The organism is Mycobacterium sp. (assembly GCF_052143115.1).
Classification (GTDB): domain Bacteria; phylum Actinomycetota; class Actinomycetes; order Mycobacteriales; family Mycobacteriaceae; genus Mycobacterium.
This window is the reverse complement of sequence record NZ_JBKQTQ010000250.1, coordinates 1-56,799: the sequence shown is the minus strand read 5'-3', so window position 1 is coordinate 56,799 and position 56,799 is coordinate 1. Positions and strand designations below refer to the sequence as shown.

At 64.2% G+C, this 56,799-nt stretch carries 50 protein-coding genes and 5 pseudogenes (1 of these 55 only partly in view); 26 read left to right on the top strand and 29 right to left on the bottom strand.

What is annotated here, in order from left to right; translation table 11 throughout:
* A protein-coding gene (locus tag ACLQI9_RS24740) for an ABC transporter permease (protein ID WP_442378688.1) crosses the window boundary here: on the bottom strand, window positions 1-784 show its 5' portion. It extends 194 nt beyond the left edge of the window; the window shows 784 of its 978 coding nt (coding positions 1-784); its start codon is at window positions 782-784; its stop codon lies beyond the left edge, outside the window.
* A gap of 237 nt (window positions 785-1,021) precedes the next feature.
* On the opposite strand from ACLQI9_RS24740, the gene ACLQI9_RS24735 reads away from it, so the two are divergent.
* Window positions 1,022-1,513 (top strand): beta-class carbonic anhydrase, encoded by a 492-nt coding sequence (locus tag ACLQI9_RS24735; protein ID WP_442378689.1) that lies wholly within the window; start codon window positions 1,022-1,024, stop codon window positions 1,511-1,513.
* A gap of 7 nt (window positions 1,514-1,520) precedes the next feature.
* On the opposite strand, the gene ACLQI9_RS24730 is transcribed toward ACLQI9_RS24735, so the two are convergent.
* The gene (locus ACLQI9_RS24730; protein WP_442392327.1) at window positions 1,521-1,799 is read right to left on the bottom strand and encodes a hypothetical protein; all 279 of its coding nucleotides are present in this window, start codon (window positions 1,797-1,799) and stop codon (window positions 1,521-1,523) included.
* 249 nt (window positions 1,800-2,048) lie between these two features.
* On the opposite strand from ACLQI9_RS24730, the gene cysD reads away from it, so the two are divergent.
* From cysD to ACLQI9_RS24710, 4 genes are all read left to right on the top strand, one after another.
* On the top strand, window positions 2,049-3,005 hold the full coding sequence (gene cysD / locus ACLQI9_RS24725; protein WP_442378691.1) for a sulfate adenylyltransferase subunit CysD: 957 nt from the start codon (window positions 2,049-2,051) through the stop codon (window positions 3,003-3,005).
* The gene (gene cysC, locus ACLQI9_RS24720; protein WP_442392326.1) at window positions 3,005-4,849 is read left to right on the top strand and encodes an adenylyl-sulfate kinase; all 1,845 of its coding nucleotides are present in this window, start codon (window positions 3,005-3,007) and stop codon (window positions 4,847-4,849) included. Before cysD ends, cysC begins: the two co-directional genes overlap by 1 nt.
* Before the next feature lie 2 nt (window positions 4,850-4,851).
* Complete coding sequence (locus ACLQI9_RS24715; RefSeq protein ID WP_442382087.1) at window positions 4,852-5,583, top strand: 3'(2'),5'-bisphosphate nucleotidase CysQ; 732 nt, start codon at window positions 4,852-4,854, stop codon at window positions 5,581-5,583.
* Window positions 5,584-5,713: 130 nt separating this feature from the next.
* Window positions 5,714-6,196, top strand: coding sequence for an Rrf2 family transcriptional regulator (locus ACLQI9_RS24710; protein WP_442382082.1), 483 nt, complete (start codon window positions 5,714-5,716; stop codon window positions 6,194-6,196).
* 73 nt (window positions 6,197-6,269) lie between these two features.
* On the opposite strand, the gene ACLQI9_RS24705 is transcribed toward ACLQI9_RS24710, so the two are convergent.
* Together ACLQI9_RS24705 and ACLQI9_RS24700 are read right to left on the bottom strand one after the other, a co-directional pair.
* Entirely contained in the window at window positions 6,270-6,659 is a 390-nt protein-coding gene (locus ACLQI9_RS24705) for a VOC family protein (RefSeq protein ID WP_442382081.1), read from the bottom strand.
* A 50-nt stretch (window positions 6,660-6,709) separates the two neighbouring features.
* On the bottom strand, window positions 6,710-7,123 hold the full coding sequence (locus ACLQI9_RS24700) for a VOC family protein (RefSeq protein ID WP_442382086.1): 414 nt from the start codon (window positions 7,121-7,123) through the stop codon (window positions 6,710-6,712).
* Between the two features lie 76 nt (window positions 7,124-7,199).
* Here ACLQI9_RS24700 and ACLQI9_RS24695 point away from each other — a divergent pair, with 76 nt between their 5' ends.
* The 5 genes from ACLQI9_RS24695 to ACLQI9_RS24675 all read left to right on the top strand — a co-directional run bounded on the left by ACLQI9_RS24695 (window position 7,200) and on the right by ACLQI9_RS24675 (window position 12,841).
* Complete coding sequence (locus ACLQI9_RS24695; protein ID WP_442382085.1) at window positions 7,200-8,078, top strand: LLM class flavin-dependent oxidoreductase; 879 nt, start codon at window positions 7,200-7,202, stop codon at window positions 8,076-8,078.
* Between the two features lie 63 nt (window positions 8,079-8,141).
* Entirely contained in the window at window positions 8,142-8,528 is a 387-nt protein-coding gene (locus tag ACLQI9_RS24690) for a DUF2237 family protein (RefSeq protein ID WP_442382080.1), read from the top strand.
* A 250-nt stretch (window positions 8,529-8,778) separates the two neighbouring features.
* Complete coding sequence (locus ACLQI9_RS24685; RefSeq protein WP_442382079.1) at window positions 8,779-11,412, top strand: FAD/NAD(P)-binding protein; 2,634 nt, start codon at window positions 8,779-8,781, stop codon at window positions 11,410-11,412.
* 173 nt (window positions 11,413-11,585) lie between these two features.
* On the top strand, window positions 11,586-12,149 hold the full coding sequence (locus ACLQI9_RS24680) for a cupin domain-containing protein (protein WP_442382078.1): 564 nt from the start codon (window positions 11,586-11,588) through the stop codon (window positions 12,147-12,149).
* Window positions 12,150-12,166: 17 nt separating this feature from the next.
* On the top strand, window positions 12,167-12,841 hold the full coding sequence (locus ACLQI9_RS24675; RefSeq protein WP_442382077.1) for a cupin domain-containing protein: 675 nt from the start codon (window positions 12,167-12,169) through the stop codon (window positions 12,839-12,841).
* Window positions 12,842-12,901: 60 nt separating this feature from the next.
* Here the strand turns inward: ACLQI9_RS24675 and ACLQI9_RS24670 are convergent, their stop codons facing one another.
* Window positions 12,902-13,414 (bottom strand): hypothetical protein, encoded by a 513-nt coding sequence (locus ACLQI9_RS24670; RefSeq protein ID WP_442382076.1) that lies wholly within the window; start codon window positions 13,412-13,414, stop codon window positions 12,902-12,904.
* Window positions 13,411-13,995 carry a hypothetical protein gene (locus tag ACLQI9_RS24665; RefSeq protein ID WP_442382075.1) on the bottom strand — a complete coding sequence of 195 codons (585 nt, stop codon included), beginning with the start codon at window positions 13,993-13,995 and terminating at the stop codon, window positions 13,411-13,413. Before ACLQI9_RS24665 ends, ACLQI9_RS24670 begins: the two co-directional genes overlap by 4 nt.
* A gap of 470 nt (window positions 13,996-14,465) precedes the next feature.
* Here ACLQI9_RS24665 and ACLQI9_RS24660 point away from each other — a divergent pair, with 470 nt between their 5' ends.
* On the top strand, window positions 14,466-14,945 hold the full coding sequence (locus ACLQI9_RS24660; protein ID WP_442392325.1) for an NUDIX hydrolase: 480 nt from the start codon (window positions 14,466-14,468) through the stop codon (window positions 14,943-14,945).
* A 31-nt stretch (window positions 14,946-14,976) separates the two neighbouring features.
* Here the strand turns inward: ACLQI9_RS24660 and ACLQI9_RS24655 are convergent, their stop codons facing one another.
* The 5 genes from ACLQI9_RS24655 to ACLQI9_RS24635 all read right to left on the bottom strand — a co-directional run bounded on the left by ACLQI9_RS24655 (window position 14,977) and on the right by ACLQI9_RS24635 (window position 17,910).
* The gene (locus ACLQI9_RS24655; RefSeq protein WP_442382073.1) at window positions 14,977-15,432 is read right to left on the bottom strand and encodes a hypothetical protein; all 456 of its coding nucleotides are present in this window, start codon (window positions 15,430-15,432) and stop codon (window positions 14,977-14,979) included.
* Between the two features lie 185 nt (window positions 15,433-15,617).
* Complete coding sequence (locus tag ACLQI9_RS24650) at window positions 15,618-15,971, bottom strand: DUF732 domain-containing protein (protein WP_442382072.1); 354 nt, start codon at window positions 15,969-15,971, stop codon at window positions 15,618-15,620.
* A 142-nt stretch (window positions 15,972-16,113) separates the two neighbouring features.
* On the bottom strand, window positions 16,114-16,437 hold the full coding sequence (locus ACLQI9_RS24645; protein ID WP_442392324.1) for a hypothetical protein: 324 nt from the start codon (window positions 16,435-16,437) through the stop codon (window positions 16,114-16,116).
* Window positions 16,438-16,517: 80 nt separating this feature from the next.
* Window positions 16,518-16,865, bottom strand: coding sequence for a hypothetical protein (locus ACLQI9_RS24640; RefSeq protein ID WP_442382070.1), 348 nt, complete (start codon window positions 16,863-16,865; stop codon window positions 16,518-16,520).
* A gap of 82 nt (window positions 16,866-16,947) precedes the next feature.
* On the bottom strand, window positions 16,948-17,910 hold the full coding sequence (locus ACLQI9_RS24635; RefSeq protein ID WP_442382069.1) for an aldo/keto reductase: 963 nt from the start codon (window positions 17,908-17,910) through the stop codon (window positions 16,948-16,950).
* A 225-nt stretch (window positions 17,911-18,135) separates the two neighbouring features.
* Between ACLQI9_RS24635 and ACLQI9_RS24630 the strand changes: the two genes are divergently transcribed.
* The 8 genes from ACLQI9_RS24630 to ACLQI9_RS24595 all read left to right on the top strand — a co-directional run bounded on the left by ACLQI9_RS24630 (window position 18,136) and on the right by ACLQI9_RS24595 (window position 30,359).
* Entirely contained in the window at window positions 18,136-19,404 is a 1,269-nt protein-coding gene (locus ACLQI9_RS24630; RefSeq protein ID WP_442382068.1) for a glycosyltransferase, read from the top strand.
* 331 nt (window positions 19,405-19,735) lie between these two features.
* Window positions 19,736-21,046, top strand: a complete 1,311-nt coding sequence (locus ACLQI9_RS24625; protein WP_442382067.1) for an FAD-dependent oxidoreductase — start codon at window positions 19,736-19,738, stop codon at window positions 21,044-21,046.
* A 16-nt stretch (window positions 21,047-21,062) separates the two neighbouring features.
* Entirely contained in the window at window positions 21,063-22,808 is a 1,746-nt protein-coding gene (locus ACLQI9_RS24620) for an ArnT family glycosyltransferase (protein WP_442382066.1), read from the top strand.
* A gap of 439 nt (window positions 22,809-23,247) precedes the next feature.
* Window positions 23,248-24,441, top strand: coding sequence for an amidohydrolase family protein (locus ACLQI9_RS24615; protein WP_442382065.1), 1,194 nt, complete (start codon window positions 23,248-23,250; stop codon window positions 24,439-24,441).
* A 63-nt stretch (window positions 24,442-24,504) separates the two neighbouring features.
* Window positions 24,505-24,690, top strand: coding sequence for a CopG family transcriptional regulator (locus ACLQI9_RS24610; protein WP_442382064.1), 186 nt, complete (start codon window positions 24,505-24,507; stop codon window positions 24,688-24,690).
* Window positions 24,691-24,923: 233 nt separating this feature from the next.
* Window positions 24,924-26,663: an ABC transporter ATP-binding protein gene (locus ACLQI9_RS24605; protein ID WP_442382063.1), complete on the top strand. Its 1,740-nt coding sequence runs from the start codon at window positions 24,924-24,926 to the stop codon at window positions 26,661-26,663.
* Complete coding sequence (locus ACLQI9_RS24600) at window positions 26,660-28,567, top strand: ABC transporter ATP-binding protein (protein WP_442382062.1); 1,908 nt, start codon at window positions 26,660-26,662, stop codon at window positions 28,565-28,567. Before ACLQI9_RS24605 ends, ACLQI9_RS24600 begins: the two co-directional genes overlap by 4 nt.
* A gap of 181 nt (window positions 28,568-28,748) precedes the next feature.
* Window positions 28,749-30,359 carry a carbamoyltransferase C-terminal domain-containing protein gene (locus ACLQI9_RS24595; RefSeq protein ID WP_442382061.1) on the top strand — a complete coding sequence of 537 codons (1,611 nt, stop codon included), beginning with the start codon at window positions 28,749-28,751 and terminating at the stop codon, window positions 30,357-30,359.
* A gap of 130 nt (window positions 30,360-30,489) precedes the next feature.
* Here the strand turns inward: ACLQI9_RS24595 and ACLQI9_RS24590 are convergent.
* Window positions 30,490-30,630: pseudogene (locus ACLQI9_RS24590) on the bottom strand (class I SAM-dependent methyltransferase); the annotation flags it as partial.
* A 460-nt stretch (window positions 30,631-31,090) separates the two neighbouring features.
* Between ACLQI9_RS24590 and ACLQI9_RS24585 the strand changes: the two are divergent.
* Window positions 31,091-33,031 carry an ABC transporter ATP-binding protein gene (locus tag ACLQI9_RS24585; protein WP_442382060.1) on the top strand — a complete coding sequence of 647 codons (1,941 nt, stop codon included), beginning with the start codon at window positions 31,091-31,093 and terminating at the stop codon, window positions 33,029-33,031.
* 27 nt (window positions 33,032-33,058) lie between these two features.
* Window positions 33,059-34,887: pseudogene (locus tag ACLQI9_RS24580) on the top strand (ABC transporter ATP-binding protein); the annotation flags it as partial.
* A 230-nt stretch (window positions 34,888-35,117) separates the two neighbouring features.
* On the opposite strand, the pseudogene ACLQI9_RS24575 reads toward ACLQI9_RS24580, so the two are convergent.
* The 8 genes and pseudogenes from ACLQI9_RS24575 to ACLQI9_RS24540 form a co-directional block, all read right to left on the bottom strand.
* A pseudogene (locus tag ACLQI9_RS24575) lies at window positions 35,118-35,300 on the bottom strand (serine/threonine-protein kinase); the annotation flags it as partial.
* A gap of 287 nt (window positions 35,301-35,587) precedes the next feature.
* A complete protein-coding gene (locus tag ACLQI9_RS24570) occupies window positions 35,588-36,208 on the bottom strand; it encodes a hypothetical protein (RefSeq protein ID WP_442382059.1) in 621 nt (206 codons plus the stop codon).
* A 156-nt stretch (window positions 36,209-36,364) separates the two neighbouring features.
* The gene (locus tag ACLQI9_RS24565; RefSeq protein ID WP_442382058.1) at window positions 36,365-36,556 is read right to left on the bottom strand and encodes a DUF5989 family protein; all 192 of its coding nucleotides are present in this window, start codon (window positions 36,554-36,556) and stop codon (window positions 36,365-36,367) included.
* 10 nt (window positions 36,557-36,566) lie between these two features.
* Window positions 36,567-36,974, bottom strand: a complete 408-nt coding sequence (locus ACLQI9_RS24560; protein ID WP_442382057.1) for an SxtJ family membrane protein — start codon at window positions 36,972-36,974, stop codon at window positions 36,567-36,569.
* A gap of 2 nt (window positions 36,975-36,976) precedes the next feature.
* The gene (locus ACLQI9_RS24555; RefSeq protein WP_442382056.1) at window positions 36,977-38,809 is read right to left on the bottom strand and encodes a carbamoyltransferase family protein; all 1,833 of its coding nucleotides are present in this window, start codon (window positions 38,807-38,809) and stop codon (window positions 36,977-36,979) included.
* Complete coding sequence (locus ACLQI9_RS24550) at window positions 38,806-40,029, bottom strand: SGNH/GDSL hydrolase family protein (protein ID WP_442382055.1); 1,224 nt, start codon at window positions 40,027-40,029, stop codon at window positions 38,806-38,808. Before ACLQI9_RS24550 ends, ACLQI9_RS24555 begins: the two co-directional genes overlap by 4 nt.
* Window positions 40,030-40,068: 39 nt before the next feature.
* Complete coding sequence (locus ACLQI9_RS24545; RefSeq protein WP_442392323.1) at window positions 40,069-40,248, bottom strand: hypothetical protein; 180 nt, start codon at window positions 40,246-40,248, stop codon at window positions 40,069-40,071.
* Between the two features lie 193 nt (window positions 40,249-40,441).
* Window positions 40,442-40,843, bottom strand: coding sequence for a hypothetical protein (locus ACLQI9_RS24540; protein ID WP_442392322.1), 402 nt, complete (start codon window positions 40,841-40,843; stop codon window positions 40,442-40,444).
* Between the two features lie 57 nt (window positions 40,844-40,900).
* Between ACLQI9_RS24540 and ACLQI9_RS24535 the strand changes: the two genes are divergently transcribed.
* Together ACLQI9_RS24535 and ACLQI9_RS24530 are read left to right on the top strand one after the other, a co-directional pair.
* Entirely contained in the window at window positions 40,901-41,230 is a 330-nt protein-coding gene (locus ACLQI9_RS24535) for an acyltransferase family protein (RefSeq protein ID WP_442392321.1), read from the top strand.
* Window positions 41,197-41,667 (top strand): annotated as a pseudogene (locus ACLQI9_RS24530) (SGNH hydrolase domain-containing protein); the annotation flags it as partial. The gene ACLQI9_RS24535 and the pseudogene ACLQI9_RS24530, both read left to right, overlap by 34 nt.
* A 69-nt stretch (window positions 41,668-41,736) precedes the next feature.
* On the opposite strand, the pseudogene ACLQI9_RS24525 reads toward ACLQI9_RS24530, so the two are convergent.
* The 9 genes and pseudogenes from ACLQI9_RS24525 to dpgA all read right to left on the bottom strand — a co-directional run.
* A pseudogene (locus ACLQI9_RS24525) lies at window positions 41,737-43,050 on the bottom strand (IS256 family transposase); the annotation flags it as partial.
* A gap of 284 nt (window positions 43,051-43,334) precedes the next feature.
* Window positions 43,335-44,303, bottom strand: coding sequence for an FkbM family methyltransferase (locus ACLQI9_RS24520; protein WP_442382827.1), 969 nt, complete (start codon window positions 44,301-44,303; stop codon window positions 43,335-43,337).
* 27 nt (window positions 44,304-44,330) lie between these two features.
* Window positions 44,331-45,317: an aldo/keto reductase gene (locus ACLQI9_RS24515; protein WP_442382826.1), complete on the bottom strand. Its 987-nt coding sequence runs from the start codon at window positions 45,315-45,317 to the stop codon at window positions 44,331-44,333.
* Window positions 45,318-46,922, bottom strand: coding sequence for a GMC oxidoreductase (locus tag ACLQI9_RS24510; RefSeq protein WP_442382825.1), 1,605 nt, complete (start codon window positions 46,920-46,922; stop codon window positions 45,318-45,320).
* An 81-nt stretch (window positions 46,923-47,003) separates the two neighbouring features.
* Window positions 47,004-48,269: a glycosyltransferase gene (locus ACLQI9_RS24505; RefSeq protein WP_442382824.1), complete on the bottom strand. Its 1,266-nt coding sequence runs from the start codon at window positions 48,267-48,269 to the stop codon at window positions 47,004-47,006.
* A gap of 350 nt (window positions 48,270-48,619) precedes the next feature.
* Window positions 48,620-49,870 carry an aminotransferase-like domain-containing protein gene (locus tag ACLQI9_RS24500; RefSeq protein WP_442382823.1) on the bottom strand — a complete coding sequence of 417 codons (1,251 nt, stop codon included), beginning with the start codon at window positions 49,868-49,870 and terminating at the stop codon, window positions 48,620-48,622.
* Complete coding sequence (locus ACLQI9_RS24495; RefSeq protein ID WP_442382822.1) at window positions 49,867-51,090, bottom strand: enoyl-CoA hydratase/isomerase family protein; 1,224 nt, start codon at window positions 51,088-51,090, stop codon at window positions 49,867-49,869. Before ACLQI9_RS24495 ends, ACLQI9_RS24500 begins: the two co-directional genes overlap by 4 nt.
* Entirely contained in the window at window positions 51,091-51,738 is a 648-nt protein-coding gene (gene dpgB, locus ACLQI9_RS24490) for an enoyl-CoA-hydratase DpgB (RefSeq protein WP_442382821.1), read from the bottom strand.
* Between the two features lie 7 nt (window positions 51,739-51,745).
* Window positions 51,746-52,801, bottom strand: a complete 1,056-nt coding sequence (gene dpgA / locus ACLQI9_RS24485; protein ID WP_442382820.1) for a 3,5-dihydroxyphenylacetyl-CoA synthase DpgA — start codon at window positions 52,799-52,801, stop codon at window positions 51,746-51,748.
* Between the two features lie 62 nt (window positions 52,802-52,863).
* Here dpgA and dpgD point away from each other — a divergent pair, with 62 nt between their 5' ends.
* The 3 genes from dpgD to ACLQI9_RS24470 form a co-directional block, all read left to right on the top strand.
* Entirely contained in the window at window positions 52,864-53,679 is an 816-nt protein-coding gene (dpgD, locus tag ACLQI9_RS24480) for an enoyl-CoA-hydratase DpgD (RefSeq protein ID WP_442382819.1), read from the top strand.
* Between the two features lie 421 nt (window positions 53,680-54,100).
* On the top strand, window positions 54,101-54,331 hold the full coding sequence (locus tag ACLQI9_RS24475; protein WP_442382818.1) for an MbtH family protein: 231 nt from the start codon (window positions 54,101-54,103) through the stop codon (window positions 54,329-54,331).
* Between the two features lie 17 nt (window positions 54,332-54,348).
* The coding region (locus ACLQI9_RS24470; protein ID WP_442392328.1) for a non-ribosomal peptide synthetase at window positions 54,349-56,799 on the top strand (2,451 nt) is incomplete at its 3' end.

Below are 56,799 nucleotides of genomic sequence, written 5' to 3'. Positions count from 1 at the left end.
CCAAGCCACTGACCCCGTAGGCAAACAACGTGGCGAGCGGAATGAGCGCGGTGCGCAGGCCGTGCTTGAACAGCGCACGCCGGCGGGTCAGCCCCTTGGCCCGCGCGGTCCGGATGAAGTCCTCGCCGAGCACGTCCAGCATCGCGTTGCGCTGGTAGCGGCTGAAGCTCGCGGCCGCGCCCAGTGCCAGCGTCAGACTCGGCAGCACGATGTGCCGAGCGCGGTCGACGAGCTGGTCCCAGATTCCATCGGGCGGAATCGGCGAGGTTTCCCCGGTGTACGCAAAGATCCGCACCCCGGTGAGCATGTTCACCCGCAACGCGGCCAGGATGAGCAGGCCGGCCAGCACAAATGACGGGATGCTCAGAATGATCAGCGATAACACGGTGATCATGCGGTCGCTCAGCCGATACTGACGGACCGCTCCCCAGGCGCCCAGGACCACGCCGGTCACCGTGCCCACCAGCGAACCGATCAGCACCAGCCGAACGCTGACCCCGATTCGCGGCCACAACTCTTGCGACACCGGGTGACCGGTCACCGTGGTGCCGAAATCACCGCGGACCACCCCGGCAGCCCATTCCGCGTACCGGATCGGTACGGGTTTGTCCAAGCCGAGCTCAACGGCTTTGGCGTGGATAGCCTCAGCCGGCGGCTGCGGGTGACGCTCGATAAAACTGTCCAGCGGATGAAACGTCAGCGAGGCCAGGCAGAAGGCCATGAACGAGGCCAGCACCAACAGCACGACGTAGTTGAGCAAGCGACGCAACAGGAAGCGGATCATGATCTGCCCTTCCCGTGTCGCATGGGCACAGGGTAAGAGATGTGACCCAACAAGTCGCGGGCGCGGGTTAAAGGCGCAGCTAGTCAGCGTTGCGGCCGACCCCGGGCCCGCACCGGCACGAGTCGAACCGTTCTGATCGGGTTGATCCGGATCGGTGAAAATTCGCGTGTCGACGGTTAGAATCAGCCACTTGGGTCGGGCGTGCAGCAAACGACACTGCGACACAAGGAGATTGGCGTGACGGTCACCGACGACTACTTAGCCCACAACGCCGAATATGCAAGCTCCTTCAAGGGGCCGCTGCCGCTGCCGCCGAGCAAACATGTGGCGGTCGTCGCGTGCATGGACGCCCGGCTGGACGTCTACCGTGTGCTTGGAATCAAGGAGGGCGAGGCGCACGTCATCCGAAACGCCGGCGGGGTGGTCACCGATGACGCGATCCGGTCGCTCGCCATCAGCCAGCGGTTGCTGGGAACCAAGGAGATCATCCTGATTCACCACACCGACTGCGGGATGCTCACCTTCAGCGACGACGATTTCAAGCACGCGATCCAGCAGGAGACAGGGGTCAAACCGCCTTGGGCTGCCGAGGCCTTCCCCGATCTTGCCGAAGACGTTCGGCAGTCGTTGCGCCGCATCGAAAACAGTCCGTTCGTCACCAAGCACGAGTCGTTACGAGGCTTCATCTTCGACGTCGCAACCGGCAAGCTCAACGAGGTCACCGGCTAGGCGGCGCTTACGGCGGGTTGCCCGCGGCGTATTGAATACCAAGGTTGACCTGCTCGATAGCCTGTTGTGTCAGGTTGATCGCGGCGTCGCGATGTCCGCCCTTGTCAGGCTCTGCCTCCCGTAGCTCGTTGACCGCCTGCTGCAGATCGTTTCTGCCGCCAAACATGTGCTCTTGAAACGCGAATGCGGTGCCGGCGCCAACGGTGGTGAAGGCGACTGCCATCAGCAGTGCGCCGGCCATCACTCGGCCCTTCGAAATCTCCATCTGAGCGAACCCTTCGTTCATTGGTGGTTCCGTGTCGCCTCGCGCCGTCCGCGGCGTCGTGGTCGAAAACGAGAATCTGACATGGTCCTTGTTGGAATCTTGCGCTGCAGCTCACGGAGGCTTTTGCCGCTGCGGACGACCAGCGAGTTCCCCTCGACGATTGGCGTCCCCGCCCGATTCATTGACAGCGGCCGATCGGGCTGGTTTTATACAGGGTAATGCTCATAAACCTGACCAGTACTACCAACTTTACCCAGAATTGAGGGGTTGATGACCAGTCAAGCGACGGCTAACCGAGCGGAGGGGGCAAACGACCGCCGCCCGGTCCCCGGACAATACGAACTAAGCCATCTGCGCTCGTTGGAGGCCGAGGCCATCCACATCATTCGCGAGGTGGCCGCCGAGTTCGAGCGCCCGGTTCTGCTGTTCTCCGGCGGCAAGGACTCGATCGTGATGCTGCATCTGGCGCTCAAGGCGTTTCGCCCCGGCCGGCTGCCGTTCCCGGTGATGCACGTCGACACCGGTCATAACTTCGACGAAGTCATCGTCACCCGCGACGAGTTGGTCGCCGAGACCGGAGTGCGGTTGGTCGTCGCCAAGGTGCAAGACGACATCGACGCCGGCCGGGTTGTCGAGACCATCCCGTCGCGCAACCCGATTCAGACCGTGACGTTGCTGCGCGCGATCCGCGAAAACAAGTTCGACGCGGCATTCGGCGGCGCCCGGCGTGACGAGGAGAAGGCGCGCGCCAAGGAGCGGGTGTTCAGCTTCCGCGACGAGTTCGGTCAATGGGACCCCAAGGTGCAGAGGCCCGAGTTGTGGAACATCTACAACGGGCGACACCACAAGGGTGAGCACATCCGGGTGTTCCCGCTGTCCAACTGGACCGAGTTCGACATCTGGTCCTACATCGGCGCCGAGAAGGTCAAGTTGCCGCCGATCTACTACGCGCACCGGCGGAAAGTCTTCGAGCGCGACGGGATGCTGCTCGCGGTCGACCGCCACCTGCAGCCGCGCGCCGACGAGAAGGTGTTCGAGGCCACGGTGCGCTTCCGCACCGTGGGCGACGTCACCTGTACCGGCTGTGTGGAATCGACCGCAGCCACCGTCGCGGAGGTGGTCGCCGAGACGGCGGTGTCACGGCTGACCGAACGCGGCGCTACCAGAGCAGACGACCGGATCTCCGAGGCCGGGATGGAAGACCGCAAGAGGCAGGGGTACTTCTGATGGCAACACTGCTGCGCATCGCAACGGCCGGCTCGGTCGACGATGGCAAGTCCACTCTGATCGGGCGCCTGCTGTATGACTCCAAGGCCGTCATGGAGGACCAGTGGGCCTCGGTGGAAGCCACCTCCAAGGAACGTGGCCACGAATACACCGACCTGTCACTGGTCACAGACGGGCTGCGCGCCGAGCGAGAGCAAGGCATCACGATCGATGTCGCCTACCGCTACTTCGCCACTCCCAAGCGCAAATTCATCATCGCCGACACTCCCGGTCACATCCAGTACACCCGCAACATGGTGACCGGGGCGTCCACCGCCCAGCTGGCCATCGTCCTCGTCGACGCCCGCCACGGTCTGCTCGAGCAATCCCGTCGACACACGTTCCTGGCCTCGTTGCTAGGCATCGAGCACATCGTGCTCGCCGTCAACAAGATGGATCTGATCGACTGGGACAAAGAAGCTTTCGAGGCGATCCGCGACGAGTTCCACGCCTTCGCCACCCGCCTTGACGTGCAAGACGTGCTCACTATTCCGATGTCGGCGCTGCACGGTGACAATGTGGTCACCAAGTCGGACAACACCCCGTGGTACGACGGGCCGGCGTTGTTGTCGCACCTCGAAGAGGTTTACGTCGCTGCCGACCGTAACCTCGTCGACGTCCGCTTCCCGGTGCAGTACGTCATCCGCCCGCAGACTCGCGAGCATCAAGACCACCGCAGCTACGCGGGCACGGTGGCCAGCGGTGTGATGCGTCCGGGCGACGAGGTGATCGTGCTGCCGACGGGTAAGCCGACTCGGATCACGGCGATCGACGGGCCGAGCGGACCAGTGGAGGAAGCGTTTCCGCCGATGGCCGTCTCGATCAGCTTGGCCGACGACATCGACCTCTCGCGCGGCGACATGATCGCCCGGCCCACGAATGAACCGAGGGTCACTCAGGACTTCGACGCGACCGTGTGCTGGATGGCGGATGGCTCGGCGCTGGAGGCTGGCCGCGACTACCTGATCAAGCACACCACCCGAACCACCCGGGTAAGGGTCACCGCGCTGGACTATCGGCTCGATGTCAACACGCTGCACCGTGACAAGACCGCGGAAGCGTTGCAGCTCAACGAGCTTGGCCGCGTCTCGCTGCGCGCCCAGGTGCCGCTGCTGCTCGACGAGTACACCCGCAACGCCAGCACCGGATCCTTCATCCTGATCGACCCCGACACCAACGGGACCGTGGCCGCGGGCATGGTGTTGCGGGAGGCTTCGACTCGCTCCTCGAGCCCGAACACGGTGCGGCACAAGTCGCTGGTGACCGCTGAGGACCGGATGTCGCGGGGCCGCACGCTGTGGTTCACCGGGCTGTCGGGTTCCGGCAAGTCGTCGGTGGCCATGCTGGTCGAGCAGAAGCTGCTCGAAAACGGCGTCCCCGCTTATGTTCTCGACGGCGACAACTTGCGGCACGGTTTGAATGCCGACCTGGGCTTCAGCATGGACGACCGGGCGGAAAACCTCCGTCGTCTTGCGCACGTGGCGGCGCTGATCGCTGATTCCGGGCACACCGTGCTGGTACCGGCGATCAGCCCACTGGCCGAGCATCGCGACCTGGCTCGCCGCGTGCATGCCGACGCCGGGCTCGACTTTCTCGAGGTGTTCTGCGACACCCCGCTCGAGGATTGCGAGCGCCGAGACCCCAAGGGGCTCTACGCCAAGGCTCGTGCGGGTGAGATCACCCATTTCACCGGCATCGACAGCCCGTACCAACGGCCAAAGAATCCCGACTTACGTCTGACGCCGGACCGCAGCCTCGACGAGCTGGCGCAGCAAGTCGTCGACCTGATCGAGTCCAAAAGTTGAGCATCCACAGCGACGACAACGTGGCGGCGCGGCTGGCCGCTGAAGCCGGCCGGCTGCTGCTCGCGGTGCGCGACGAGCTTGCCGATGCCACCCAAGCTGAGCGAAAAGCAGCGGGGGACAAGCGCTCCCACGATTATTTGATGGATGCGCTGGCGCGCGAGCGCCCGGCCGACGCGGTGCTCTCCGAAGAAGGCGCCGACGACCCGGTGCGGTTGCGCTCCGAGCGGGTATGGATCGTCGACCCGTTGGACGGCACCCGGGAGTTCTCCGAACTGGGCCGTCAGGACTGGGCCGTCCACGTCGCGCTGTGGCAATCGGGCGATCTGGTCGCGGGCGCGGTTGTGCTGCCCGCACAGGGCGTCACGCTGGCCACACCCGATCCCGCGCCGCCGCCGGCATACGCGGGATCACCGCGCATCGTGGTCTCGCGCACCCGCCCACCGGCGATCGCGTTGCAGGTCCGCGACCACCTGGACGGCACGCTGGTCGAGATGGGATCGGCCGGCGCGAAGGTCGCCGCGGTGGTTCAGGGTCTGGCCGACGTGTATGTGCACGCCGGCGGACAGTACGAATGGGATTCTGCGGCGCCGGTCGCGGTGGCCCGCGCTGCCGGTCTGCACACCTCGCGTCTGGATGGTTCGCCGCTGGAGTACAACAGGCCCGATCCGCTGCTGCCGGACCTGGTGGTGTGCCGACCCGAATACGCCGACGCGGTGCTGGCGGTGACGGGTTGAGCGACTACGGCGCTTAACCTTGAAAGGCTGCCCGACTCGCCCCCTCGCCGCGACGCGGCTGGGGGTGCCCCCACCTCGGGCCGGTCCCCGGCCCGCATCGTCGTCGGGCGGCGGTGGGAGGATCGTGTCCATGCGCATGTCGGCCAAGGCGGAGTATGCGGTGCGGGCAATGGTCCAGTTGGCCACCGTCGATGGCGGCGTACGGGTCAAGACTGACGACCTGGCGCACGCCCAGGGCATCCCACCGCAGTTCCTCGTCGACATCTTGTCCGACCTGCGCACCGATCGCCTGGTGCGCAGCCACCGTGGTCGCGACGGTGGATACGAATTGGCCCGCCCCGGTAGCGAAATCAGCATCGCCGATGTGTTGCGTTCCATCGACGGTCCGCTGGCCAGCGTCCGCGACGTCGGTTTGGGCGATCTGCCGTATTCCGGTCCGACCGCCGCGCTGACCGACGTTTGGCGGGCGCTGCGCGCCAGCATGCGCTCGGTGCTGGAGGAAACGACTCTCGCCGACGTCGCAGCAGGTGCCCTGCCGAACCATGTCGGTCAGCTGGCCGACGACTATCGCGCCCAGGAAAGCAGGCGCCACGGCCCCCGAAATGCGGGGTAGCGCTTAGTTGCGCGAGCAGACGCAAAAGGCCCCGACACGCCGAGGCGTGAGGGGCTTTTGCGTCTGCTCGCCCTTAGCCGCCTGAGCCGTAGGGCCGGGTCAGAATCTCCAGGAAGTGTCCGGCCGGATCGGGGAAGTACACCCCGCGGCCGTCGTCGCGGGTGTTGATCTCGCCCGGTCGTTGGCGGCCCGGGTCCGCCCAGTGCTGCAGCCCGCGCGATTGGATCTTGCCGTAAATCGCGTCGAAGTCGTCCTCCGAGACCAGGAACGCGTAGTGCTGCGGCCGGATCTCCTCGCCTTCGGATGCATCGGTGTAGTCGAGGCTTGCGCCGTGCTCGAGAGTGACGGTCAGGAAATGGCCGAACGGCGTCGGACCGGGCAACCCGAACAGCTCGGTGAGAAACTCCGCGGACTCCCGCTTATCACGGGCGGCGACAATGGTGTGGTTGAAAGCGATAGGCATTGTGCTTTCCAGTCAACCACTGCGGCCGCCCTGCGACAACGTTGGAGCAGCTACTTCGGCGCGGTCAGCTCCAACGCGATGTTGTCCGGGTCGCGAAACTCCAGGATGTACAACGGCCCGATGTCCTTGACCGGCTCATGGTCGATGCCCAGATCGTCGAGATGCATTGCCGCGGAGTATAATTCGGCCTTACTGACGGCCCTGAACGCGATGTGGTCCAGCCCGCAGCGGTCCTCGTGGAAGCGGTCGGTGGCGACCGGCCGCAGCGCGATCAGCGCGCCACCCATGTCGTAGATGACACCGCCGAACAGGAAAGCGAGCTGGTTGCGGGTCGCCACGTCGGCGTTCTCCGGCACCTCAAGCAGAACCGGCCAACCGAAGACGCTCTCGTAGAACTGTCGGGAACGCTCGATATCGCTGACGGTGAGCCGCACATGCGCGATGGAATTGGCGGTGATTCCCATCCCAGACATGGTGCCACGCGGCGATGTGCGGGCATCGACCGGTCTGCATGCCAGAATCGCCGTCGTGCAGATATCGATGACCATGCCGGTCATGGAGCCGGACTTGGATGCCGCCGTGCTGCGGGATTGGGCCCATGCGATCGACGACGGCCCGTTCGCGTCGTTGTGTTGGGGCGAGCGGATGGCCTTCGACAACCCGGAAACCTTGACGCTGATGGGCGCGCTGGCCGCGTGGACCGATCGGGTGCGGCTGGTGACGACGGTGATCGTTCCGCAGCTGCACGACCCGGTCATGCTGGCCAAGGCGTTGGCGACCGGGGACATGCTGTGCGGCGGACGGCTGAGCGTGGGTCTGGGCGTGGGCGGCCGGATTGAGGATTATCAGGCGGTCGGCGCTTATCCGGCGACGCAGACCATGCGTGGCATCGCCGAGCGGGTGGCGGTCATGAAACGAGTGTGGGCGGGCTCGAAGATCACCGAGTCGGTGCTGCCGGTCGGGCCGGCGCCGGTCCAGGCGGGCGGGCCGCCGCTGCTGGTCGGAACCATCGGGCCGAAGACCCTGCGCAGCGCTGCGGCCTGGGCCGACGGCCTGGCCGGAACCACATTGGACCTCGACGTCGTCAAGCAGAACGAGCTGTTCGACGTGGCGCGTGCGGCGTGGGCCGAGGCCGGCAAGCCTAAACCCCACCTGATCACATCGTTCTGGTTCGCGCTTGGTCCCGTCAGTGCGGCCCGCCAGCAGGTGCACCGGCATCTGCGGCGCTACATGAACTGGATACCCGCCGAGTACATCGACGCGATGGCGCCGAGTACCGGGTTTGCCGGCAGTGAGGAGGAGCTGGTCGCGGTGCTGCGCAAGTTCGAAGCGGTCGGCACCGACGAAATCCAGCTCATCCCAACCAGTTCCGATCTCGCGCAACTTCAACGGGTGGAAGACGTCGTCGTCGCGATCTAGGACAGTGAGCGGCTAACGAAGCCCTTCGCCTCGCCCAACGCCGTCGAGCGAGATACTGAACCCATGTCTGAGCGCAACGTGTTGGGCGGTCCGCTGGAACCATGCGGCAGTGACCCGCTCACCGGCTTCTACCGCGACGGTTGCTGTTCGACCGGGCCGGAGGATCTGGGCTTGCACACGATCTGCGCCGTGGTGACCGCCGAGTTCCTTGACCACCAACGTTCGATAGGAAACGACCTGTCAACGCCCAGGCCGCAGTTGCGCTTTCCTGGCCTGGTACCCGGAGACCGCTGGTGCGTCACTGCCGGGAACTGGCTCGTGGCCTACCGCGACGGCTGCGCCGCCCCCGTGGTGTTGGCGTCCACTCACGAGCGCACCCTCGACGTGGTACCCCTCGAGGCGCTGCGGGAACACGCCGTCGACGTACCCGACGACTTAGGCAGTCTGTAGAGCCTTAACGTCATCCAACGGCTGGCGGCCCGGCAGGCGGATCCTGCTGGCGTCGAGGCGCATATGCAGGCCCAAGTCGCCTATGTCGTGGCCGAGAACAACTGGCCGCGACGGGCCGAGCAGTGGAGTGCCTGGCTGTCCGGCCTGGCCTGACGCATCGCGGGAACACGCCGTCGACATAAGGGTTGGCGCCCGATGAAACGTCGGCGCGATTAAGCACCGCACCCCCTTGCAGATATAACCTTCCGCCATGATGCGCGTCGCGATCGTGGGTGGTGGTGCCGCGGGCGTGCTCGCCGCGGTACATCTCCGCCAGAGCAGACCAGATGCGCAGATCACGCTGATCGACGCCTCCGGTCGTCCTGGCACCGGCGCGGCGTATGGCACCGACGACCCGACCCACTTGCTAAACGTTCCTGCGCAGCGCATGTCCGCATGGCCAGACGATCCCGATCACTTCTGCCGTTGGCTCGATGAACGAGCTGTCACTCCGGTGCACAGCTTCGCGCCGCGTCTTGCGTACGGCCGCTACCTGCGAGAACAACTCGCGGTTGCCGACATCCGGATCGAGACTGCCGAGGTTGTCGGGTTGGTGCCGGGCGTGCCCGTGCGCGTAGCGCTGAACGATGGGCGTTCGGTATTGGCCGACACCGTTGTGCTCGCGTCTGGACGCCCCGAGGGCGGCATGCCCGAATCGTTGGAACGCGCCTTCGCTCCGGTCTTGGCGGCAGGCACCGACGGCAAGGTTGTGCTGGATCCATGGGCGCCCGGCGCGCTCGCGGCCCTTGGTGCGCGTCGGCCCGCGAGCGTCTTGGTGATTGGTTCGGGACTCACGGGAGTAGATGTCGCGCTGCATCTCATTGCGCGGGGCGCCACGGTCACGCTGCTGTCGCGTCAGGGCGCGCTCCCGCGCCGATTCCGCGCTACAGGCGCGCCGACAGAGTTGCCGAACGTCGATGCGCTCGCGGCCGAGGTCTCGCTTGAGCAATTGCGCGCCGCGTTCGGCGCTGATCTCGCGTACGCGCGCGAAGCCGGTTCGGACTGGCGACAGGTGATCGACGCAGTGCGGCCGCGTTCCGCCCGGCTGTGGCGCTCGTTGGGGTGGGAGGACCAGCGCCGGTTCCTGCGTGAGGACTTGCGGCAGTGGGAGGTTCTTCGCCACCGCATGCCGCCCACGACTGCCGATGCGATTCATGCGGCGATCGACAATGGCCAACTGAGCATCGAAGCGGGCGAGGTCGCCGATGTGTCGCTGCACGGCAGTGGCGTTGAACTGGTTGTCACAACGGGCGACGGCTCCGTGCGTCGCCGTGGTGATGCGGTTGTCGTCGCCACTGGCGCGGTGTGGGATCGGCGGTCGCTGCAACGCTGCGCGCTCTGGGCGAACCTGTTGGCCACAGATGTCGCGTCGTTGCACCCGTGCGGCGTAGGTGTGCGAGTCGATGCGGACGGCTACCTCATCGACGGGGCTGGGGGCACGGTCCCGGACATCGTGTGTCTCGGCTCGATCCGCCAGGGTGAGTTGTGGGAGACCACTGCGATTCCCGAAATCCGTGCCCAAGCGGCGGCTATCGCGGAGCTGCTCGCCGACGACAAGCGCGACCGTCCGGTGCGTGTGCCCAGTCTCATCACGACTGCGCCGGAATTGAGCGGTGCGCCTGCTTCGTATGCCGAGGGTGTGCGTCGCCTGCTCGCCGTCCAAGACGGCGCATCGATCGCCTTCGCTGCCGCGGTCGCGGAAGATCCGCAGCACGCGCGTGCGCACGTCGCGCTCGCGATGATTGCCACCGAACGGCCCGACCGTGCGGGCGGCCCGGACGCGGTCGCCGGCCATCTCGCTCGAGCGCGCGCGGCGCTTGCACATGGGAGCGACGAAGACCGCAGCCACGTCGAGGCCATCGCGACGTGGTGCGAGAAGGGAAACGCGGCGGGCACCGACGCATTAATCGACCATCTCGACCGCGTACCGAACGATGAAGTCGCATTGCTTGTGCTCGCGCCGTCGATTGCGTTCGCGGGGGCTGGCGACGCGTTGCCGGACGCGTGGCAGTACGTCGAGCGATTCACTGGCGTGCACGGCGAGGCGCCGTGGTATCTCGGCTTGCGCGCCTACGGCCGAACGGAGCAGGGCCTCTGGTACGACGCAGCCGACCTGGCTGACGCCGCACTCGAACTCGATCCAGGCAATGGCAACGCCGCGCATGCGTTGACGCACGTGCACTACGAGACGGACGCGCATGGCGCCGGGCTGAAATGGCTGACGGACTGGATCCCGAGCGACGGCAGCACGCAGCGCTACCTCCCGCACTTTCAGTGGCATGCCGCGCTGCACGAGCTCGCGATGGGAGACGCGGCTGCTGCGGCGCGTCGGTACGCCGCATTTCTCGCGCCGCCCCGGTCGAAGGACGTGCGCTGTCTGGTTGATGCCGGTTCGCTCGCATGGCGGGCGCGGCTGCATCCGGACTGGGTGACTCCACCCGATCCGATGCCGTTGCTGGCCGAGGTCGGCTCGCTTGCGTATGCGCCGCAAACACCGTTTATCGCGTTCCACGCGCTGCTTGTACTGGCCGCAGCGAATGATCCAGCCGCGATACGCGCGATCAATGTGCCTGGTGCGACCGATGCGCAGGCAACGACGTTGCGTCTCATCGGAGAGGGTCTTATTGCGTTGACGGAGGGTGAGCCGCGCGCAGCGCTCGACTATCTCCTCGAATCGCTCGCAGGGCTTCCGTCGATTGGCGGTAGTCGTGTGCAACAAGAAGTGGTGCTCGAAACGGCGTTGGCCGCGATGCTCCAACTCGGTGCACCGGGTCAAGCGGCGCGCCTGTTGTCGCGACATCGCGCTGCGCCCGGGCCACAGGTGACCCGCGGCGCCGTGAACTGACCCGGCGAACGAGGATTACCGACTTCGGGGTGCGGTTGTACGCCCGATGAATTCAGCTCCAGTGCGGCGGGATTCGAGATGGAGCCCGGCATCCGATCGGTAGACCGATCCTGACCGCTGCGATACCATCCCGGTGCGGCACTTCCGGCTATTGCGCTGATAAGGAAGGGTGAATGACTGAGGATGCGGCGCGGTTTGGTGATCCGCGCATACCTTCTGAAACGATCACCTCGAAGTCGCACCTGTTCCATCTCGGCGCCCTGGCCCCCACCACATATGACGGGGGTACACAGCAGCAGGCGCACGAAGATAATTTTCCGATACTCAAGGGTCAAGAGGCCAGCATCCAGCTGATCACGTTGCAGCCCGGAGCTATTCGCGAGCCGCATTGGCATCCCAGCGCGTGGGAGATCAACCTGGTCACCAGCGGAGTCGCGACCTGGGTCCTCATCGACGGGAACGGCAACCACGAGAGTTTCGACGCCCACGTCGACGACATCGTGTTCGCGCCCCAGGGTTCCTTCCACTACTTCGAGAACCGCGGCACGGGAAATCTGGAAGTGCTGATCATTCAGAACACCAGTGCACCTGAAGACGAAGACAACATCGGTGTCGGCGAGTCGTTGAGTAAGCTTCCGCCCACGGTTTTGTCCGCTGTCTTCGGCGTTCCCGCAGAGACGTTCAACTCCTTCAAAAAGTTCGACAACGCGGTCACCATCCTGCGATCGCACAAATAAAGACGGCGAGGTTGGGGATGCCGATTAATCGTCGCAAGGTCTTGGGTGGAGCGGGCCTGGCCGCCGGAGCGGCCGCAACCGGTGTAGGGGTTGACCGTCTTGTCACCGGGTATCGCACCGATAAGGAAATGTCGCTGGCCGATGATGCGACACGGTTTGGTGATCCCCGCCTACCCGCTGAGACGATCACCTCGAAATCGCACCTCCATCTCGGCGATTCGCCCGTCAACAAGTATGACGGGGGCTGGTTTCAGCAGGCGGACGAGGACAATTTTCCGATACTCAAAGGTCAACAGGCCAGCATCGTGTCGCTCACGCTGTACCCCGGAGGTATCCGCGAGCCGCACTGGCATCCCAGCGCGTGGGAGATCAACATAGTCACCAGCGGAGTTGCGGCCTGGGTGGTCGTCGACGGGAACGGCAACCACGAGAGCTTCGACCAACATGTCGGCGACGTCGTGTTCGCACCCCAGGGTTCCTTCCACTATTTCGAGAACCGGGGCCCGGGCGACATGAAGATTGTGATCATCCAGAACACCAGTACGCCCGAATCCAAGGACAACATCGGCATAGGTGAGTCCCTCAGCATGCTTCCACCGCGGGTGTTGTCCGCCGTATTCGGCGTTCCCGCAGACACGTTCAAGCCGTTCAAAAAGTTCGACAACGCGATCGTCATCTTGCGATCGCACTAGCCAACACTCGCTGCGGCTGGGTGCCAATCGGCGCATTGAAACTGTGTGCGTGACTCCGGTTTACGACCAGGTGGTAGTGCCAACGTCAGCAGCGGATCCGGTGAGGCTGCCGGCAACCTCGGTATCAGCGACGACCAACGCACCCGCTCGGCTGCGAATGTCTGCGGCGAAAACTTGGGCCTGCGCTTGACGAGCGGCCAGCTCAGCGGTTGTGCGGCTCGGTTGAGTATCGGTGACCGACAGGTCCTCCCCGACGGTGAAACCGGCGTTGTAAGCGTCCTCGACCGCGTAGAGAACTCGATCGCGTAGGCGCTCCAACTCGCCGGCCTGTCGACGGGCGATGCGTGAGGTACCGCGCAGCTGGTCGGCGTGGTTGCTGGCAACGGTGTAATCCGATGCTGTGCGCGCCCGCAAGGCATCCCCGCCGACACCCTGCCAGTCCAGCGCTTGGGCCTGGTTGCGGACCTGCCAGTGGGCATCCTCCCAGTGGTCGGCCAGGTGGTCCCAATACTCGGCGGCGTCGACCAGGTGGTCGATGGTGTAAGCCTCAACCTGGCTGCGCGTAGGGATCATACGGCCCCTCCAGTCCCAAATTCTTTGGGCAGCTGGTCAATCGGCACCGGCGCTGATGCAGTCGGTCCAGGCGGCGGTGCAGTGCCAATGGGCCCAGATTGCGGTGCCGTGTCCGTGGGCCCAGGCGTCGGTGGAGCATGTGTGGGGCTGCCGGCGTGACTAAGTGTGCCGGTCAGGTTGTTGACGAGGCTGGTGGAGGTCGAGACTGCCGTCGAGGTGAGTTGTCCGAGCATGCTAGTGACGGCGTTGACGCTTCCCATTGAGCCGGAGAACATGCCGATCATGCTCGAGACACTGCTGAGCACGTCTTTGAACGCGTCTCCTCCCGCCTTCGTGTCCTGGGTCTGATACTCGTTGGCGGCATCGTGGGACGCTGCGGCGGTGTCACCAATACGCGTCTGGAACGCCGCCGTGGCGGCGGCCGCCTGGGTATAAATTCCATCAGTCGCGGCCGCGCTGGGCCAGGTCCGGGCAAGGTTGACCGGTGGGGCATCGCCCGCACCCAGACCGATACCAATCATCTGCCAACGAGTGGCTGCAGCGCCCAACTCATCTGGGTTAACGCGTAGGTCTTTCTGCATCGATCCTCGCTTTCGATCGGGTTGACCTCAGGGCGCGTCTGTTGACGAAGCGTAACGACCAGGCAGAAGCGCGCAAGTCACCCAATTCTGCTGCAGTAGACGCGATGCAGACCGCTTCTCGAACGTCCGTTGTCAGAGGCTCGTAATCCGGCTGCAGACAACGGAATTGGCGCGCATACGCCGCAATCGCCACGAAGCGGTGGGATCAGGCAAACCACTGCGTGGCTTCCCCCGGGTGCAGGTAACCACCTGAGGCTTAAATCGTGGAAATCGGCAATAGTCAGATCAGCTGTAAATCCACGCCGCATGCAGATCAAAGGCGTTGAAAGACAATAACTTCGACGGGCTACGGGCATCTGATGGACGTTGTCAAGCGTTAATGTGCGGTTGGCATTATCTTTATTCGCATTTCACTAGGCGCCGCTCGCGCGCCTAACAGCATGAGCGGGATCGGCGCATATCGTGGGCGTGTGCGCGGTGACGGCAATGGGTGGGTGGTCTCGGCCACCGGTAGTCGCTATTGGGGCCGGCACGGGGCCGCTGGGCTCCTACTGCGCGCCCCGGCACCCGACGGTTCGTGCGCCGTCTTGCTTCAGCGGCGGTCGATATGGAGCCACCAGGGTGGCACGTGGGGGCTGCCGGGCGGGGCCAGGGACAGCCACGAGACCCCCGAGCAGGCCGCGATCCGCGAGACCTACGAAGAAACCGGCGTCCGGCCCGATCAGATCGAACTGCGCGCCTCGGTGGTGACCGCTGTGCCGTTCGGCACCCGCTGGACATACACCACCGTCATCGCCGATGCCGCCGAGCTGCTGCCGGTGGTGGGCTGTGCGGAAAGCGCTGAGCTGCGCTGGGTTAACGAGGATCAGGTAGTCGACCTGCGTTTGCATCCCGGCCTGGCCAATAGCTGGCAAAAGCTACGCGGGATGCTGACGCTCACCGCGACGTGACCGTGAATCCGCGGTGAGCCAGTCGTCGCCGTTATTGTCGGTTGCCGCCACCGCAGTTGGGGTTCGAGGGCTTTGACGGCCATGCGCAGGCACTGACGTCGGCAGTGCTAGCGGAGCCTCCGCCGCTGAACACGCCGTAGGTGTCGCCCTGGGTCGCGGTGTAGGTGGCGCCGCCTGCTCCTGCCCAGCCACCTGAACTCACCACGGTCACCGTCCAGCCCTTACCTTCGAGCGCGGTCTTGTACGCGTCCAGAACGTCGGGCGACGATCCGTTGACCAGGAAGTGTATATGGATGCCGTTGTCTGGAATGGAGGTAGGGCCGTCGGTGCGCTGAGTGTTCGCCGGTGTGGGTATGAGCGATTGCAGTTGCGTTGCGTTGGCCTGCGACGTTGTCGTGGTCGCCGAATTAGGAGAACTGTAGCCGGCCGACGCAACTAAACCGATCGCCATCGCCTCGGCTACCAACGCGTAAGCGTTGCGGCTCATTACCCCTCCTAGCTTCATGCGCACCGTAGCAACGGGGTGGACTCGCTCCGGCAAAAACGGTCGAAGAATCGGCCGCCGACTGTCGCGGGCTGCATGGTGCGACCACAGTCCGCTAGGCGGCTAGCGGCGCGCGATTGTCGCCAAAGTCGGGAGTGGTATCTCAGCCTGGCGTACCAGGTGTGCTGTCATGTGCAAAGGGTGGGGGCGTCGCACACGTTGCCGGGGCAATAGATCCTGTGTGCGGCGTCGACCATGGTTCCGACGTCCAACAATGTGACGCCCCTCTTGTTCAAGTGATCGTGAATGTCGTCGGCAATCGTTTGTGGCTGCCAACCCCAACTGAGGTCGTAGCAGATGAGGTGTGCTTCCCCGATCAGTGCCTCTTCGGAATTGGGCGGCCAGGTGAGGCCGACGGCGCGCAGTTTTGCGAGGTATGCGTCGTCCTGGGGATTGGCAGTCGCAATCGCTGCGCTATTAACCAGGGCAGCGCCAGCCAGCATGGGGATGGCAAGTCTGGCCAGCCAGCGAGGTGAGGGCATTCGATTCCCTTCCTTTGTTCTCGGCGTCAGGTGAGTCACGTAGCACATGCTAGAGATGGGAACCGAGTCCTACTTCGCTTTCGCGCAGATGTCTTCGCGATCTGTCTACGGCGATGACCATCACTTCCAGAACGTCATGCCGCTACCGACCGCAGCCGCCTGGCGGCGCCGGTAACGGCCCGGTCACTTTCGGCAAAAGACCGGAGAAGGGACCTGGCGGGGGAGCGGGCACCATGCACTGCACCACCACGAAGGAGCTCGTCCCTGACGCGCCGCGCTGTGTGGCGTGCCAGTACGAGCCGTCCTCGTAGGGCACGCCGTCGCAAGAGGCCTCAGGGGACGGCGTCGCGCCACCCGGGCAGTAATTGGCGCCGAAGTCGGGCTTGTGGGGGTCCGGGTCTGCGTGGCCCGCTGGCGCGGCCAGCATGGCGGTGGCGATCAGCGCCATCGTCATCACGTGCTTCATAGTCGGCATCATGCTATGGATCAGTTGATCCTGCCACATCGCCGCGCCTGCTGCTGAAAGCTCTTGACGTTTAAGCAGTTTCACCGTCCGGCAAACAGAAGCTGATAGCTGCGTTCCAGAACGGTCCAGGCCTCGCGCTCGGCGGCTGAGAATGCGGCGAGTCGTTCACGTCGACACCGCAGGCAGGCTTGTTGAGCCGCGTCGTTGATGGTGGCCTGATCAGCGCCGGGTGGTAACCGCAGGCCCTTGGCGGGGGTGGCGGAAACGCTGAGGTGATCGAGCTCTTCGACAAGTGGATGTGTGGGATCCCACTGCAGCATTAATTCCAGTGCGGACACCTCATGCAGCCGATGCAGGCCCGGCTGCATACGCGCGTTCTCCAGGATCGAGTCGATGTAGGGCCGGTAGGGCGAATCGGCACGACTCACGCCAGTGGATGAGCATTTTTCTTGTCGCCCAAGGCGAATTGTCAGCCCGCGGAAGTGTTCGGGGCGGTTCGGTGAAGCCAGACTAGCGGCTGAGTTGCGAAGCCAGGAGCGCCAGCGTCTGAGTTTCCGGCTCGCTCAGAGCGATACGCATGGCGCCGGCAGCTTCCTCGGCGTGATGCGGCTTAGACGCGCCGGGGATTGCTACGATAGTGTCGCCGTAGTAGGTGGTGAGCCACGCGAGCGCCACTTGGCTAACCGTCGCCGAATGTGTGACGGCGACTTGACGCAGTCCGTCGATCAAGGGCACGGTGCGGTCGAGGTTGCCGGCAAATAACTTGCGACGCCTTCGCGGCATCTTGGCAACCAGGCCGGGGTCATCATGGAACTTAGCGGTCAGTATCCCGCTTCGTAAGGGCGAGTAGGCGATCAGAGTGACGCCGAGCCGCCGCGCGGTGTCCAGAACTCCGTTAGATTCAATCTTGCGGTGCAGCAGGTTGATCTGAACCTGATTGCTGGCCAGCGCAATTCCGTGTTTAGCCAGTTCAGCGTAGGTCAGCTCCATCTGGCGTGCCGAAAACTTGCTGACGCCGACGGCACCGATCTCGTGCGCTTCTGCCAGCCGAACCATCGCCTGGACCTGGGCCCTAAGCGGGGAGAAGCTCCCGTAGGGCATGTGGATTTGATGCAGATCCACGGGGAAGGGATTTAGCGCGCCGAGCCGGTCGTCGATGGTGCGTGTAATGCTTTTGGCGGTGCGTCCGAGCGGCGCCCATTTCGTAGCGATGGTGACATCGCCGGGCCTGATCCCGCAAGAAGTGAGGCCGCTGCTCAACGCGCGCTCGGACCTGCCGTGACCATAGGCTTCCGCGGTGTCGAACCAAGTGATTCCGCCGTCGAGCGCCGCCTTGACAATCTCGTCGACCCTGCGCTGCTCGATTGGGGTAAAGGACGTCGCTGCGCCCTGGCCTACGCCGGAAAACTGCATGCAGCCCAAGCCGATCGGGGAAATCTGGATTCCGGTGCGGCCAAGCTCCCGAGAGTTCATGAGGAACAGTATCCCGAACCGAGCGCATCGTTGTGGTGCCGGCAAACGGCCGTTCGCCCCTGGACGAGGTCCTTGGGTGGCAGCGTCTGTCGGCTGCCTGCCCAATGCTTCTGGATTGTAGGTCGATAGCGCGGGCATCAGGTTAAGCTGGTTGCGGCTGAGTCAGGAGTGTGAGGCTGCCGTTTCCATTTCGCCCGCGGGGGGGTAAAAGGCTATGGATTCGCGATGAAATTTGCGCTGGCGTGCTGGGGAAGTCGTGGCGATGTCGAGCCCCCCGCCGCTGTCGGCCGTGAGCTGCAGCGCCGCGGGCATGACGTGTGCATAGCCGTCCCGCCCTTCCTGGTTGGCCTCGCCGAGGCGGCTGGGCTGTCGGCGGTCGCCTGGGGATCGGATTTGATGGCGCTTATACAGGCGCAGCACAGATTCCGGAATTGTCTCTTCGGCAGCCCCTGGAGGATCCAGGAGCTGATCAGGTTGCGGCGCGAGATTTCGGAGCTGAATGCCCAGTGCCAGGAGGAGATGACGAGGACGCTGACGCCGCTGGCGGACGGGGCCGACCTGCTAATTACCGTCCACAATTTTGAGGGCCTCGCTGCCAACGTCGCGGAGTATCACGACATTCCGTTGGCCGCGTTGCATCTTTTCCTGGTGCGGGCCAACGGACAGTTCCTGCCGTTCCTGCCGGCGCCGTTGGGCAACTCGGCGATGACGGTGTACCGATGGCTGTCTTGGCGCATGTCGAAGAAGGTTGACGACGCACAGCGTCGTCAACTGGGTCTAGCGGAGGCCACGGGTCCCTGGTCGCGGCGGATCATAGACCGTGGATCGCTGGAAATTCAGGCCTATGACGAGGTGTTATTTCCCGGGCTGGCGGCCGAATGGGCCAAATTTGATGGCCACCGGCCTTTTGTCGGCACGCTGACGCTCGGGTTGGCGGGGGATGCCGATGACGAGGTCGCGTCGTGGATTGCTGCGGGAACACCGCCGATTTTCTTCGGGTTTGGCAGCTTCTGTGTCGAATCTCCGGCCGACACGCTGACCATGATCGATGCGGCCTGCGCGCAGCTGGGCGAGCGGGCGTTAGTTTGCGCCGACGAAAATGACTTCAGCAGCGTCCCCCATGGCGAGCACGTCAAGGTGGTGGGCACGATGAATCACGGGGCGGTCTTTCCAGCCTGCCGCGCAGTCGTGCACCGCGGCAGCGTGGGCATCACGGCCGCTGGACTGCGCGCCGGGGTCCCCACGTTGATCCTCTGGAAGTTGGCCCAACAGTTGGTCTGGGGAGTTCAGGTGAAAAGGCTGAAGATGGGCACCGCCCGGCGCTTGTCGGCCACTACCGAGAAATCGCTGATCGCAGACCTTCGTACCATTCTCGCCCCGCAGTACGTAGCCCGGGCCCGCGAGATCGCCACCCAGATGACCAGACCCGCCGAAAGCGTTGCGACCGCCGCCGACCTTGTGGAAAACTTCGCCCGCCTCAAGCATGTTGGCTGAACGCTGACGGTATCGTGCCCATCTCTGCGACCCGGCTCTACCAGCTCAAAGATGACGGTATCGTCTCCGAATACGGTAGATAACTTCAACGGGTCGGTGGGGTCAAGTTCTCCTAACTTGGCAACACCGAGCAAGGCGCCGGCCAGGTCTTCTACCTCTGGCAGGACGAAGGTGAAAACGACTGGGGCGTAGGAATATTCGCGGACGGAATTGGTAGTGCACGACCCGATCCGTGATCCCCGAGTCTTTGCGCTGCCGGTGGCCGGCCTTGGCAAATGATTGGGGCGAGTCCGAGCGACCCCGATAAACTTTGCCGGTGAGCCAAGGAGCGGTGGTACTGGGCGGGGGCCTTTCCGGTTGCGGAGCGGCCTATGCCCTTGCGCAGGCCGGTCTGCGGGTGAGAATCGTCGAGCGCGGCCCGGCAGTAGGAGGCCTGGCCGGAAGCTTCGAACGTGAAGGTCGCTTCTACCCGCTGGGCTACCACCACATCCTGCATCGCGACCAAACCCTGCTTTACTTCCTCCATCAGATCGATGCGCTCGATCGAGTGCGCTGGCGACGCATCCGGATGCTGTTTCGGCGGGAAAATCGGAACTACGACCTGGCGAATCCGGTGGACTTTCTGCGATTCCCAATGTCTTTCGTCGACAAGTCGCGCTTTGCGATCTTGATGCTGCGCGCCTATGTCAAGAGCAATTGGGATGAATGGCTGGACAAGAGCGCCGAGGACCTCATCGACGCCTGGGCCGGACCGCGCGTGCGTCAAGCGCTCTTCGAACCTCTCACCCGCCTGAAATTCGATCTGCCCTGCTCCGAGGTGAACGCAGCCTGGTTGGGCGTGCGGCTCCACCACCGCGAGGGCTCGGCCGCGCTCGGATACATCCCAGGCACGAACTGGACGCAGGTGCTGTGCGCTGGTATGGCGCGACTCCTCGACGAGTCAGGGGTGGACATGCGCCTGCGGACCAGCGTGGCGAGGCTGCACTCCGACGGTGAGCGGGTAAGTGAAGTCGAACTGGATAGCGGCGAGCGACTTCCTGCCGACATCGTCGTGAGCAGCGTCCCCACGGACGTCTACCTCGGCCTCGCCCCCGATGACACCACGCCGAGGCTTCGAGACATTCGTTACAGCGCACTGCTGTCGTTAGTGTGCGCCTCGAAGAAGGCCGTCGAGCCCGACTTCTACTGGATGAATCTTGCCGACCTGGACTACGCAGCCTGCGGCATCTTTCAGCTCCACTCGCTGAATCCATCGATCGGCGCACCCGGCGATTCGTGCATCAACTTCGTCACGCATCTCAACAGTCGGACTGATCCGTTCTTCTCGAAGCCGGACGACGAGATCCTCTCGGCCTATCTCGATGACTTCAAGGCGATCTTCGGCTTCGACCTCGACCCCTTCTGGGTCAAATTAACTCGCGTGCCGATGTACTCGCCGGTCATCAATCGCACTTACAGCAACCCGCCCGAACGCAGCAGCCGCTTCGGCAACCTGTACTTCGCGGGCAACTACCGCACCTTTCCCTCAGCCCTCTCCACCGGCACGGCTCTTGCGTCTGGCCTCGAGACGGCTCAGACCGTGCTGAACGACCGGGGCGCACACACTCCGCTTCCCGACGCGGTGGCCAACTTCCGGCGCTAACATATGCTGCCACCTGATGACTGGTCGGCTGGTCGCGGGCACGCGGACGGTGAACACCTATCGGTGGCGCGCGGCGGCGCATTTGGTCGGCGTCGGTGTGTGCCTGCTACTGGCCGCCGTGATCATCGACCCGATCCGTGAGATGATGCCCCTCGACGACGGTTGGGCGTATGCGCGCACAGTCGAGCACCTGCTCCAGACCGGCGAGTATCAGTTGGACGCCTGGTCTGCGGCGAACATGCCGGTGCAGATCTACCTGGCGGCCGGACTCTCGAAGATCTTCGGCTATTCCCTAAGCCTTGTGCGGTTGACCACGGTCGGGATGCTGGCGTTGGTACTGGCCAGCTTCTACGGGCTCGCTCGCGAGTTTGACGCTCCCCGTTCGATAAGCTTCGCCGCCACCCTCGGTCTGCTGGCGAGTCCCCTGGTCCTGCGCCTGGGCTTCTCCTTCATGTCCGACGTCCAATTCATGGGGTGGTTGCTCGCGGCGCTCTTTCTGTATGTCCGTGGGCTTCGGCGTGCCAGTGACGCACTGGTCTTCCTGGGCTCGGTCGCCGCCGCATGCGCCATCGGCACCCGACAGTTCGGACTGGCGATCGTCGTCGGATTGCTGCTCGCGCGGATCCTCTGCCGTCCTGACGTCCGACCGCGCCTGCACACCTTGCTGCTCGGCGCTGCCCTGCCCGCAGGCGCGGCTGGCTGGCAGATTCTGATGGGCCTGCAGGAGCCCAACTTCACCCAAGTCGTACGGCTTGGGCAGCAGGAGTTGTACCTGGGCCAGCCGCTGGCGGTCCTGGCGCACGAGTTCTTGTGGCGGGCGGCGATTGTGCTCCAATACTTGGGCATCTCGGTGTTGCCGGCGCTGCCGCTGCTGGTCGGAGCAGCGTTCGCATATGCGGGTAGGTCACGACGCAGAGCGACGCGGCTTGCCTTGCTGGCCGCCCTGATAGGCCTTGGGCTCTGCGCCATACTCCTGACCGGCTCGCCTGTGTCCGGGAGCGACGCACCGCGCAGGCCGTGGCCCGCGCTGGGTATTGGGTGGTTACTGGGTGACCACCTGCCTGACAAGCTGTTCCGCCCGCTCGACCTCGTCGGCCTCGCCCCAGCCGCTGTGCTCGGTACGATCGCAGTGGTCAGCGCGCAGAAGCTATGGCCAATCCGGCGCCAGAGTCCCGAGACGATCCTGCTGGTCGCGACTGGGTTATGCCTCTTCGGGCTGCACCTGTTCTATGTCCAACTCAACGACACCTACGTCGTCCCGTTCATCCCATTTGGCCTGCTGCTGCTGGCTGTCCAGTGCCGTGGATCGACATTGAGGCCGCGGATGGCCGTGTCGTCAACCGCCATCTCGCTGGCCGCGCTTGTGCTTGTGTCGCTGTGGATTCGGTCGAACTTCGCAGAGCAGGGGACGCTGTGGGCGGCGGCCGAACGCCTGACGAAAGCCGGCGTCCCAGCCGCTGAGATTGATGAACGCCGTTGCTCCTGGCCGATGTACCGCGGCGCCTTCGACGAGTGGCTGGCTGCCGGAACGCCAGGCTACAAGCTCTCGCTCGATCGGGTCCATCACAGCTTCACCGATTCATATTTGGAGTGGATGGCAACCCGTGGCGAGTCCGCCGCTTATCGCATCCGACAGGCGCCGATGTCGGAACCTGGCTGGCGGCTGATCGCGCGTGACTCATACCGCGACTTCGCTTTTCAACAACGTGAGGTGCTCACCTACCAGGCGGTCGATGCGATAAAGGAGTCCAAATCCCCTTAACTCCACTACGTTTGAGCAGTTCAACAGTGCTTTTCGAAGTTACGTCGAAGACTGCGTAAACAGACGACGTGACATCAGGGTTTTGGCAAGCATCCACGCCCAGAGGCACCGTGCGGGCAACGCATACCGGGGTGCTGTGGGGCGCCAGCGCTCACTCACGCTTGAAAATCTCTCTGCCGCAGGCGGCGGTGCGCCGTCGCCCACGCCACGGCGTCGATCCCCTCTTTCGCCGGCTCTATCACAACGGGAAGGGGCGGCCCCGGAATCAGCCGTGCCTCGGCTAACGGGAAGACGTCGGACCCCGCGGCGAGCCCTCCTCGTTCGTGAACTTGTAACTACGTAAGTCCCCCGAGCGGTGTGATCCGCCCTAACCTTGGGGCGCGAAGCTGTAATAACGTCACTACCACTAGCCCACCAGGACTGCTACAAGGAGGTCGCCATGCCGTCGCGTGAGCTTCCTTTTCCCGTGTTCGACGCCGACAGCCACATGTACGAAACCCGGGAGGCGCTGACCAAGTTCCTGCCGGACAAGCGCAAGCACGTGATCGACTACTGGCAGGTTCGCGGTCGCACCAAGATGGTAATCCGCGGCCAGGTCAGCAGATACATCCCCAACCCGACCTTCGACATGGTGGCCCGTCCTGGAGCGCAGGAGGAGTACTTCCGTCACGGCCGCGGCAACAAGAGCGACCGCGAAATCATGGGCGAGCCGATGGAGGCGATCCCCGCCTTCCGCGAACCGGGCCCGCGGTTGCAGGTCATGGACGAGCTCGGCGTCGACTACGCGCTGATGCTGCCCACTCTGGCCAGCCTGCTCGAGGAGCGAATGAAGGACGACCCCGAGCTGACCCACGACGTCATGCACGCGCTCAACCAATGGATTTACGAGACCTGGTCGTTCAACTACCAGGAGCGCATCTTTGCCACCCCGGTGATCACCCTGCCCATCGTCGAACGGGCACTCGAAGAACTCGAGTGGTGCCTGGCGCGGGGCGCGCGCACCGTGATGGTCCGCCCGGGACCGGTGCCCGGCTACCGTGGCCGCCGCTCCCCGGGTCTCGAGGAGTTCGACCCGTTCTGGCAGGCCTGCGTCAGAGCCGAGATCCCGGTGTCGATGCACGCCGCTGACAGCGGCTACGCCGAGTTTATGAGCGTGTGGGAACCCGGCGACGAGTCCCTGCCGTTCCAAGCGACCCCGTTCAAGATGCTTGCGATGGCCCATCGCCCGATCGAAGACACGATGGGCGCGTTGATCTGCCACGGCGCGCTGTCGCGCAACCCCGAACTGCGGATCTTGTCGATCGAGAGCGGGGCCGACTGGGTGCCGCACCTGGTCAAGGGCCTCGAGGGCGTCTACAAGAGGATGCCGCACGCGTTCCGCGAGGATCCCATCGAGGCGTTCAAGCGGTGCATCTACATCAGCCCGTTCTGGGAGGACCGGTTCGTCGACATCGTCGAGATCATGGGCTCCGACCGGGTCGTGTTCGGCTCGGATTGGCCGCATCCGGAAGGACTCGTTGACCCGCTGAGCGTCGTCGACGAACTCACCGAGCTGGACCAGGAGGATGTCGCGAAGATCATGGGGGGCAACATGATGAAGGTGATGAAGGTATCCAAACCGGTCAGTGCCTAGCCTCCGACGATAAGACGCGAAAGTCCCGCGAAAAGCTGCCTGCTCAGGGGTACCATGCGGGCGATGGAAATCACTCTGCGCGCCAGTGATCAGCAGACAGAAGCGCTGCGTCGGCAGGCCGCTGCGGAGGGGCGGTCGATGCAGGCGGTCGCGCTGTCGGCCATCGATGAATACATCGCCCGGCAGGCGGAGGAGGCCAAGGCTGCCGCCGTGGAAGCGTTCATCGTCGGGTTAGGTAATCCCCGTTGATGGCCGGGGGCGTCGGGCGGGCTGTCCCCACCAGTTGTTGATCCCGTGGTGCCGCGCAGGTGGCCGTACTGCTCGGTGTTTTCGCGCCGACCGCGGATGAGTTGACCGAGTCAGCGGCGCGATGGCGATGAATGGGGCTGACCGCAACCCGTAGCTTGGACAAGCCTGCACCGACTGGATGGCGGTGACCTTGCTGCCAGCGCAGCCGTCGGAAAGGTAGGAGAATTCTGCAGATGCTGGCCAGATTGCTGGGGCAGTACGCGCGGCCGTACCGGCGGCTGATCGCGGTTGTCGTGGCGCTGCAGCTGGTCAGCGGCCTGGCCTTGCTGTATATGCCGACCGTCGGCGCGGCGATCATCGACGATGGGGTAGTCAAGGGCGATACGTCGACGATCGTGCGTCTCGGGGCGGTATTGCTCGCGGTCTGCGGGCTGGAGGTGCTGTGCTCGGTGGGGGCGGTCTATTTCGGGTCGCGCACCGGGATGGGCTTCGGCCGCGACCTGCGGTCGGCGATCTTTCACCATGTGACCGGCTTGTCGGCGCCGGATATCGCGCGGTTCGGTGCGCCGTCGTTGTTGACCCGCACCATCAACGACGTCCAGCAAATCCAGGCGCTGGTGCAGATGACCTGCATTACGCTGATCACCGCTCCGATCATTAGCATCGGCGGGATCTTCATGGCGGTGCACCAAGACGTGGGACTGTCGTGGCTGCTGTTGGTCGCCGTCCCGGCGCTGGCGCTGGCCAACTACTGGATCGTGTCGCACCTGTTGCCGGTCGCCCGCCGCATGCAGAGGCTGATCGACGGCATTAATAGGGTGATGCGCGAACAGCTGTCGGGCATCAGGGTGATCCGCGCGTTCACGCGGGAGCCATTCGAGCGTCGGCGCTTCGCAGAGGCCAACCGCGCGCTGTCGCAGACCGCACTTGAGGCCGGGCGCTGGCAGGCGTTGATGCTGCCGGTCAACACAGTGGTGATCAACCTGTCCAGCGTCGCGCTGATCTGGTTCGGCGGCCTGCGTCTCGATGCAGGTCGGATGCAGGTGGGCTCGCTGATAGCGTTCCTGTCCTACTTCCTGCTGATCCTGAGCGGAGTGCTCAGGGCGACGTTCATCCTGATGATGGTGCCGCGAGCCTCGGTGTGTGCCGAGCGGATCAGCGAGGTGTTGTCGACCGACGCCTCGACCATCAGTCCACAGCGCCCGGTGCGCCCGCGGGCGGTCAACGGAGTGGTCCGCCTCCAGGGTGCGACCTTTTGTTATCCGGGAGTGGATCGTGCTGTTCTGCAGGGGGTTTCGCTGACCGCACGGCCCGGCACCACGACGGCGATTGTCGGCTCGACAGGCTCGGGGAAGTCAACGTTGGTGTCTTTGATCTGCCGGCTCTGCGAGGTCACCGACGGTTCGGTGAGCATCGACGGCGTCGACGTGCGCGACTATGACCTCGAGCAGCTGTGGTCGGCGATCGGGCTGGTTCCGCAGCGCGGATATCTGTTCTCGGGCACCGTCGCCGAAAACCTGCGGTACGGCAACGCTGACGCCACCGACGCCGAGATATGGGAGGCGCTGCGTGTGGCGTCAGCCGACGGGTTCGTCAGCGCGCATCCCGATGGGCTGGACATGCGGGTATCGCAGGGCGGGGTCAATTTCTCGGGGGGGCAGCGGCAGCGCCTGGCGATCGCGCGCGCCGTGATCCGACGGCCCAAGGTGTACCTGTACGACGATGCGTTCTCGGAGCTGGATGTGCACACCGAAGCGCGGGTGCGCGCAGCGCTGCGCGAGGTGTCCGCCGAGGCGACGGTCCTGATTGTCTCGCAACGCATCTCGACGATGGTTGAAGCCGACCAGGTGATAGTCATCGACGACGGAAGGGTCGTGGGTTCCGGCACCCATGAATCGCTGCTCGCCGACTGCCCGACCTACGCCGAGTTCGTCGACTCGCAGGCCGTAGTCCCGGCGGGGAGATCACGATGACGCGTGGGCTGCAGCCGATGGACCCCGAGGTGCAGACCCCCACCGAGCGGTCACGGGATTTCCGCGGCACGGCCATCCGGCTGGTCGAACGGCTCACCCCTCAGCGGTGGCTGACCGCGGCGGTGATCGCCATCGGTGTCGCTGGTGTTGCTGTTGCCGTGATCGGCCCCCGAGTCCTAGGGCATGCAACCGATCTGGTGTTCAACGGGGTGATCGGCCGGCACCTGCCGGCCGGGGTCACCAAGGAGCAGGCGATCGCCGCCGCCCGTGCCCATGGTGACAACATGTTCGCCGAGCTGCTGTCCGGCACGAACGTCAGGCCGGGCGTCGGCGTGGACTTTGGTGCGGTCGGCCGGACACTGCTGCTGGCGCTGGGCCTATACCTGCTTGGCGCCGTGTTGGTTTGGGGGCAGGCCAGGCTGCTGAACATCACGGTGCAGCGCACCATGATGGCGCTGCGCTCCGACGTCGAGAACAAAGTGCACCGAATGCCCTTGTCATACTTGGATTCCTGCCAGCGCGGCGAGCTGCTCAGCCGGGTGACCAACGACATCGACAACGTTGCGACGTCGCTGTCGACGACGATCAGCCAGCTGCTCACCTCGGTGCTGACCGTGGTGGCGGTGCCACTGATAATGCTGACGATGTCGCCGCTGTTGGCCGTGATCACAGTGGTGATCGCGCCGCTGTCGCTGTTGGTGACCCGGACCATCGCGCGGCGCTCACAGCGATTGTTCGCCACGCAATGGGCCGAGACCGGTCGGCTCAACGCTCAGGTCGAGGAGGTCTACAGCGGCTTCGCGCTCGTCAAAACGTTCGGGCACCGAGCGCGGGCCGAGGAACAGGCCCGTGACATCAACGCCGACGTGTACCGTGCGAGCTTCGGCGCCCAGTTCCTGTCCGGCCTGGTCCCGCAAGCCACGATGTTCATCGGCAACCTGAGCTATGTGGCCGTTGCGGTGGTCGGCGGACTTCAGGTGGCCACCGGCCAGATCACGTTGGGTAGCCTCCAGGCCTTTTTTCAGTACATCCGCCAGTTCAACCTGCCGATAATAGAGGTTTCGGCGATGTACAACGCGCTTCTGTCCGGGATGGCAAGCGCTGAACGGGTTTTCGAGCTTCTGGATGCGCCGGAGGAGACACCCGACACACCGATCGTGCTGCCGTCGCCCCATGGACAGGGCCGAAGCGGGCGGGTCGAGTTCTGCCACGTCGACTTCAGCTACCGCCCCGGCACACCCGTGATGGAGGGTTTGTCGCTGGTGGCCGAGCCGGGCAGCACGGTGGCGATCGTGGGACCGACGGGCGCGGGCAAGACGACACTGGTGAATCTGTTGATGCGGTTCTACGAGGTCGACTCCGGACGAATCCTGATCGACGGGGTGGACATCGCGACGGTGAGCCGGCACGCGTTGCGATCGCGCATCGGGATGGTGCTGCAGGACACGTGGTTATTCGGTGGGACGATCGCGGAGAACATCGCCTACGGCCGCCCGGGAGCCAGTCGCGACGAGATCGTCGCAGCCGCCAAGAGCGCCTATGTTGACCGGTTCGTGCACACGCTGCCCGACGGCTACGACACGTGGGTCAGCGACGACGGCGGCAACATCAGCGCCGGCGAGAAGCAGCTGATCACCATCGCGCGCGCGTTTCTCGCGCGCCCGCAACTGTTGATCCTCGACGAAGCCACCAGCTCGGTGGACACCCGCACCGAGGTGCTGATTCAGCATGCAATGCACGAACTGCGCCGCGACCGCACGAGTTTCATCCTCGCGCACCGACTTTCGACGATCCGCGATGCTGACGTAATCCTGGTGATGGAGGCCGGGCGGATCGTTGAGCACGGCAGCCACGCCGAGCTGATGGCCCGGCGGGGTGCCTACTACGCGATGACCAGGATCTAGCAGCCCGTTACGCGATACCCTCACCAGTGCTCGTTCGAGCAAGTAGTCCTAACTCCGCGACGAATGCCCAAGCCAGTGTTACCGTTTCAGTCGTCAACCGACGGGTGCGTTGCGGGAGATTGTTCGGTAGCGTCTTCCGCACCGATCGCGGACAGCACGTACCTGCTGTCAAGGGGGCGCCGTGCTCATTGTTGGTTTCAAGCCCGGACATGACGGCGGGATGGCCGTCATCCGCGACGGTCATCTGCTGTATTCGTTGGAATCGGAGAAGGACTCGTTCTTCCGATACTCCCCGCTGACTCCGGCCACGGTGCTCGAGATCGCCGAACGCCTCGACGCGTTGCCCGACGTCGTCGCCGTCGGCGGCTGGCAGGAAGGGCACATCCCGGTCGCAACGGGTTACCACGGAACCGACCCGGGGATCATGCGGACCGGCAGATTCTTCGGCAAAGATGTCGCGTACTTCTCGTCGTCACACGACCGCTCCCACATCCTCGGGGCGATCGGCATGGCCCCGCCCGGACACCACCACAAGCAGCAGGCGGTGCTGGTGTGGGAGGGCCTCACCGGGGCATTCTTCCTCGTCGACGACACCCATCGGGTCGTGAAGCGGGTTGGCGTGATGAATGATCCCGGCGGAAAGTTTGCGGCGATATTCGCGATCCTCGACCCTGACTTCCCTGTCGAACGCGCTACCCTACGGTACGGTGATGCCGGCAAGCTGATGGCTCTCGCCGCCTATGCGGACGCCCGTGATGCCGATGAGGAGATCAGGGACGCGGTCGACCGCGTGCTGGCGATAGCCACCGTCCACCCGGTGCCGAAGAAAGACTTCCGCGACACCGTGCTGTTCGACGCGGGCGTCACCTCTCAGGTCGGCGTTCTGGCCGCCGCCGTGATTACCGAGCGCATCTTCACTTTGTTCGCCGAGGTCGCGGAGCGGGAGCTGCCTGCGGGGCTGCCGCTGCGGATTTCCGGCGGTTGCGGCCTGAACTGCGAATGGAACCGGCAATGGCGCGACCTGGGCCATTTCACCGACGTGTTCGTGCCGCCGTGCCCCAACGACTCCGGCTCGGCTATCGGGACGGCGATCGACGCGCAGGCCGCGCTGACCGGTGAGCACCACATCGACTGGAACGTCTACTCGGGTCTGGACTTCATCACCGACGCCACGCCCGATCCTTCCCGCTGGCGTCACCGAGGCCTCGACCACGGCGCCGTGGCTGCGGCTCTGGCATCGGGCAGGGTGTTCGCGTGGGTCCAAGGTCGCTGGGAGATCGGGCCGCGAGCGTTGGGAAACCGGTCGCTGCTGGCCGATGCCCAATCATCATCCAGCAAGGACCGGCTCAACCAGATCAAACAACGAGAGGATTACCGGCCGATCGCCCCGGCCGCCCGCACCGAGGATCTCGCGTCCGCGTTCGACACCGACTTCGACGACCCGTACATGCTGTACTTCCGGAGGGTCCGTGATCAGCGACTCGCGGCGGTGACCCATGTTGACGGTACCGCGCGCGTTCAGACGGTCTCACGCCAGATGAACCCGGCGCTGCACCAACTCCTCAGTGCAGTCGCCGAGCGACAGGGCGTCGGCGTGCTGTGCAACACCAGCCTCAACTTCAGCGGCTACGGCTTCATCAACAGGATGTCCCACCTCGTCGCCTACTGCGAAGGCCGAGGCGTGACCGACATGGTCGTCGGCGGCGACTGGTACGAAGACATGGCCAAGGGCGAATCTGTTACCGCACTCGCCGCGGAACACAGTGTCCTGTGGCATGACGGGCAGCCTTGAGGTGCTCGGCGACGAGGCCGCCCTCGTGCTCGACGCCCGGCCTGCAGTACGCCGAACGCGCCGGTCTGGCGCCGCATTAAGCCGTCAGACTGTTACAACTACAAGATCGCCTGACCGTTCGAGGGCGCGCTTATCGCCGGGTCCGGTCGAGCTTGCTTAGACCGGTGATCTCACGGCTAACCGACTTCCGTTGTCCAGCAGCACCAAGCATGAAAAGCAGTTCACCTATCGGTGCGCCCAACCAAAATCGCCAAAACGCGTGCGCCAGAATTCCATGCATAGTCATCCGCGAAATCAGGCGTCGAGGAACGATCATGACCGCGCCCAGCCCGCTGCCAGGCCGACCCTCCCACCGGCGATCGTGGAACGTCGGGAGACCCCTGACCCAAGTCATCATCGATCGCGCCCGTAGAAACACCGCCAAAACACCGATCCGAACCCCTCACGCCGACACGTCACCCGCGCAAAGATCCGGGCTAGGCCCCCGGCGATAGGTGCCATCGAATACACCCGGGCATCTCAACTGTAACCACGCAGCTGTTACGTCGAACCTTTCTCAAATGGTTACAGCTTCGACGTCGCGCAGCGACCGTTATGGGTAGTCGCCGTGCGATGATCGGAATTCATTGGCAAGCGAAGACATTTCGAGGCGTTGGGCGGCGTTGGCGTTGCAGCCGCCAGCGTCTCGGCGCCGTTTTTTGGCGGCGCCAGGATAGGGAGATGAGTCCGTCGTGGATGAGGTCGCATGCGTGCCGGACGCGGCGGCGTTCCGCTCGGCATCGGCGATCGCGGCAGCACCGGCGCGCCGGCGTGCGAACTCGGATCTGCGACGGCTATTACCCTACCTGATTCCTTACCGGGCACGATGGATCGCGATGATGCTGGGCGCGATCACGGGTCTCGTTGCTACGGTGACGATCCCGCTCATGACCAAGGCCGTGATTGACGGGCCGGTACGCCATCACGATCAGCGCGGACTTTGGATGCTGGGCACCGCCGCCATGGCTGTAGGGATCTCCGAGCCGGTGCTGGCGTTCATCCGTCGCTGGCTGGGTGCTCACGCAACGATGGGCGTCGAGGCGGATATTCGGAAAGACCTCTATGCCCGCCTGCAGATCTTGCCGATGTCGTTTCACAAACGATGGCAGTCCGGGCAGTTGCTGTCGCGAATTATGAACGACCTCGGCACCATCCGCCAGTTCCTGTCCTTTGGAGTGGTGTTCCTGCTGCTCAATACCCTTCAGATCATTGTAGTTACGACGATCCTGCTGGTGACGTATTGGCCGCTCGGTATAGTGGTTCTGCTATCGATGGTACCGACCGCAGCCATCATGCTGCGTTTTGAGCGGGAGTACACCCGGCTGTCCAGGCGGGCGCAGGATCAGTCCGGCCACGTTGCAACACACGTTCAGGAGTCCGCTGCTGGCCTGCGTGTGGTGAAGTCACTCGGCCGCGAAAGCTTGCTCTTCGACCGGTTCGACGACGAGGCCTGCGCGCTCTATCGCATCGGCGTCCGCAAGGTTTCGGTGTCGGCGAAGTTTGGGACACTGCTGGAGGTCATCCCCAATATCGCGCTGATCGTTGTGTTGGGTTTCGGCGCGTATGCGGTAGGCCACGGCTTGGTCACGATGGGCACCCTGGTCGCGTTCATCACCATGATGCTGTCTCTGGTGTGGCCGATCGCGTCGCTCGGCTTCTTGTTGCCGATGACACAGGAGTCGATGACTGCGGCGAGCCGCATCGCCGAGGTCTTCGATGCGCCAAACAGGATCACCGATGGTCCCCGAGCCGAGCCGCCGCGCCGCGGACGACTCGAACTAATCGATGTCGGCTTCAGCTTTCCGGAAAGCCAGCAGTGGGCCGTGCGGCACCTCACCGTCACCGTGGAGCCCGGCGAGACACTGGCGCTGGTCGGGCCCACGGGTTCGGGTAAGTCTGTGCTGGCGATGCTGTTGTCGCGGCTCTACGACGTGTCGGAGGGCCAGATCCGAATCGACGGCCAAGACATCCGCGACCTGACCCTGCCGGCCCTTCGGCAGACCGTGGCGACGGCCTTCGAAGATCCGACGCTGTTTTCGATGTCGGTGGCCGAGAACCTGCGGCTCGGGCGTCCCAATGCCACCGACGCAGAGCTTGCCCGCGCGATCGACGTCGCTGCTGCGCAGTTTGTTTATGACCTGCCATTCGGCCTACGCACCCGCATCGGCGAACAGGGCATGAGCCTGTCCGGTGGGCAACGGCAGCGCCTCTCGCTGGCACGCGCGATCGTCGCCGCGCCGAAAATCCTGGTTCTCGAAGATACCCAGTCGGCCCTCGATGTACACACCGAGGCGCTGGTCACCGATGCGCTGCGCCGGGTTTTGGACTCCGTTACCGGCGTCGTGGTCGCGAACCGGGCGTCCACCGTGCTGCTCGCCGACAAGGTGGCGCTGCTCGACCGGGCCGACGGCTACACCACCATTGCCCATCTCGGCACACACGCCGAGCTGCTCGCCCTGGTGCCCGAGTACCGCTACCTGCTGGCCGCCGACGACGAACTCGATGACGGCAGGGAACATGCCCGCGCCTGGGAGATCGACGAGGAGATGGTGCGGCCGGAGCGCGCCCACGAAAAGCAACAATCTACCGATACCGCCTGCGCCACAAGGCACTTCGCGGGAAACCGCCGATGACCACAACGGGCGCGCCCACCCACCACCATCACCGATGACAAGACCGCCGACCGTTGGCATGGTCGCGTCGCCGACAGCCAAGACGACGCCCTGCCCCTCGACGAGACCGTGGCCCGCCATCGCGAGGCACGCGTCCTGTTGGGGTCGCTACTAAGGCCGTTTCGCGTGACACTGACACTGCTGGCGCTGGTCGTGGTGGTGGAAAACGTTGCGCGGCTGTCGGTTCCGCAGCTGATCCGGTGGGGCATCGACCACGGCATTCCGCCAATCGTGGACGGCGGCTCAGCACGCGAGCTAATGCTCATCATCGGCACGTCGTGCGTCGTAGTCTTGGTCCAGGCCACCAGCCGTATGTTTTTTCTCAACTGCTCCGGGCAGGTCCGCTTAACGATGTTGCTGGATCTGCGGCGTCGGGTGTTCCGGCACTTTCAGCGGCTCGACATCGCCTTCCATGACCAGTACACCACCGGCCGGGTGGTCAGCCGATTGACCAACGACGTCGAGGCCATCGAGGACATGCTACCGATCGGGTTCGACAGCCTCATCAGCGCGGGTCTCACGCCGGTGGGAACGGCGATCCTGCTGGTCGTGCTGGACTGGCGGCTGGGGCTGATGTGCCTGGTGGCGTTCCCCACCCTGGTGGTCCTCGCCGGATGGTTTCGGTCCGAATCGTCTAAGACCTACCAGAAGGTGCGCGAAAGCACCGCTCGAGTCATCGTGCAGTTTGTCGAGACGATGAAGGGCATTAAGGCCGTGCAGGCGTACCGGCGTGAGCCGCGCAACCAGGAGACCTTTGAGGTCATCGCCGACCAGTATCGGATAGTCAACGAAAAGACCTACAAGCTCATCGCCATCTTCACACCCGGCGTAAAACTGGTCGGCAACATCACCTTCGGTGTCGTACTTCTCTACGGCGGGTATCGGGTAATGGACGGTGAGATGACCATCGGAACTCTCGCAGCGTTCCTGCTCTACCTGCGCATGTTCTTCGAACCGATGCAGGAGCTCGCCGAGTTCTTCAACGCCTACCAGTCTGCGTCGTCGGCGCTGGAGAAGCTGGCCGATGTGCTCGCCCAACGGCCCAGTATCAAGGACCCGCAAGCACCGCTCCCGCCGGCAGAGCCAAGAGGCATAAAAGGAACAGTCGCGTTCGACAATGTGCGCTTCGGCTATACCCCGGGCCGACCGGTGCTGCGCGACCTGTCTCTGACAGTCCCGGCGGGTCAAACGGTGGCGCTGGTCGGAACGACCGGTGCTGGCAAGACCGCACTGGCCGAGCTGCTAGCTCGGTTCTACGACCCGACCTCCGGGTCGATCACCCTGGACGGCATCGACCTGCGCGACCTCGCGCAAAGCGAATTGCGCCGCGCCACGTGGTGATGGTGACCCAGGAGAACTTCATGTTCTCCGGCACGGTCGTCGACAACATCAGGTTCGGCCGCCCCGACGCAACCGACGCAGAAATCCGGCGGGCCGCCGATGCGGTCGGCGCTGAGAAGTTCATTGCCGCGCTGCCGGACGGCTACCACACCGACGTCGCCAGCCGCGGTGCACGGCTGTCGGGCAGCCAGCGACAGCTCATCGCCCTCGCCCGGGCGTTCCTTGCCGACCCGGCAGTGTTGATCCTGGACGAGGCGACGTCATCACTGGACATTCCCAGTGAGCGCATGGTGCAACGCGCGCTGGCCACCGTGCTGGCAGACCGCACCGCGCTGGTCATAGCCCACCGACTATCGACGGTCGCGGTCAGCGACCGGGTACCGGTCCTCGAGCACGGTCGTATCGTCGAGGACGGCCCGCCCGACTACCTCATCCGCCGCGCTGACGGGCGATATGCGGCCTTGCACCGGTTGTGGCGCGGTCGCTCGCGTGATTGCTTTGCATCGAGATCGAGTTGGATGAGCCTGACGGGTTCCTCTAGGTGCCGGGAAGTCCACTGTTGCAGAGATTCTCACCAACTCGACGCGGCAGCCCACGTCGCACCTCTGTGGCTAAAATCGGCGCCGGGGCGGACACCCAATTGATTGAGTGGTCATTGAACGGCAATGCAATAACCGTCGACGAAGTCCATCGAGATCCACGGCTATCTGTTGAACTCGCCTCGGTCGTTGACACGCACGATGTTCGGATGAAATAGCGCGGACCGCTAGGTCCGCCTCTCTGATGAACCGCTGGCGATAGTCGTCGTCAGCAGGTACGTCATTGGCCAATATCTTGAGCGCGTCGCGGCGGGCAACCGGGGGTGTTGGGCGAGGTAAACATCGCCCATTCCTCGAGACCCGAGGAGCCGCAGTCTACGAGTCGCCCAGGCTCAAGGTGGTGCCGCCGACGCCCGCGCAATGCGCGGGCGCGATAAATGGGGCGTGGCGTTGGCCGAAATTTTCGCTCGGGCCGGCTCGAACGGCTGCGGACGCGGCCCCGGAGAAGCGGCCCGGCAGGCCCACATCCTGCCGGTTATCGCGCATCTTCGCCAGTCAGCGCGTTGCGGGGGCCACCGCGTGCCCTATCGTGACGACAAGCCCAGGAGTGTTGCCTTGTGGCGCTTGGCTTTTCGGCTCACCGCCGACGTGCGGCGGGTAACGCCAGCGGCGGGGGCAGCTCGGGGACCGCCTGGCGGGCGCGTGCGGCCTCGGCGATGGCGTCAAGGCCGGTGATCGGCGGCGGGCGGTAACGCCGACGCGGTGCCGGGTCCGGGTCGGGCTCAACCTCGGCGTCGATGACCTCGGGGGCAGCGGTGGTGTGCTGCGCCGCTTCCAACTCGGCCGTCACCCACTCGGGAGTCTCGGCGCTGTCCTCGTCGGGCACACCGCGCGCCGCTCTGGACTGGCTGCGGCTGCCTGAGGCGATGCCGTCGAACACTTCCATCCACGGCGCGGGACCGAGGGCAACATCCAGCGTGCGGGGAGCGACCAGCCCGGCCCGGTCCAACGCATCGCGAATCGCGGCAAGGACGATGTTGTCGGGGGCGTCGTCGTCTAGGGCGAACTTAAGTAGCTTCTGCACCAAGGCATCTGCGGCCTGGTCCAACCGGCGTTTTGCTGCGGCCTTGACTTGCGGGGCCGATCCGCCGTGGACGGGGCAGACGGTGGCTCCGCGAGCAGCGGGCCGCTGGCAGGGCTTTCCGTCGCTGTGGCGGCGTGCGCTGCACTTGCCGTCAAAGGCGGTCTGACCTCGCATGACCCGTTCTCGGCCGGCCCGTTCAGCGGTGGGTATGACCCCATCATCGCGCATCGGCTACTATGCGATGACCCGGGTCTAGGAGCCCATGACCCGGATGTGGTGGCGCCGAGGTCGACCTACGAGCTCGCCTACTTTCCTCGTCGCAACTTCGACTTAGAACAACGTGTACATGAGAGGTCCGGCGCCGCTCGACCCGGCTAAGAAGATCAGGACCCCAACAAGTAGCAGGGTGGCGATGATCGGGGCGAGCCACCACTTCTTGTTGTGCCGGACGAACTGCCAGAATTCGCAGATGAACGTGGTGGGGCGTTCGGAGGCAGCGCGGTCGAAGTCGGAATCGGACACGGGTTTCTCCTCAGAATTGCTGGAAGTATCGGCGCGGGTCGCCGGCAGGACGGCGCGGCACCCAGTAGGACGAGGCCGACGGGTCGAATCGACGGTGCAGCGGATCGTGTCCGCGCACCCGCAGTAGCAGCGCCATGGGGGTGACGACGAACAGGAACACGGTCAGCACAATGACGTGGGAGAGCAGCCAACCGATCGGGTACGCGGCCGCCGACATCCCGACGTATAGCGGCCGGCGCAGCCGGGGAACCGCGAAGTAGGCCCCGGTTAATACGGCGCCGGCCGCCCACAGCCCGTTGCGCGCGCCTGCGAAGCCGAGGCGATGGCCGACGATGAGCCCCAGCAGCGCGAAGGTGGCTGGGAGCACGGCGGCAAACACCGCCAGTTCGCGGCCACCAGGGTTCCGGTCGATCCTCATCATCAGTCCAGAGAGAACTCGCGAAGGTAACGCTTCACGTCGACGGGGGCGGTGCCAACCTGCTCGGTTTTGAGCAACACCGCGTCCTCAAGCACGAGAGTGTCCATTCCGGTCGCCATGAAGCATCGAAAGGCGTCATCCGGGGTGCAGACAATCGGCTCGCCCCGCACATTGAACGACGTGTTGACCAGCACGGGACAGCCGGTCCGGCGGTGAAACCGCTCAAGCAGCAGGTGGAAGCGGCCGTGGCGCTCGGCGTCGACGGTCTGCAGCCGCGCCGACAGGTCGACGTGAGTGACTGCGGGGATGGTCGAACGGACCACGCCGAGCTGGTCGAGTCCCCGAGCCGTGTCGGCCGCCGCCCGCGTGCGCCGCGCCGCGGCCACCGGCGCGACTAGGAGCATGTATGGGCTTTCCTCGCCCGCTGCTCGGACAAACCAGTCGTCGACGTGCTCGAGCAGCACCGCGGGCGCGAAGGGGCGAAACGACTCACGGAACTTGATCTTCTGGTTCATCACCGACTGCATACGAGGGCTTCGGGGATCACCCAGGATGCTGCGAGCGCCGAGGGCGCGTGGCCCAAATTCCATGCGACCGTGGAACCAGCCGACAACATTCCCCTCGGCGAGAAGGCCGGCCACCAGGTCACACAACTCAACCTCGTCGTCGACGAGGCGGTAGGCCGCGCCATGGCCCGCCAGAGTGACGAGAATATCGTCCCGGCTGTAATGCGGCCCGAGGAAGGACCCACGCTGCCGGTCTCGGTCGCTCGGAGCCCGTTCGTTGCCCAGCAATTGGTGCCAAACGAATAGCGCGCCGCCGACCGCGCCACCGGCGTCGCCCGCGGCGGGCTGGACCCAGATGCGCTCGAAAGGCGTGTCGCGCAAGATGCGGCTGTTGGCAACGCAGTTGAGGGCGACCCCGCCGGCCATGCACAGGTTTGTCATCCCCGTCGTGGCCTGAAGGTGGCGGGCCGCCCGGACGACGATATCCTCCGTGACCCGCTGGACCGACGCCGCCAAATCCATCTCCCGCTGGGTGATCGGCGACTCGGGTGCCCGAGGGGGACCGTCGAACAGCTCATCAAAGCGCTTCGACGTCATCCGCAACTTGGTGCAGTAGTCGAAATAACTCAGGTCGAGCCGGAACGACCCGTCGTCGCGCAGGTCGACTATTTTGTCGAGAATCGTCTCGATGTAGATCGGCTCGCCATAAGGAGCCAGCCCCATCAACTTGTACTCGCCAGAGTTCACCTTGAACCCGGTGAAGTAGGTGAAGGCCGAATACAGCAGCCCCAGCGAATGCGGGAAACGTAGCTCCGCGTGCAACTCCATTCGGTTCCCCCGGCCGGTGCCCATGGTCGCCGTCGCCCACTCGCCGACACCGTCGAAGGTGAGGATGGCTGCTTCATCAAACGGGGACGGGAAGAAGGCGCTGGCTGCGTGGGACTCATGATGCTCGAGGAACGACACGCGTCGCGTGTAGCCTCCGCCGAGCTGGCGGCGGATCTCTCGCGGCAGGTGCAGCTTCTCGCTTAACCAGGCGGGCATTGCCTGGGCGAACGACCGATAGCCGCGAGGCGCAAATGACACATACGTCTCGAGCAGCCGCTCGAATTTGAGGAGCGGCTTGTCGTAGAAGACCACGTAGTCGAGGTCCTCGGACGCCACTCCGGCCTCTTCAAGACAGTAGGCGACCGCGCGGCTGGGGAAGGAGGGGTCGTGCTTGCGCCGGCTGAACCGCTCCTCTTGGGCTGCGGCCACGATGTCGCCGTCGACCACCAGCGCGGCGGCGGCGTCGTGGTAATAGGCGGAGATGCCGAGGATGGACGTCATCGGGAGTCTCTTCGCTCCTGCAAGACCTCCCGCAACAGGGGCTCGATCTGATCGGCGAGCAGCTCGCCGATCCGGCGGTGCCCCGCGGCGTTGGGGTGCATCAGATCGCGGGGTACCAGGGTGTCCGGTCCGAAGGCTGAACCTATGCGGACCAGCGGAATGCCCTCCCGCTCAAAGCCGGCCACATCGAGCCTTTCCAGGTCCACGTCTTTCCCCATGAGCAGGAAGCGGGCACCGTCGCGCCGCACGTCGTCGGCCATCCGGCTGATCAGCACCGAGGTCAGGCGCAAGGCGTACTCCAACGGCACGGGCGTCCCCGGGCCGCGCGGCGCTGGTGCGGGGCCCGACAGCGTCCACACAAGCGACGGATCCCGCATCCACATGCGCTGGGAGACGTAGCTGAAGCAGGCGGAGTGGTTGAGCAGGCTCGTCTCCAACTCGCATTTCAACCGGTCCCAGGCGCCGTCCACCCGGCGGGCCACACCGTCCACCGCCACATCCACCGAGCAGGGGGGATAGTCAGGTACCGGCTGCCCAACCAGGTGCAGCGTGTTGTCGGCGCCCAAGACGAAGGCCGGTTTGCCGAATCTCTGTCGCATCCCGTGCAGCGCGAGGTTGTCGAAAGGGTCGTTCTCCGTGGTGTGGTCCAACACCACATCGGAATGCAGCTGCTTCAGCCGCTCCCTATAGAGCAGCCACTCCTGGTCGGTGCCATAACCCCTTACGCCTGCGTTGATCACTTGCACCGGCACGCCGAGGCGCGTGGAGAGCAATTGGGCCCCCACTGCGGAGTACGTCTCGTTGTCCGCCACCTCAAGCCCGCTGGCCACCGAGTCGCCCAGAACCAGCACCCGCAGCCCCCCGGGAACGACCGCCGTCAGCTCAGGGCCACGCAGGCCGAGGGAGTTGATCCGGAAATCACTACGGACCGTGACCGGCAATGGGTAGGGCCCGACGAACTGGCCCCTGGCCCCCGGCTTGTACGACCATCCGAGCACCTCGTCGGCCATCTGGGCGGTATAAAACTTGGGATACTGGTCGCCAAGAGGTTGGTCGCCGTGGATGCGGAAGGTGGCCTCGATTGTCCCCAGGGTGCCCACGACGGCGACGGCAACCGCCAGCAGGCGGAACAGCACCGCGCGCGTTGGGCGGCGCGGCGGCCGCAGTGCGTCGTCCTCGCAGTCGGTGACCGGGCGGCTGGTCGCTTCCGGCGTAGCCATTGGTCAAGCCTCCCGTCGCCACCGGTGGCCAGCACTTGATTATCGAGACACGGTACCGCTTGCTCGGTCCGCCAGTGCGGAAAATCCACTGTCGGCCACGCCCGGCAATTCAAGCGACCGATTGCCAGCATGCACGCGGCCGGCGGCCTGTTTGGCCGCATCGGCGGTCTTCTCGTAGTAGGCGACGCTCCAGCGCGACAGCCGCGAAATCGTCCACACGCTCGACCACCTCCCGACCCCGGCGGCTCGCGTCCCGAGATGGAGACGAGCACTGCGGTGGCCGCGCTCTGCGCGGCCACCGCAGTGCTTCTGGGCGTGGATGCTTGTCACAACCCCTGATATTACGTCGTCTGTATACGCGGTCTTCGACGTGACTTTGAAAGCACTGTTGAACTGCTCAAACGTAGTGGAGCTAAGGGGATTTGGACCTCTTTCTCGCCTCGACTGCCTGGTAGGTGAGTACCTCACGTTGTTGAAAAGCGAAGTCGCGGTATGTGTCACGCGCGATCAGCCGCCAGCCAGGTTCCGACATCGGCGCATGCCGGATGCGATAAGCGGCGGACTCGCCACGGGTTGCTATCCACTCCCAATATGAACCGGCGAAGGTTCTGTGATCGAACCGATCGAGCGAGAGCTTGTAGCCTGGTGTTCCCGCAGCCAGCCAATCGTCGAAGGCGCCGTGATACATCGGCCAGCTGCAACAGGATTCATCAATCTCGGCGGCTGGGACGCCGGCTTTCGTAAGGCGTTCGGCCGCCGCCCATAGTGTTCCCTGCTCTGCGAAGTTCGACCGAATCCACAGCGACACAAGCATAAGCACGCTGGTACCGGTGCTACGAACCCCGTGACTCGCGCCCTTGCCGTCGATCCAATGGTCAGGATCGGCGACTGGTCGTACTCCATCTACTTGTGGCACTGGCCCTTCATTGTGTTTGCCCGAGCGCTCTGGCCGGACAGCCGGACGGCGCTTCTGATCGCTGCCGGTGTGTCGTTCATTCCCGCGCTCGCTTCCTACCGCTGGCTTGAGAAGCCGATTCGCAATCTTCAAGGACTTGGTGGCTGGCGGGTGGTGAGAATCGTCTCGATCACGCTGCTCGTGCCTCTGTTGGTTTCTGCATCGATCCACCTCGTGGCCAATCAGGCTACTGGTCGCCAGGGATCCGGGCGATGCAAGACGCGGTTCTCAAACCCCATGCGATGAGGTTCGGGTGTTCGGCTGTCACCAACCTCGTTTCCGGGGAGCTTATCCATCCATGCGAGCTTGGTGCACAGTGGAAGGCTCGCGACGGCGTCTGGAACGCCAACACAGCGGGAAAGCCGATCTACGTCGTCGGGGACTCGACCGCCTGGCACTTCAGTGACGCAGCCATCGGTGCCAGCGGCCTTCTCGGAAGGCCGCTGAGCGTGATCAGTCTTCCAAGCTGCCCGTTTAAGGATGTGTTCATTCAGTCGCCGAACCGCAAGAAGAACGCATGTCGACAGGGGTACGAGAGCGTAATGCGCTGGCTGGGTGAGCAGCCGCCGGGCATTGTCGTAATCTCGGACCTGAACCATTGGTACCGAAAGACTGATCTTGCGTTCGGCCTAGACTCCCAAGCGCTCACAACAAGCCCGGCCGGACGCGCGCGGGTACTCGATGACGGACTGACGTCCACGATCGTGACACTCAAGCATGCCGGTCACTCTGTGCTCGTCGTTCACGGTCTTGGTCTTGGTTGTCTTGGTGGTGCGGGGACGGAGTTGACGGGGTGGTTCAAGGAGCTGGTGGCGGAGGTCTTGCAGCTGGCGGATGGTCGCCGATGTCTGGGTGAGGCCGCGCCAACCGCGGCTGGCCCGATCGAGCACGGCCCAGACCAGCGACAGGCAGGTGGTCTCGCCGGGGAGCCGGCCGATGACCTTGACGCGACGGCGGGATTCCCCGAAGGTGCGTTCAATGAAGTTGGAGTGCCGGATGCGTTTCCAGTGCTCGCGTGGGAAGCGCAAGTGCACGGTGAGCGAGGCGAAGTCGTCTTCTAGGCAGGCGACCGCCTTGGGGTAGAGCTTGCGGTAGCGGGCGGCGAACTCGCCGGCGCGGCGGGTCGCCTCAGCGACGGCCCGTTCGCCGGGAGCCTGGTCGATGTTGTCGAAGATCGACCAGAACGCCGCCTTGATCTCGGCCTCGGCCGATTTGGGCACCTTGGCGATCGCGTTGCGGCAGCGATGGATGAGACAACGCTGGCGCAGGCTCTGGCGGAAAGTGGTCTCCAACGCCGAGATCAGGCCCGGGGCGCCGTCAGAGATGCCCAGCAGCGGCGGGCGTAGCCCCCGATCCTTGAGCTCGCCGAGGAAGTCGGCCCACGCGTCGGTGGACTCCGATCCCGCGGGGGCCAGGCCGATGAAGACCGGCTTGCCGTCGGTGGTGATGCCCCAGGCGGCCAGCACCGGCTCGGCCGGGGCGTTGGGATGCATGCGGAAGTTTGACGCGTCCAAGAACAAGTAATCCAGGACGATGTCATCCAGCCGCCGCGCGCACCAGGCGGCAAACTCATCCTTGATGGCCGAGCAAATCCGGCTCACTGTCGAGCGGGATAGGGCTGCCTGCGCGCCCAGCACCTCGGCCAAGGCCGCCTCGATGTCGCGGTCCGACAGGCCCCGCACCCAACCCGAGATCACCAACGCTTCGAGGGCGTTGGTGCGGGTCACACCGTCACCGAACAGGCGGGAGCAGAACCGCTCGTCGGTGTCCCGCAGCTTGGGGCGCTGCAGCTCGACCGGGCCCATCGTCGTCTTCACCGTCGACGGCGGTTGGTAGCCATTGCGATACCCGGCCGGGCCGTCCTCGTCCCGCCGCTCGTGGCGCGCCCGGCACAAGAACGACTCCACCTCGGCCTCCACGGCCGTCTGGAACAGCAGACGCACGGACAGACGCCCGACATCCTCCAAGATCTCGGTCAGGGGTCGCTCAGTAGCGGCGAACAGCTGGTCAATCTCAGCGCGCACACGGTCGATCGGCGATACTCGCGGTTGGTCACGGGTGTAGATCCTCCTTCGTAGCTTTGGCAGGTTTCGAAGGAACCTACGCCCGTGACCATTTACACCAGCGGATGGACGCCACCAAGTTGAACACCGCGCCCATTTGACACAGAGAGGCGCCACTACCGAATCCGCTCATTGCTGCACAGCGGCGCATTTCACACAATCGTCAACGCGTAGGCCCTTCCACCGGCCATCGTGGAACTTGGGCAGACCCCATGACCCAAGCCATCATCGATCGCACCCGTAGAAATCACCGCCGAAAACACGGTCCGAACCCGCTCAGGCCGGCACTAGACATCCCAGGAGTAACGAGGGCGTTCGTGCACAAAGATTTCGTCAAAGAAAAGTAGACCCTGATACTCGAAGCCTGACGTCGTCAGTAAATCATAAACTTCAGAAAACCTAGGACTGTGCTCAACGCCTATGACATTGACCTGCACCCTGTCGAAGTCAATACCACGCAGAACTTCGAGCTCAGCACCTTCGACATCGATTGACAGGTAGTCCACTATTTTCACACCGCAATCGTTAAGCACGGTATCGATACGATGGCATGGCACGCTCGCTACGCTTTGGTTGAGCTTCATGGTCTTGCTTGCCCATTCCACCCGGTCAACTTGGCCCATGTGTTCAGGTATTCCGCTCAGCATGGCGCCCCCATGGCTCGAATCGAGCATCATTTGTAGCAGGCTGCGAGGCGGACGTGGTTTACCGCTTTCGCGGTGCTCTCTTTCTGAGAGTGCAAGGAAGGGGATCGGACCGTCCTGATGGTAAGCACACCCTTGGATCACGCGGCAGGATCGAGTAGCTCGCAGCACGTCAAATGCGGATGGATTGGGCTCGAACGCAACACCTTTCCATTGCAGGCGCTTTTCGAAGTAAGATGTATTGCTGCCCAGAATTCCGTCGAATGCGCCCGCATCAATAAAGAAGCCAGGCCCCCGGTCCTTGAAGAACCACCGATTCAGAAACATATCCTGGCCAACTTGGCTTTGGTAACCCTGTCCGAACCGCGATGCAGAGAAAACATCTCGATAGATGTCTTTTGCGGATAGCCCGGGATCATGATTTCGGAACAGGTAGCCAATTGCTCCACCTCTGGGTCCGGGCGTCGTTGTTTGCTCCAGAACTTTTCCTAAAGAGTGTGTCTCAGTGAGGGAAACGATCCTTCGAATCAGTGGAAACCGCGCCAAGTAGACGGTTACTCCGAGCGCGATTCCTTGGAAAAGCCGGGGAACTTTAATGAGGTAATCTAACATTCGTACCGTAGCCTTGTTCGGAGGTCTTCATTGCGAGGCCTGACCTGTAGCGAGCCAGTGGAGCGTGGCTTCATCCAGCCTCAGAGACAGTGCGGCTACGTTCTGCGCGAACTTATCAAACGTCGTGCAACCGACTACGGCAAAAGCATGGAGCGGGTGGCGCAGAACGTAGGCGAGCGCAACCTGTGCGACAGTGACGTGATGCCGGCGCGCGAACATCCTTGCGCGCTCCAGCCTTTGGATGTTCGTTTCGGTGCCGAAGTAGGTTGCGCACCACCGGCTCACGCGGTTCGCGTCTGGATTCTTCGGATCATAGTGGTTTGAAAAGAATCCGCGGGCGAGGCTGGAATACGCGAACACCGACACCCCGTGCGTCGAATACCATTCTCTTGCGGCGCGCTGGCCGTCCCCTCCCAGTGTGACAGACCCAGGCCACGGAGATCGCGTCCAGTCGGCAAGGCTGAATTGAACGCTCGACGCGCTAAATGGTTTCAAACCGTTGTTGGCGGCAAACGTGTTGGCGCTAGCAATTCGCTCGTGGGATCGGTTCGACGCCCCTATCGCGCTGATCTTACCCTCGTCGATATGACGGTTGAGCTGTTCCATGAGCGGTTCGACTCGCGCAGTGGGGTCGTCGTAGTGAAGCAGATACATGTCAATGAAATCAGTGCCGAGCGCCTTGAGGGATGCGTGGAGGTCGTGCGACACGGCGGACGGAGAAAGCCGCGGATGTCCTAAGCGGCTGGGATGACATCCCTTACTGATGACCACAACCTTGTCGCGGTTCCGGCGTTCCCGAATCCAGGCCCCCAGCGTCCGTTCGCTGTCCCCATAGATGCGCGCCGTGTCGAATGCGTTGCATCCGAGTTCGAATGACCGATCCAAAAGCGAGAAGGCCTGTTGCTCAAGGCTTTGATTGGGCAGCCACGGTAATCGCCGGCCCCGCAATCGATCGGTGCCGAAGACGATTCGGGAGACTGGCTTATCAATCCCGGTAACCTTCCTGTAGTCCATTTAGTTCACGCACTTCGCATACTCACGAACGATGAACCGACACGCTCGAACCGTGAGGGCCATCATCGTGAGCGCGGGATTCTGGAATCCGGGGGAGACAAAGCATGCGCCGTCGGTCACGAACACGTTGTCAGCATCCCAGCACTGACAGTACGGGTTCAGCACCGAGTTGTCTGGTTTGTCGCCCATGCGCGCGCCGCCGGTCTCGTGAATGGCTCCCCCAGGCCACAAGGCACCGTAGTTTGCCAGGACCAAGGATCGAAGCAGTCGGAAGGGGGTACTCCGGCGACCAAAATCGAGGTTCTTGTCGACCTGCAGGCCGCCGGCGGCGGCAATTTCTGGAAGCTTCCGCTTCATGTGGGCAACCATATTGACTTCATCGTGAGAATGGCTGCAGTCGATTCTGGCTACGGGGATCCCCCATGCGTCCTTGACGGTCGGATCGAGGGACACGTGATTTTCGTATCGGGGCTGCATTTCGCCAAATGCGCCTAGGCTCCACATCGGCCTGCCGCGGCCAATCGAGACCTGAATGCCGTAGCCGCCAGGAAAGTTCTTCGATTCCTTTTCGCAGAAGCTCGGAATGTAGAGGCCCGCTACCGCAAAGTCGAACCCATCTTCGTTGGGAGCGGGCTCGACGTCCCCTTCAGACACCTTGCCGGTCTGCACGTACGCAACGTGGTCGCACAGATAGCGACCGAGATGGCCCAACGATCCGCCGACACCTGACGGATGCTTCGCGCATTTCGAATTCAGAAGGATCCGCACGCTCTCGATCGCCGACGCGCAGAGGACGACGACCTTTCCCTGAACTGTCCGCGTATTCTTTGTCAATCGCTCGATGTATTCAACTCCGGTCGCCTTCCCCGACTGCGCATCGATCAGCAGTCGGCTCACGATGGCGTCTGTTCGGATCTCGAGGTGGCCCGTTGCCAGAGCGAGTCGCATAGGAAGCGGAACCCTGTTGTTGTCGTACTTGACGTTCCTCGCGTACGTCACGCGGACGTTCGGAAGTCGTTTCTCGACATTGGTAAGGAACGCTTCTTCGATCTTTGTCGTTTTCGCGGGTCCGATGAACTCTCCGTCCGGACAGTTTGGAATGCCTGCGGGTCTCCCGTAGACGCCGAGCGTCCGCTCGACGATGTCGTAGTACGGCGCCAGGTCTTCGTACGACAGCGGCCAATCGACGCCGTCTCCACGGACGCTGGCGGCTTTGAGTTCGTAATTCGACATGCGGGGTGCATGTCTAGACCACGTGTGGAGGCGGCCGCCGAGTTGTCGGCCCCTGAACCAGAGGAACGTTTTTCCCCGCGCCATCGTGTATGGATTCTCTCTGTCGTTAACGTAAAACTGCTTGGTGGTCTCGGAGAAGGGTGAGCACCGCGCCTGAACGTGCTGGCCCTGAATCGCCGATTTGACGCGCCCCACAATCCCGTTCGCGCCCACCTCTGCGTCGGCAGGAAAGTCATGGACGATGTCCAGGTTCCTGCCGGCCTCGAGCAGAACAACCTTCAGACCGCCTTCCGTCAACTCCTTGGCAGCCCACGAGCCGGAGGCTCCGGAGCCGACGACGATGGCGTCATACGTTGATTCACTTCTGCTCATACGTGCGTGTCTCGTTTCATGCGTGCGCGACTCGTTCGCCATTGACCGGCGCCGACCATCCCGACTGCCCGCCGTCGCCGATCAGCCAACGCGCCGCAGGCGGGCGAAATCTTCCACGAGATCGGCGGTGGCCGCAACGCTTTCGGCGGGTTTAGTCATCCGGGTGGCGATCTCGCGGGCCCGGGCGACGTATTGCGGGGCGAGGATCCGGCGCAGGTCCGCGACCAGGGATTCCCGGGTACTGGTCGAAAAGCGCCGGGCGGTGCCCACTTTCAGTCGTTTGACCGCAGCTGCCCAGTACGGCTGATCGCCCGCCCACCAGAGGATCAGGGTGGGGACTCCGGCGCGCAGGCCTGCGGCCGTGGTGCCCGCGCCACCGTGGTGGACGACCGTGCGGCAGGCGGGAAAGATCGCCGCGTGGTTCACCGCACCCACAACCTTGACATGCTCGAAATGTGGGACGCGGCTGAAGTCACTCCAGCCGGCGCAAACCAACGCCCGCTCGCCTATCTGCGCGCAGGCCGCGCTGATCATGGTGAGCGTGTCGGCCGGAGATTCGACCGGCATGCTGCCAAAGCCGAAGTAAATCGGCGGTGTTCCCGTGGCAATCCACGAGGCGACCTCGTCATCGGCATCCGTCGTCAACTCCATCGTCAGCGTGCCGACAAAGGGCCGTTGGCCATTCCATTTCGCCCATTCGGCTGCCAGCCCGGGGAAGCAAACCTCGTCGTAGGCCTGAATCTCGAGCGATCCGCGCTCTGTGATCCGTCGCGGCGATGGGCCTGTTGCCTTCGGTAGCCCCAGTTCACGACGCTGCGCGTCCTCGAGTTTCTTCGCCAGGCGCCAAGCCAGCCAGCCTTTCATCGTCATTGCAGAGCGGGTCAACGGCGCCGGCAGGAATGGCCGGAGCTGGCCGTTGGGCCGCACCGGGAAGTAGTGCAGTGTGGCCAAAGGAATGTCGTAATACTCCGCGACGTTGGCGGCGGCGTCCTCGAACACCCGGCCGGTGAAGACCAGGTCGGCCTTGTCCGCCAGCGACGTCAGTGTCGTGCTGATCCCCCGCCAGCATTGGTTACGGAACTCCCAAGATTCGCGCCACAACCTGATCCGACCCCGGAGCCTCCAGGGGCTGTGGGTTGAACACGCCAAGTTGCGCCGCGCTTCCATCAGTATCTGGGTATCCAGCCCGTAAGCGACCGCCTTAAGCCCAGCCGACTCGACGAAGCCAACCAGGTTGGGCGGGACCGCCACGCGCACTTCGTGTCCCCGGCGCAGCAGCTCACGGCCGACAGCGACGCACGGCTCGACATCACCGCGACTTCCATCGCTTGCCAGCACAAATTTCATCGCAGATCCTGGCCCTCAGTTGTCGTGCGCGTGGGCGACGTCAGGGGCATCGGTCATTATCCCTGGTCCGTCGGCTGTCGGCTGGGCGTTGGCCAATTGGCTTCGGCCGTTGGTTTCGACGGGAGCCGCGGCAGCACGGCCACCGACGCGGTGTCCGCGATGCGCACGCAATACACCTTGACGACCCCGTCAGAGGGGTACGCGATCATCGACTCTGCCGTCAAGGTGTACTGCCATCGCTGTCACGATGGCATTAAACTACGCCGGGCCGTTCACGATCAGCGAGAAGCGGTCGAACGCCTCCTCGCGGTCGCGTCCGGCCGGTCGGACCAGGTTAGTGGTATCGGTGCTCACCAGGCCTCCGTCTCTTGCGGTTTTTCGCGTAGGAAGCCGCCTAGACGGCGAACCCCCTCCCTGATCTGGTCGATCGGCACGCGGCTACACGACAGCCTCAACTGCTGGTCACCGTGATGGCCGGCGTAGAAGTCACGCATCGGGGTCCATAGCACGCCATGGCGTTCGGCGCACCGTTCGAGCGCGGCATGATCCTGTTCCCGGTGGGTCTGCATCACGACGAAGAATCCGCCCCGGGGCCGGTTCCAGCCAAGTCCGAGTTCAGTGGCGTCGGGGAACTCGTCGTCCAATGCGGCCAAGAGCAAATCCCGCTTCTCTCGGTATGCCTGTGCCAGCACGCGCTCGCGGTCGGCGAGGGCAGCCGGATCTGACAGCAGCAAGCCCGCGACCATGGCCTGGTTGAGTGGCGAGGTGTTGACCGTGGTGGTGTTCTTCAGGGTGGCCAGCCAGGCCGCCAGGGTTGACCCGTGCCACGGCTGATTGGCGACCACATAGCCCACCCGGACGCCGGGGCAGCACACCTTGGAGAAGGTGCCGACCTGGATCACCACCCCATGTTTGTCCAGAGCCTTCAGGCTTGGCGGGATCCCAGGATCGGTGAAGCCGTAGGTGGTGTCTTCGATCAATAGCACGTGGCGCTCCCGGGCGGCGCGCAACAGTTCCAGCCGAGCCTGCCGAGGAATCACGGTGCCGGAAGGGTTGGCGAAGTCGGGTGCGACGTACAAGGCGCGCAGCGGCTCGTCAACGGCCTCCGCTCGGGCACACGCGGCCTCGAGGTCGGCGGTGGTGACGCCCTCGGCGCCCTCGAGAACGTCCGCAGTCCGCGTGCCCAGGAAGATGGCCGCACCGCGGATCCCGGCGAAGGCTGGGGCAACGATGCCCAGGGTTCCGGAGCGATGGAGTTCCAGTGCGCGAAGGACGAGGATGAACCCCTCCTGTGCGCCGACGGTGATGGTGATATCGGATTCGCCGACAGCGAAGCCGGCGGTGGCGGCGAGCACCCGGGCGAGATCAGCGTTGACGATCCCCTGGCTGGGGCCGTACTGGAACAGGGCGTCCCACCCTGGCGCCCCGCTGCTGGAGCGGCCGGCAACATCGTCGACAGCCGCGATGAGGCGCTCGCGGGTGATGCCGTCCAGCACGGGTGCCCCCGGGGCGAAGGAGATGGCTTGCGGGTAGCGGGCCATCACCTCGTTGAGGAATCCGATCGCGCCGAAAATCTGGGCTTCGGTCGACGCGACCGTCATGGAGCACTCGACAGCTTGCGAAGCACGTCGCGAGCGTGCATGCGCTCGGCCTGGACGACGGCGAAGTCGGCGAGGTACGTCGCGAACTCATCCTCGGGCTCGATGCCGTGGGCGAGCATTAGCTTGTTGGGCGCCACCGCCGGCTCCGACAGCGCCGCGGCCACCGATTCCACGGTCGCGTCGACGTCTGCTCCGCAGACCACGGCGTCGACCAGCCCGGCCTGCATCGCCTCGGCGCCGGTCAGACGACGCCCACGCAGGATTAACTCACGGGCGAGCGGCACACCGACACGGCCGGGCAGGCGAAGGTTGGCTACGCCGGGAACGATGCCCTCGCTCGCGGCGGGCAAGCTCAGCCAGGCGTCATCGACGGCGATCACGTGGTCGACCACCAGGGTGAGCTGCATGCCGCCGCCGATGGCGAAGGAATCGATGACGCAGATCCACAGCCGGGCGACGTCGTGGCCGGTCTCGAGGTCATGCACCCCACGGGCCAGCTTCGACAACAGGCCCGCCTCGCGACCGATCAAAAAATCCAGGTATGAGATCTTGCCGGCAGCGAGGTGCTTGAGGTTGATCCCGGCGCAGAATACTCGCTTGCCGGCGTACGACGCGTGCTCCATCGGAGCGCCCCGGATCACTCCAACCGAGGTGGTGGGGTCCATGGTCACCACGTCGACGGCTACCTCCAGATCGTGCACGAACTGGTTCGTCTCCGCGTTCAGCGTCCTGGTATTGGCCAACGTCAGCTCGACAAAGTTGGCCGCGCGTCGCAGCGTGACGGTCTCCAGGACGAGCTCACCGGAGGCCTGGAACTGCGCGGCGTGGGCGGCGGACTCGGGCAGTGGCGTGCGCATGTCAGCGAGCGCCGGGATAGCGGTGGCCGGGTTGCGCAGCAGAGCTCGCAGGAACCGGCTTTGGTCGCGCTCCAGGCGGAGCCGTTCGCTCGGGGCGAGCTCCTCATCGTGCTTCCTGGTCACCCGATCAGGCAGCAGGTCGGGCAGCTGGTCACCGGCGGCGCGCACCAGGTCACCGAGCCTGCGGTTACCGCAGTAGGTGGCCGTCAAGGCTTGGTAGACGTCCACAATGTGCTCGTCAAACCAGGCCGCGGCGACGCGCAGCTCCGCATCTGTCGACGGCCGGTGCCACGGACTGGGCCGGCTGCGTCGGGCCGCGACGCCCGGCGAGGCGATGTCCGCGGCGGGAGCACTGTCGGTCATCTAGTCGACCTCCACCCCGCGCCGCCGCAGATAGCGCTCACACGCCGCGAGATGGGTTCCCAGGGCTTCGTCGTAGCTGGTGTGGGTGGCCTCCGCGACCAGCTGGCGGACGACTCGAAGATCATCCAGCCCCGCCACCGCCGCCCGGAGTTTCTCCACCTCGGCCTCGGGGTCGTCGGTAATGACGTCGACCAGGCCGCTGACAAGCGCCGCATGGGCGTGCACCGGTTCACCGAGCAGTGCCAGCCGAATGGTCTGGGCGGGCCCGACCAGGTGGACAAGGCGGAATAGCGCGGTGCCGGGCCAGACCGCGCCGTTGTTGTGCCAGATCACTTCGGAGCCCGGGGCAGCGATACGGAAGTCGCAGGCCAGCCCGACCTCGAGCGCGCATCCACCGACCCGTTGTCCGAACAGGGCCACCGTGGTCGCCAGCGAGCGCTCGATCAGGTGCAGGGCGCGTTCCCAGCCTTTGACATCGGTGATGCCGTCGCCGGGCGACAGGTGCTCCGTCCCGGACTCGCGCAGGTCGATGATTGCCAGGCCGCTCGCCTGGGATCGGACGAAGTCGCCCACCACCTGCGTGCGGCTGGCGAGGTCGCCCGCCGGCAGAGCGAAGGAGTTTGTGCGCTCCTCGGACGGCTCGATCATTGCGTCCTCATGCCCACTGGATGAGGGCCATTTCGATGGTCGAACCGGGGCCCATTGTGGTAATCACTCCGCGGTCCCCCGGTTGGACGACGTTCTCTCGGTTCAGTCGCTCAAGGGAGAACAGGAACGACCCGCTAGAGAGGTTGCCGTAGTCGCGAAGCACGCTCACGGTGTGGCGGACGTCGTGGCGGCTCAACCCCAGGTTGACCCGCAGCGCGTCGATGACCTTTTTACCTCCGGAGTGCACCAACCAGTGCTCGATATCGGCGTTGTCCAGCCCCGTGCCGGCCAACAGGCGGCTCAGTGCGGTCTCGGCGTTGGCGCCGATCAGGTAGGGGATCTGTGGGTCGAGGTAGAAACTGAACAGGCCGTAGCTGTTGTCCCAGTCGTAGCGCATGGCCTCCAGCGCTTCCAGGATGATGTGGCTGCTGGTCTTGAGCACCAGTGGGTGCGGCGACTCGGCTAAATGCGGATCGGTGCTGATCGCCAGCGCGGCGGCGCCGTCGCCGAACAATGAGTTGACGACGGCGGTCCGCATTGTGCCGTCGAAAACGTAAGCGGCCGAACATGTCTCGACGCAAATCAGCACGGCTAGCCTGCCGGGGTGAGTCTCGGCCCAGGCACAGACCGGCGTCAATCCGTTGAGTCCGCCGTTGCAGCCCATGCCGACCACGTCGAGCCGTGCGCAGTCCGGCCGCATGTCCCGGTGCTTCATCAGCCGCGCGGACATCCCAGGGGTCAGGTAACCGGTGGTGGTCACACAGCACAGGTAGTCGACGTCGACAGGAGTGCGGCCCACATTCGCCAGGCACTTGTCCATGGCCTCGGCGGCCATCTTGATGCCCCACTCGCGATGCTTCTCAAGAAGTTGCCCCTGGCTTTCGGGCCCGGGTCGGCCGTCGGCGTCGCGCAGAGGCAGCACCAAGTGCCGGGAGACGATCGAGCTGTTCTTGAACAGCGAGCGGATCTTGTCGTCCTCGATGGCGAGCTGGTCGATCAGTTCGTCTTGGGTGTAGCGGAACGGCGGGACGCTGGTCCCGACCGCGCAGAGGCGCGCCTGCATCAGGCTTCCTTACCGAGGCGCGGCAATGGTCGGGCCACCACGGCCCGGCCTAGTCTGGCGACATGGCTGCTGCCTTGAGTGAGTTCGAGTTTGTCGGATATGACAAGCGTGATCGGGTAGCCACGATCACCATGCGGCGCCCCGAGGTGCTCAACGCCATGAATGTGCGCATGCATGAAGAGCTCGCCCGGGTCTGGGAGGACTTCGAGTCCGATCCGGACGTCTGGGTCGGCGTCCTGACCGGTTCGGGTGATCGCGCATTCAGCGTCGGACAGGACCTCAAAGAACTCGCGGATCGCGACGCGCGCGGAGCCGCGGGGTTGTCGTCGTTCGGGAGCAGGGACAAGCCGGGTGCACCGCGGCTCACCGACCGTTTCGATATCACCAAACCTCTGGTCGCCAAGGTGCGCGGATACGCGTTGGGTGGGGGCTTCGAGCTGGCGCTGGCCTGCGACCTGATCGTTGCCTCCAGCGACGCGGAGTTCGCATTGCCCGAGGTGCGCCTGGGGCTGGTAGCCGGTGCCGGCGGGGTGTTCCGGCTGGGCCGTCAGCTGCCCCCGCGGGTGGCCGCCGGCTACCTGCTCACCGGCCGACGCATGACCGCGCACGACGCGCTGCGCTACGGCTTGGTCAACGAGGTGGTCGCGCCCGAGCGCCTCGACGTCGCGACGCAGGCCTGGGTCGACGACCTGCTGCGCGGCGCACCGCTGGCCGTGCGCGCGGCGAAGCAAGCCATGTGGCACTCGCTGGACCTGCCGCTGCCGGACGCCTTCGACGAGGCCTATCCGTGCGAGGAACTGCGCAAGCGCAGCAACGACGCCAAGGAGGGCCCCCGGGCCTTCACCGAGGGCCGGCCACCGTCGTGGACCGGTACGTGAATGTCTAAGCAGGGTAGTCCCCGAAAGCCCACCGGTAGACCTAGCACGGCTCTCGCAGTGCCAGCTCGCCGCCACCTGGGGCGCGTCCCCGTCCTTGGTGCTGGTCATGTCATCTCCAGTTGTGCCAGGATTGCGGGGCACTACCAGGTTAGCTGGCGCGGACAGGAATGACGCGTTGTTTGCGTCCTTTGCGGCGAAGTCGCGTCAGCAGGAGCGAAACCTCGTGCTGGTGGCTGCTATTCGGTACAGCAGCCGCCGGGGCAGCTCCTCAAACAACAGGCTGTACCCGCGCAAATGCGCCCCTATTTGCAGTTGCATAGGTCACGTTCAGAAACTTTGTCGAAACTCCGGATCGACCCTGTTGGCCTTCATTAGTGTTGGAACACTTTCCACCCATGTCGACAGACGGGCTAGAGAAGCGGTGAGCATCAATCCGTTCGACGACGCCGATGGCAGCTTTTCCGTCTTGGTCAACGACGAGGATCAACACAGCCTGTGGCCGACCTTCGCCGATGTTCCGGCCGGCTGGCGGGTGGTGTATGGCGAAGCGGACCGTGCTGCATGTCTGGACTACATAGAACGGAATTGGAGCGATATACGGCCAAAGAGTCTGCGCGACAGGCTGGCAGAGGACCGTGACTTCGATCACTGAACCGGAGGGAGAGTCTTATTGAACTTGATGACCGGGCGCTTCCGCTGACGCGGGCACAGCTGGATATTTGGCTTGCGGAGGAAACGGGTCGCTTCGGCGCGAAGTGGCAGCTGGGTGTGCTTCTGCGAATCGCGGGCCCGATCGACCCTGGCTTGTTTGAGTCGGCGATCCGTCAAGTAGTACGCGAGGCCGAACCACTGAGAGCCGCCTTTTTCCAGCTGGACGGCCAGGTTTTCCAAAAGGCGGTTGACTACCCCGACGTTGAGCTTGCTCGCTACGACCTCACCTCCTCACAGGATCCTGTCCGGGACGCCTATCGGCTAGCATCATCGATCCAACGCACAAAGATGCAGTTTAGCGGTCCGCTGTTCAAATTTGCGTTGTTGCAGACGCGGGTTGATGAATTTTATTGGTTCGTTTGCTGCCATCATATGGTCGTAGACGGAATCAGCCTCGCTGTTGTTTGTCATCGGATCGCAGACATCTATTCCGCAATTGCTTCTGGTGCGTCGATTCCTCCTGCTTTTTTTGGGTCGCTGAGTGATCTGGTTGATTGTGAGTTAGAATATGAAGCGTCCACCGATTATCTCGATGATCAAGCCTATTGGGCGAGGAACCTTCCGCCGGAAAGCGAACAAGGTTATCGGTTGGCGCACGCCGCGGGCGGGCGTGAGCCGGATGAGTCTTCCGCACCGGTTCAATTGGACCCTTTCGTCGTTGCCGGGATTCACGAGTTGTCGCGGGCGTTGGGGGTGCGTAGCTCGTCGTTGATTACTGCGGCCTGCGCGCTCCTCGTGCGTGGGTGGGGCGTCAAGGGTCCGGAGTTGGCGCTCGATTTTCCGGTGAGCCGGCGTGTGCGTCCGGAGGCACAGACGGTCCCCGGAATGATTTCCGGGGTTGTACCGGTGGTGTTCAAGGCTTGGCCCGGGTCTGCGGTTGCTGGTTTTTGTGAACATGTCGACGCGCGAATGCGAGAAGCGCTGCAGCATCAGCGGTTTCCGGTACACGTTCTTGAGAACAAGGCGCGTTTCCGCGACTCCAGGCAGGCGTCGAATCGGGTAGTTGTTAATTTAATTCCGACTACACATATGGGTGATTTTGCTGGTGCTCCGGTATCGGCGACCCTGACCCATTCTGGGCTCGTGGATCAGTTTGGGCTGGTGTTTTTTAAGGACGGTGATCAGCTTTTTCTCAGCACGCAGGGTGCTGGGCAATTGTTTTCCAATTGTGATGTCTTCGATTTAGCCGAGCGGGTGGAGCGGGTGGTGGCGGCAATGACCGCGGACCCGACCCGGCGGTTGTCGTCGATCGATGTGCTCGGTGAGGCCGAGCACGCTCGGCTGGATGGGTGGGGTAATCGGGTGGCGATGACCCAGCCCGCGCCTGCGCCGATGTCGGTACCGGCGATGTTTGCTGCGCAGGTGACCCGGATTCCGGAGTCGGTGGCGATCGTCTTCGGGGCCCTGTCCCTGACGTATCGGGAACTGGATGAGTCCGCAAATCGGTTGGCGCACTTGCTGTCCGGCCAGGGTATCCGCCCGGGTGCGTGCGTGGCATTGCTGTTGGAGCGCTCGGCTCAGGCTGTCGTCGCCATGCTGGCGGTGCTGAAGACCGGAGCGGCTTACCTGGCGATTGACCCCGCACTGCCCGACGCGCGGATCGGGTTCCTGCTCGATGATGCCGCGCCGATGGCCGCGATCACCACCACCGAGTTGTGCGGGCGGCTGCACGAGCGCGACCTGCGGGTGATCGATATCGACGACCCTGCTGTCGACACCCAACCCAGTTCGGCATTGCCGGCGCCGGCCCCCGATGACATTGCCTACCTGATCTACACCTCGGGCACCACCGGTAGGCCCAAGGGGGTGGCCATCAGCCACCACAACGTGACCCATTTGGCGGAGTCATCGCCGACGCACCTGCCGGCGGCGCAGGTGTGGACGCAGTGTCACTCCTATGCGTTCGACTTTTCGGTGTGGGAGATCTGGGGCGCGCTGTTGCATGGTGGACGCCTGGTGGTGGTGCCCGAGTCGGTGGTCAGTTCACCGGACGACTTCCACGCCTTGCTGGTCACAGAACAGGTCAATGTGCTGACCCAAACCCCCTCGGCGGTAACCGCACTCAGCTCGCAGGGATTGGAGTCGGTGGCGTTGTTGCTTGGTGGAGAGGCCTGCCCGGTCGAGGTGGTGGATCGGTGGGCGCCGGGCCGGGTGGTGATCAACGCTTACGGCCCTACCGAGGCCACGGTGTATTCGTCGCTGAGCGCACCGCTGTCGGTTGGAATCGACGTGGTGCCGATCGGTGCACCGGTCTCGACTTCGGCGCTGTTCGTCCTCGACGAGTGGTTGCGGTGGGTGCCGGTGGGGGTGGTGGGGGAGTTGTATGTGGCCGGTGCCGGTGTCGGCGTTGGGTATCTGGGCCGGGCGGGGTTGACGGGGTCGCGGTTTGTGGCGTGTCCGTTCGGGGTG

Excerpts from the sequence above, each read along its gene's own strand:
- ACLQI9_RS24535 (WP_442392321.1), top strand. The coding sequence starts at position 40,901 with ATGGTCAGGATCGGCGACTGGTCGTACTCCATCTACTTGTGGCACTGG.
- ACLQI9_RS24655 (WP_442382073.1), bottom strand. The coding sequence starts at position 15,432 with ATGAGCCGCAACGCTTACGCGTTGGTAGCCGAGGCGATGGCGATCGGT.
- ACLQI9_RS24705 (WP_442382081.1), bottom strand. The coding sequence starts at position 6,659 with ATGCCTATCGCTTTCAACCACACCATTGTCGCCGCCCGTGATAAGCGG.
- ACLQI9_RS24670 (WP_442382076.1), bottom strand. The coding sequence starts at position 13,414 with ATGATCCCTACGCGCAGCCAGGTTGAGGCTTACACCATCGACCACCTG.
- ACLQI9_RS24515 (WP_442382826.1), bottom strand. The coding sequence starts at position 45,317 with ATGGACTACAGGAAGGTTACCGGGATTGATAAGCCAGTCTCCCGAATC.
- ACLQI9_RS24500 (WP_442382823.1), bottom strand. The coding sequence starts at position 49,870 with ATGACGGTCGCGTCGACCGAAGCCCAGATTTTCGGCGCGATCGGATTC.
- ACLQI9_RS24690 (WP_442382080.1), top strand. The coding sequence starts at position 8,142 with ATGTCTGAGCGCAACGTGTTGGGCGGTCCGCTGGAACCATGCGGCAGT.
- ACLQI9_RS24695 (WP_442382085.1), top strand. The coding sequence starts at position 7,200 with ATGACCATGCCGGTCATGGAGCCGGACTTGGATGCCGCCGTGCTGCGG.
- ACLQI9_RS24675 (WP_442382077.1), top strand. The coding sequence starts at position 12,167 with ATGCCGATTAATCGTCGCAAGGTCTTGGGTGGAGCGGGCCTGGCCGCC.
- ACLQI9_RS24685 (WP_442382079.1), top strand. The coding sequence starts at position 8,779 with ATGATGCGCGTCGCGATCGTGGGTGGTGGTGCCGCGGGCGTGCTCGCC.
- ACLQI9_RS24550 (WP_442382055.1), bottom strand. The coding sequence starts at position 40,029 with ATGGCTACGCCGGAAGCGACCAGCCGCCCGGTCACCGACTGCGAGGAC.
- dpgA (WP_442382820.1), bottom strand. The coding sequence starts at position 52,801 with ATGCAGGCGCGCCTCTGCGCGGTCGGGACCAGCGTCCCGCCGTTCCGC.
- ACLQI9_RS24650 (WP_442382072.1), bottom strand. The coding sequence starts at position 15,971 with ATGCCCTCACCTCGCTGGCTGGCCAGACTTGCCATCCCCATGCTGGCT.
- ACLQI9_RS24700 (WP_442382086.1), bottom strand. The coding sequence starts at position 7,123 with ATGGGAATCACCGCCAATTCCATCGCGCATGTGCGGCTCACCGTCAGC.
- ACLQI9_RS24570 (WP_442382059.1), bottom strand. The coding sequence starts at position 36,208 with ATGCGAGGTCAGACCGCCTTTGACGGCAAGTGCAGCGCACGCCGCCAC.
- dpgB (WP_442382821.1), bottom strand. The coding sequence starts at position 51,738 with ATGATCGAGCCGTCCGAGGAGCGCACAAACTCCTTCGCTCTGCCGGCG.
- ACLQI9_RS24520 (WP_442382827.1), bottom strand. The coding sequence starts at position 44,303 with ATGTTAGATTACCTCATTAAAGTTCCCCGGCTTTTCCAAGGAATCGCG.
- ACLQI9_RS24540 (WP_442392322.1), bottom strand. The coding sequence starts at position 40,843 with ATGCTTGTGTCGCTGTGGATTCGGTCGAACTTCGCAGAGCAGGGAACA.
- ACLQI9_RS24680 (WP_442382078.1), top strand. The coding sequence starts at position 11,586 with ATGACTGAGGATGCGGCGCGGTTTGGTGATCCGCGCATACCTTCTGAA.
- ACLQI9_RS24610 (WP_442382064.1), top strand. The coding sequence starts at position 24,505 with ATGGAAATCACTCTGCGCGCCAGTGATCAGCAGACAGAAGCGCTGCGT.
- ACLQI9_RS24710 (WP_442382082.1), top strand. The coding sequence starts at position 5,714 with ATGCGCATGTCGGCCAAGGCGGAGTATGCGGTGCGGGCAATGGTCCAG.
- cysC (WP_442392326.1), top strand. The coding sequence starts at position 3,005 with ATGGCAACACTGCTGCGCATCGCAACGGCCGGCTCGGTCGACGATGGC.
- dpgD (WP_442382819.1), top strand. The coding sequence starts at position 52,864 with ATGGCTGCTGCCTTGAGTGAGTTCGAGTTTGTCGGATATGACAAGCGT.
- cysD (WP_442378691.1), top strand. The coding sequence starts at position 2,049 with ATGACCAGTCAAGCGACGGCTAACCGAGCGGAGGGGGCAAACGACCGC.
- ACLQI9_RS24620 (WP_442382066.1), top strand. The coding sequence starts at position 21,063 with ATGACTGGTCGGCTGGTCGCGGGCACGCGGACGGTGAACACCTATCGG.
- ACLQI9_RS24630 (WP_442382068.1), top strand. The coding sequence starts at position 18,136 with ATGAAATTTGCGCTGGCGTGCTGGGGAAGTCGTGGCGATGTCGAGCCC.
- ACLQI9_RS24605 (WP_442382063.1), top strand. The coding sequence starts at position 24,924 with ATGCTGGCCAGATTGCTGGGGCAGTACGCGCGGCCGTACCGGCGGCTG.
- ACLQI9_RS24730 (WP_442392327.1), bottom strand. The coding sequence starts at position 1,799 with ATGAACGAAGGGTTCGCTCAGATGGAGATTTCGAAGGGCCGAGTGATG.
- ACLQI9_RS24635 (WP_442382069.1), bottom strand. The coding sequence starts at position 17,910 with ATGAACTCTCGGGAGCTTGGCCGCACCGGAATCCAGATTTCCCCGATC.
- ACLQI9_RS24600 (WP_442382062.1), top strand. The coding sequence starts at position 26,660 with ATGACGCGTGGGCTGCAGCCGATGGACCCCGAGGTGCAGACCCCCACC.
- ACLQI9_RS24615 (WP_442382065.1), top strand. The coding sequence starts at position 23,248 with ATGCCGTCGCGTGAGCTTCCTTTTCCCGTGTTCGACGCCGACAGCCAC.
- ACLQI9_RS24510 (WP_442382825.1), bottom strand. The coding sequence starts at position 46,922 with ATGAGCAGAAGTGAATCAACGTATGACGCCATCGTCGTCGGCTCCGGA.
- ACLQI9_RS24495 (WP_442382822.1), bottom strand. The coding sequence starts at position 51,090 with ATGACCGACAGTGCTCCCGCCGCGGACATCGCCTCGCCGGGCGTCGCG.
- ACLQI9_RS24665 (WP_442382075.1), bottom strand. The coding sequence starts at position 13,995 with ATGCAGAAAGACCTACGCGTTAACCCAGATGAGTTGGGCGCTGCAGCC.
- ACLQI9_RS24560 (WP_442382057.1), bottom strand. The coding sequence starts at position 36,974 with ATGAGGATCGACCGGAACCCTGGTGGCCGCGAACTGGCGGTGTTTGCC.
- ACLQI9_RS24555 (WP_442382056.1), bottom strand. The coding sequence starts at position 38,809 with ATGACGTCCATCCTCGGCATCTCCGCCTATTACCACGACGCCGCCGCC.
- ACLQI9_RS24505 (WP_442382824.1), bottom strand. The coding sequence starts at position 48,269 with ATGAAATTTGTGCTGGCAAGCGATGGAAGTCGCGGTGATGTCGAGCCG.
- ACLQI9_RS24645 (WP_442392324.1), bottom strand. The coding sequence starts at position 16,437 with ATGAAGCACGTGATGACGATGGCGCTGATCGCCACCGCCATGCTGGCC.